50 protein-coding genes, 5 tRNA genes and 1 pseudogene (2 of these 56 only partly in view) are annotated in these 57,104 nt (G+C 68.9%); 35 read left to right on the top strand and 21 right to left on the bottom strand.

The features are described from left to right. Positions 1-1,697, bottom strand: partial view of a UvrD-helicase domain-containing protein gene (locus SM447_RS03420; protein WP_474571212.1) — the 5' portion only. 304 nt of this gene lie to the left of the window's left edge; 1,697 of the gene's 2,001 nt are visible here — the first part of the coding sequence; the start codon lies at positions 1,695-1,697; its stop codon lies beyond the left edge, outside the window. Next, on the bottom strand, positions 1,690-3,705 hold the full coding sequence (locus SM447_RS03415; protein WP_474571211.1) for an ATP-dependent nuclease: 2,016 nt from the start codon (positions 3,703-3,705) through the stop codon (positions 1,690-1,692). The genes SM447_RS03420 and SM447_RS03415 overlap by 8 nt, the downstream gene beginning before the upstream one ends. A gap of 443 nt (positions 3,706-4,148) precedes the next feature. Here SM447_RS03415 and SM447_RS03410 point away from each other — a divergent pair, with 443 nt between their 5' ends. The 4 genes from SM447_RS03410 to SM447_RS03395 all read left to right on the top strand — a co-directional run bounded on the left by SM447_RS03410 (position 4,149) and on the right by SM447_RS03395 (position 6,459). After that, entirely contained in the window at positions 4,149-4,367 is a 219-nt protein-coding gene (locus SM447_RS03410; protein ID WP_355051786.1) for a hypothetical protein, read from the top strand. Beyond that, positions 4,351-4,869, top strand: a complete 519-nt coding sequence (locus SM447_RS03405) for a DUF6879 family protein (RefSeq protein ID WP_474571210.1) — start codon at positions 4,351-4,353, stop codon at positions 4,867-4,869. Before SM447_RS03410 ends, SM447_RS03405 begins: the two co-directional genes overlap by 17 nt. Continuing rightward, the gene (locus SM447_RS03400; protein WP_474571209.1) at positions 4,850-5,704 is read left to right on the top strand and encodes a helix-turn-helix domain-containing protein; all 855 of its coding nucleotides are present in this window, start codon (positions 4,850-4,852) and stop codon (positions 5,702-5,704) included. Before SM447_RS03405 ends, SM447_RS03400 begins: the two co-directional genes overlap by 20 nt. Positions 5,705-6,126: 422 nt before the next feature. Next, entirely contained in the window at positions 6,127-6,459 is a 333-nt protein-coding gene (locus SM447_RS03395) for a hypothetical protein (RefSeq protein ID WP_474571208.1), read from the top strand. A 34-nt stretch (positions 6,460-6,493) separates the two neighbouring features. Here SM447_RS03395 and SM447_RS03390 read toward each other — a convergent pair whose 3' ends face one another. Next, positions 6,494-8,380 carry a hypothetical protein gene (locus tag SM447_RS03390; RefSeq protein ID WP_474571207.1) on the bottom strand — a complete coding sequence of 629 codons (1,887 nt, stop codon included), beginning with the start codon at positions 8,378-8,380 and terminating at the stop codon, positions 6,494-6,496. Positions 8,381-8,521: 141 nt separating this feature from the next. Between SM447_RS03390 and SM447_RS03385 the strand changes: the two genes are divergently transcribed. The 11 genes and pseudogenes from SM447_RS03385 to SM447_RS03335 all read left to right on the top strand — a co-directional run. Then, the gene (locus SM447_RS03385) at positions 8,522-8,857 is read left to right on the top strand and encodes a hypothetical protein (protein WP_474571206.1); all 336 of its coding nucleotides are present in this window, start codon (positions 8,522-8,524) and stop codon (positions 8,855-8,857) included. A gap of 372 nt (positions 8,858-9,229) precedes the next feature. Further along, a complete protein-coding gene (locus tag SM447_RS03380) occupies positions 9,230-9,352 on the top strand; it encodes a hypothetical protein (protein WP_474571205.1) in 123 nt (40 codons plus the stop codon). Next, on the top strand, positions 9,349-9,645 hold the full coding sequence (locus SM447_RS03375; protein ID WP_474571204.1) for a hypothetical protein: 297 nt from the start codon (positions 9,349-9,351) through the stop codon (positions 9,643-9,645). Before SM447_RS03380 ends, SM447_RS03375 begins: the two co-directional genes overlap by 4 nt. After that, on the top strand, positions 9,642-9,821 hold the full coding sequence (locus SM447_RS03370) for a hypothetical protein (protein ID WP_474571203.1): 180 nt from the start codon (positions 9,642-9,644) through the stop codon (positions 9,819-9,821). The genes SM447_RS03375 and SM447_RS03370 overlap by 4 nt, the downstream gene beginning before the upstream one ends. A gap of 76 nt (positions 9,822-9,897) precedes the next feature. After that, entirely contained in the window at positions 9,898-10,041 is a 144-nt protein-coding gene (locus SM447_RS03365) for a hypothetical protein (protein WP_474571202.1), read from the top strand. 373 nt (positions 10,042-10,414) lie between these two features. Next, positions 10,415-10,588, top strand: a complete 174-nt coding sequence (locus SM447_RS03360; protein WP_474571201.1) for a hypothetical protein — start codon at positions 10,415-10,417, stop codon at positions 10,586-10,588. Further along, entirely contained in the window at positions 10,585-12,786 is a 2,202-nt protein-coding gene (locus SM447_RS03355) for a type IV secretory system conjugative DNA transfer family protein (protein WP_474571200.1), read from the top strand. Before SM447_RS03360 ends, SM447_RS03355 begins: the two co-directional genes overlap by 4 nt. Then, positions 12,783-13,718: a replication-relaxation family protein gene (locus tag SM447_RS03350; RefSeq protein ID WP_474571199.1), complete on the top strand. Its 936-nt coding sequence runs from the start codon at positions 12,783-12,785 to the stop codon at positions 13,716-13,718. Before SM447_RS03355 ends, SM447_RS03350 begins: the two co-directional genes overlap by 4 nt. Beyond that, positions 13,715-14,740, top strand: coding sequence for a DNA-methyltransferase (locus SM447_RS03345; RefSeq protein WP_474571198.1), 1,026 nt, complete (start codon positions 13,715-13,717; stop codon positions 14,738-14,740). The genes SM447_RS03350 and SM447_RS03345 overlap by 4 nt, the downstream gene beginning before the upstream one ends. Positions 14,741-14,831: 91 nt before the next feature. After that, positions 14,832-15,158, top strand: a complete 327-nt coding sequence (locus SM447_RS03340) for a hypothetical protein (protein WP_474571197.1) — start codon at positions 14,832-14,834, stop codon at positions 15,156-15,158. Positions 15,159-15,284: 126 nt separating this feature from the next. Further along, positions 15,285-16,598, top strand: a pseudogene (locus tag SM447_RS03335) (recombinase family protein); the annotation flags it as partial. Positions 16,599-17,274: 676 nt separating this feature from the next. On the opposite strand, the gene SM447_RS03330 reads toward SM447_RS03335, so the two are convergent. Together SM447_RS03330 and SM447_RS03325 are read right to left on the bottom strand one after the other, a co-directional pair. Further along, a tRNA-Val gene (locus SM447_RS03330) sits at positions 17,275-17,349 on the bottom strand. Between the two features lie 39 nt (positions 17,350-17,388). After that, positions 17,389-17,461, bottom strand: a tRNA-Gly gene (locus SM447_RS03325). A 154-nt stretch (positions 17,462-17,615) separates the two neighbouring features. On the opposite strand from SM447_RS03325, the gene SM447_RS03320 reads away from it, so the two are divergent. Next, entirely contained in the window at positions 17,616-17,864 is a 249-nt protein-coding gene (locus SM447_RS03320) for a DUF6458 family protein (RefSeq protein WP_474571196.1), read from the top strand. A 108-nt stretch (positions 17,865-17,972) separates the two neighbouring features. Here the strand turns inward: SM447_RS03320 and SM447_RS03315 are convergent. From SM447_RS03315 to SM447_RS03305, 3 genes are all read right to left on the bottom strand, one after another. Then, a tRNA-Val gene (locus tag SM447_RS03315) sits at positions 17,973-18,047 on the bottom strand. A 13-nt stretch (positions 18,048-18,060) separates the two neighbouring features. Further along, positions 18,061-18,131: transfer RNA gene (locus SM447_RS03310), tRNA-Cys, on the bottom strand. Positions 18,132-18,165: 34 nt separating this feature from the next. Further along, positions 18,166-18,238 (bottom strand) — tRNA-Gly (locus tag SM447_RS03305). A gap of 291 nt (positions 18,239-18,529) precedes the next feature. Here SM447_RS03305 and SM447_RS03300 point away from each other — a divergent pair. Both SM447_RS03300 and SM447_RS03295 read left to right on the top strand, forming a co-directional pair. Further along, positions 18,530-19,132 (top strand): TetR/AcrR family transcriptional regulator, encoded by a 603-nt coding sequence (locus SM447_RS03300; RefSeq protein WP_474571195.1) that lies wholly within the window; start codon positions 18,530-18,532, stop codon positions 19,130-19,132. Between the two features lie 72 nt (positions 19,133-19,204). Beyond that, on the top strand, positions 19,205-19,780 hold the full coding sequence (locus SM447_RS03295) for a TIGR03086 family metal-binding protein (RefSeq protein WP_474571194.1): 576 nt from the start codon (positions 19,205-19,207) through the stop codon (positions 19,778-19,780). A gap of 44 nt (positions 19,781-19,824) precedes the next feature. Here SM447_RS03295 and SM447_RS03290 read toward each other — a convergent pair whose 3' ends face one another. After that, on the bottom strand, positions 19,825-20,727 hold the full coding sequence (locus tag SM447_RS03290; protein WP_474571193.1) for a hypothetical protein: 903 nt from the start codon (positions 20,725-20,727) through the stop codon (positions 19,825-19,827). Between the two features lie 176 nt (positions 20,728-20,903). On the opposite strand from SM447_RS03290, the gene SM447_RS03285 reads away from it, so the two are divergent. Both SM447_RS03285 and SM447_RS03280 read left to right on the top strand, forming a co-directional pair. Beyond that, positions 20,904-21,572, top strand: coding sequence for a class I SAM-dependent methyltransferase (locus tag SM447_RS03285; protein WP_474571192.1), 669 nt, complete (start codon positions 20,904-20,906; stop codon positions 21,570-21,572). Positions 21,573-21,581: 9 nt separating this feature from the next. Further along, the gene (locus SM447_RS03280) at positions 21,582-22,775 is read left to right on the top strand and encodes a cytochrome P450 (protein ID WP_474571191.1); all 1,194 of its coding nucleotides are present in this window, start codon (positions 21,582-21,584) and stop codon (positions 22,773-22,775) included. Positions 22,776-22,828: 53 nt separating this feature from the next. Here SM447_RS03280 and bioD read toward each other — a convergent pair whose 3' ends face one another. Then, on the bottom strand, positions 22,829-23,566 hold the full coding sequence (bioD, locus tag SM447_RS03275) for a dethiobiotin synthase (protein ID WP_474571190.1): 738 nt from the start codon (positions 23,564-23,566) through the stop codon (positions 22,829-22,831). Continuing rightward, complete coding sequence (locus SM447_RS03270; RefSeq protein ID WP_474571189.1) at positions 23,554-24,690, bottom strand: 8-amino-7-oxononanoate synthase; 1,137 nt, start codon at positions 24,688-24,690, stop codon at positions 23,554-23,556. Before SM447_RS03270 ends, bioD begins: the two co-directional genes overlap by 13 nt. Before the next feature lie 142 nt (positions 24,691-24,832). On the opposite strand from SM447_RS03270, the gene bioB reads away from it, so the two are divergent. The 3 genes from bioB to SM447_RS03255 are packed head-to-tail and all read left to right on the top strand — an operon-like array spanning position 24,833 to position 26,536. Then, positions 24,833-25,828, top strand: coding sequence for a biotin synthase BioB (gene bioB, locus SM447_RS03265; RefSeq protein WP_474571188.1), 996 nt, complete (start codon positions 24,833-24,835; stop codon positions 25,826-25,828). Beyond that, complete coding sequence (bsaP, locus tag SM447_RS03260) at positions 25,828-26,025, top strand: biotin synthase auxiliary protein BsaP (RefSeq protein ID WP_474571187.1); 198 nt, start codon at positions 25,828-25,830, stop codon at positions 26,023-26,025. Before bioB ends, bsaP begins: the two co-directional genes overlap by 1 nt. A 4-nt stretch (positions 26,026-26,029) precedes the next feature. Continuing rightward, entirely contained in the window at positions 26,030-26,536 is a 507-nt protein-coding gene (locus SM447_RS03255) for a GNAT family N-acetyltransferase (RefSeq protein ID WP_474571186.1), read from the top strand. A gap of 295 nt (positions 26,537-26,831) precedes the next feature. Here SM447_RS03255 and SM447_RS03250 read toward each other — a convergent pair whose 3' ends face one another. Then, on the bottom strand, positions 26,832-29,675 hold the full coding sequence (locus tag SM447_RS03250; protein WP_474571261.1) for a glycoside hydrolase family 9 protein: 2,844 nt from the start codon (positions 29,673-29,675) through the stop codon (positions 26,832-26,834). Between the two features lie 456 nt (positions 29,676-30,131). On the opposite strand from SM447_RS03250, the gene SM447_RS03245 reads away from it, so the two are divergent. After that, entirely contained in the window at positions 30,132-30,893 is a 762-nt protein-coding gene (locus SM447_RS03245) for an LPXTG cell wall anchor domain-containing protein (RefSeq protein ID WP_474571185.1), read from the top strand. Between the two features lie 354 nt (positions 30,894-31,247). Beyond that, entirely contained in the window at positions 31,248-32,816 is a 1,569-nt protein-coding gene (locus SM447_RS03240; protein WP_474571184.1) for an aldehyde dehydrogenase family protein, read from the top strand. A gap of 101 nt (positions 32,817-32,917) precedes the next feature. Here the strand turns inward: SM447_RS03240 and SM447_RS03235 are convergent, their stop codons facing one another. Both SM447_RS03235 and SM447_RS03230 read right to left on the bottom strand, forming a co-directional pair. Next, positions 32,918-33,979 (bottom strand): GNAT family N-acetyltransferase, encoded by a 1,062-nt coding sequence (locus SM447_RS03235; RefSeq protein ID WP_474571183.1) that lies wholly within the window; start codon positions 33,977-33,979, stop codon positions 32,918-32,920. Between the two features lie 105 nt (positions 33,980-34,084). Continuing rightward, the gene (locus SM447_RS03230; RefSeq protein WP_474571182.1) at positions 34,085-34,786 is read right to left on the bottom strand and encodes an ACT domain-containing protein; all 702 of its coding nucleotides are present in this window, start codon (positions 34,784-34,786) and stop codon (positions 34,085-34,087) included. 145 nt (positions 34,787-34,931) lie between these two features. Between SM447_RS03230 and SM447_RS03225 the strand changes: the two genes are divergently transcribed. Beyond that, entirely contained in the window at positions 34,932-35,984 is a 1,053-nt protein-coding gene (locus SM447_RS03225; protein ID WP_474571181.1) for a phosphotransferase family protein, read from the top strand. Continuing rightward, the gene (locus SM447_RS03220) at positions 35,984-37,204 is read left to right on the top strand and encodes an acyl-CoA dehydrogenase family protein (protein ID WP_474571180.1); all 1,221 of its coding nucleotides are present in this window, start codon (positions 35,984-35,986) and stop codon (positions 37,202-37,204) included. Before SM447_RS03225 ends, SM447_RS03220 begins: the two co-directional genes overlap by 1 nt. 847 nt (positions 37,205-38,051) lie before the next feature. Here SM447_RS03220 and SM447_RS03215 read toward each other — a convergent pair. From SM447_RS03215 to SM447_RS03190, 6 genes are all read right to left on the bottom strand, one after another. After that, positions 38,052-39,098, bottom strand: coding sequence for a LacI family DNA-binding transcriptional regulator (locus SM447_RS03215; protein WP_474571179.1), 1,047 nt, complete (start codon positions 39,096-39,098; stop codon positions 38,052-38,054). A gap of 82 nt (positions 39,099-39,180) precedes the next feature. After that, on the bottom strand, positions 39,181-40,614 hold the full coding sequence (locus tag SM447_RS03210) for a GH1 family beta-glucosidase (RefSeq protein WP_474571178.1): 1,434 nt from the start codon (positions 40,612-40,614) through the stop codon (positions 39,181-39,183). After that, on the bottom strand, positions 40,611-41,453 hold the full coding sequence (locus SM447_RS03205) for a carbohydrate ABC transporter permease (protein ID WP_474571177.1): 843 nt from the start codon (positions 41,451-41,453) through the stop codon (positions 40,611-40,613). The genes SM447_RS03210 and SM447_RS03205 overlap by 4 nt, the downstream gene beginning before the upstream one ends. Before the next feature lie 10 nt (positions 41,454-41,463). Then, positions 41,464-42,432, bottom strand: a complete 969-nt coding sequence (locus SM447_RS03200; protein ID WP_474571176.1) for a carbohydrate ABC transporter permease — start codon at positions 42,430-42,432, stop codon at positions 41,464-41,466. 113 nt (positions 42,433-42,545) lie between these two features. Next, positions 42,546-43,832, bottom strand: coding sequence for an ABC transporter substrate-binding protein (locus SM447_RS03195; RefSeq protein ID WP_474571175.1), 1,287 nt, complete (start codon positions 43,830-43,832; stop codon positions 42,546-42,548). A gap of 268 nt (positions 43,833-44,100) precedes the next feature. Then, the gene (locus SM447_RS03190; protein WP_474571174.1) at positions 44,101-44,646 is read right to left on the bottom strand and encodes a plasmid pRiA4b ORF-3 family protein; all 546 of its coding nucleotides are present in this window, start codon (positions 44,644-44,646) and stop codon (positions 44,101-44,103) included. A 151-nt stretch (positions 44,647-44,797) separates the two neighbouring features. On the opposite strand from SM447_RS03190, the gene SM447_RS03185 reads away from it, so the two are divergent. From SM447_RS03185 to SM447_RS03175, 3 genes are all read left to right on the top strand, one after another. Then, positions 44,798-45,547 carry a pyrimidine reductase family protein gene (locus SM447_RS03185; RefSeq protein ID WP_474571173.1) on the top strand — a complete coding sequence of 250 codons (750 nt, stop codon included), beginning with the start codon at positions 44,798-44,800 and terminating at the stop codon, positions 45,545-45,547. Between the two features lie 123 nt (positions 45,548-45,670). Beyond that, positions 45,671-47,953, top strand: coding sequence for a hypothetical protein (locus SM447_RS03180; protein WP_474571172.1), 2,283 nt, complete (start codon positions 45,671-45,673; stop codon positions 47,951-47,953). After that, positions 47,946-48,389: a DUF7144 family membrane protein gene (locus SM447_RS03175; protein ID WP_474571171.1), complete on the top strand. Its 444-nt coding sequence runs from the start codon at positions 47,946-47,948 to the stop codon at positions 48,387-48,389. The genes SM447_RS03180 and SM447_RS03175 overlap by 8 nt, the downstream gene beginning before the upstream one ends. Here SM447_RS03175 and SM447_RS03170 read toward each other — a convergent pair. Next, positions 48,373-50,022 carry a hypothetical protein gene (locus SM447_RS03170; protein WP_474571170.1) on the bottom strand — a complete coding sequence of 550 codons (1,650 nt, stop codon included), beginning with the start codon at positions 50,020-50,022 and terminating at the stop codon, positions 48,373-48,375. The genes SM447_RS03175 and SM447_RS03170 overlap by 17 nt on opposite strands. A gap of 272 nt (positions 50,023-50,294) precedes the next feature. Here SM447_RS03170 and SM447_RS03165 point away from each other — a divergent pair, with 272 nt between their 5' ends. The 5 genes in view from SM447_RS03165 to SM447_RS03145 are tightly spaced (at most 25 nt apart) and all read left to right on the top strand, a layout consistent with a single transcriptional unit that may run on beyond the window. Further along, a complete protein-coding gene (locus tag SM447_RS03165; protein ID WP_474571169.1) occupies positions 50,295-52,046 on the top strand; it encodes an ATP-binding protein in 1,752 nt (583 codons plus the stop codon). 15 nt (positions 52,047-52,061) lie between these two features. Then, entirely contained in the window at positions 52,062-53,210 is a 1,149-nt protein-coding gene (locus tag SM447_RS03160; RefSeq protein ID WP_474571168.1) for an exonuclease SbcCD subunit D, read from the top strand. Continuing rightward, positions 53,210-55,684 carry an AAA family ATPase gene (locus tag SM447_RS03155; RefSeq protein ID WP_474571167.1) on the top strand — a complete coding sequence of 825 codons (2,475 nt, stop codon included), beginning with the start codon at positions 53,210-53,212 and terminating at the stop codon, positions 55,682-55,684. Before SM447_RS03160 ends, SM447_RS03155 begins: the two co-directional genes overlap by 1 nt. A gap of 25 nt (positions 55,685-55,709) precedes the next feature. Next, positions 55,710-56,678: a hypothetical protein gene (locus SM447_RS03150; RefSeq protein ID WP_474571166.1), complete on the top strand. Its 969-nt coding sequence runs from the start codon at positions 55,710-55,712 to the stop codon at positions 56,676-56,678. Then, positions 56,678-57,104, top strand: partial view of a spermidine synthase gene (locus tag SM447_RS03145; protein WP_474571165.1) — the 5' portion only. Its footprint extends 431 nt past the window's final position; the window shows 427 of its 858 coding nt (coding positions 1-427); the start codon lies at positions 56,678-56,680; its stop codon lies beyond the right edge, outside the window. Before SM447_RS03150 ends, SM447_RS03145 begins: the two co-directional genes overlap by 1 nt.

The raw sequence follows: 57,104 nt of genomic DNA, 5'->3' as shown, positions 1-57,104 counted from the left end.
TGAACGTCCACGGTTCGGCCATGAGCCTCGAACTGATAGATGTTCAGACGAGGCTGCTGTCTCGATGAGTCGACAGGTCCGGCTAACGGCTCACGCCATTCAGCGTAAGTGGACATCTCTGCCGTCAACGCGCCTCCAGCAACCAGCCGCCCAAAATTCATGAGGTCTGGCAACATGTTCTTCCATACCTGCTCAGTTAACGCCTTGTCGCCAACAACGAAGCTGACCAACATATTGCGGTAAAGTTGGCGCGCGTCAGGATGAGACTCAAGCACGCGTTCGAGCGAACGATGAGGACGTGAACCTGCCACAACTGCAGGCGATGAACCTGCGTGGTTGAGAAAGCGAATGAAGCCGGCTGCAGCGGTATTGACTGCTTCGCATACTGGCATATCACTCAGTATCATCATTCTTGCTTTGTGGATGCACTGAGCCAGATAGGCTGGCGGAGCCGCGCGCCGGGAGGCGGTCGCTCGATAGTTATCCCAGTAGTGTGGAACGGTCGCTGGATACTGGTTGTGTCCTGGCCCAACGTCCTCCTTCTCCATGTGGATGTGGCCAACCGCCGTTACCGCTCCAGACGCTAGCGTCTCCTCGTCGAGGCAATTTACTACATGAGTGGCGTAAGCAGGCAAGACCAGATTAGTTTTGTCCTTCGGAAAAACAAATACCGTATGTTCTGGACCAGACTGAGGTACAGGAGCTCGCTTCACGCCCTGCAAGCCGTTCGGCTTGACAGGCACAAGGGCCAGATTTGATGCCAAGGTGGCGATTGAGTCGTCAAACCGGAAGCTATTCGGCAGCGTAAGGGTGGTCGATTGACGGTCTGGGAAGATGCCTGCGCCAGATTCCCCATCGTTCTCGAAGATTGCCTGATTACTGTCGCCCACTCGCTGAACGGTGACCCTCAGAGGATCGGCGCCAAAGAGAGAGTCGAGAAGCTGATGCTGCTGGAGCGAAGTGTCCTGCATCTCATCGATCAGTACGAACGGAAATCGACGCGAGAGGATAACAGAGATCTCTGGATGATCACGGAGCAAGGCTTCTGCAAAGGTGAACATCTCATCATGACAGAAGTAACCCTGCTCGGCCGTCAGCCGCATAGCGGCCGCCGTCAGCTGGTGTGTGGGTGCTGACGGGCCAGCAGGAAAGCTTGTGTCAGCTAGGGGGTTTGCCAGGTCGCTCGAACCGATCCGCAGCAAGTCAAAGCTATGGTGCTTTCGCTCAAGGTACGCATTCACCTTGAAGAAATTTGGCCCAAGGTTTTTCTTTCGGACTGAGGTGGTTATGTCGTTATCGACCGCTGTGACCTTGTATCCATTGGAGGCTAGCCAAGGCGCCGCCAAAAAGCGGTTTACAAAGCCATGGATTGTATCGACGTAGTGAGGGTAGCTGAGAAGATCGTGCCCGACGGCAGCATCGGCAAGCCGCCGCTGAATTTCTTCGCGAGCAACATTGGTGTGCGACAGGACGCAGACTCCACGCGTCTGGCTTGACCACTTCTTAGCGAGAATCGCCAGTTTAGCGACCACGAGTGTCGTCTTGCCGCTTCCTGGGCATGCAGCCACATCGAGCGTATCGAGCCGCTGGAGGAATGTACGTCGCGGCTCGTCGAGGCGATCGAGGCCAAGCAAGCTGACCACCCAAGCAATATCGCTATCGCCCACCGAACCCGTGATCGGAAGATGCTCAGGCATTCGCTACCTCGCTGGAAGAAGTGCCGCTCTTGCGGGATGCGTAAGCAATAGCATCAGTAATGTAATGAGGTAACCTCGTCTTCAGTGCATCCTTGTACCCCAAGTCGCGCTCAGCCTCGCTCTCGATGACTTCCACAAGATATTGTGCTGTGACAGCCTTCGAGACTTGGTCAATCTTGAACAGTCGATAGATGTGGGTGCACAGAAGCTCTCGATCTTCCGAGTGGCGCTCACTGAGGAGTTTGTATTCACCCTCAGCACTAGCAATCACATCTTCGCGGCTCTTCCGATCCTCATTGAGCGGTTCGTCATTCTTGGCGAGTAATGCAGCTATGTAGACCTCTTTGGCGAGTCCTGCATATGCGAGATCGTACTCGAACGTCCAATTATCCGAAACGAATGTCTTCACCGGTCCAGCATCGCCATCGCGGAGCTTCGCTCGACGCAGGTCAAGCCCCTGATCAGACGAAACGTTCTTGGTTGCAAGATCCCGCCTCGCCCGCCACCTCCGGCGTGAATTCGCCCACTGTGGATCGGAATCTCCTTGTACCAACCCGAGTACTACAGGAGCGCAGTCTGGCATTACGTCCATATCGGCTAGGCATGCGACCGGAACGGAGGGTTGGACTTCTGAAGGATCCTTGCGCTGGAAGATTCGTGCATAGCGCCGCAACCCGGTGCCGCCGACGTTCAATATAGAGACCCCGTGCGTAGTCAGATCACAGCCGAGCATTCGTGCGAGCGCTGGTATGACGATCGCTTCCGCATCACCTTCTACAACAATCAGTCCGCGAGCAAAGAAAAGGTTGGACTTGGTTGAGTCGAGAAACCGCTCAAGAAACCTGTAGTCGCCTTTTTCGAGCATTGTCTGTCCCTCTGCCATCGCGAAGGCTTTTTGACCCTGCAGAAGGATAAGGTTGTTCAGCGGTATTTTGGAGGCAAGATTGGGACTGTGTGTTGTAAGCAAGACCTGTACGCTGCGGGAGCCCGGGATGCTTGCTTTCGCCGCTGTCTCCAAAAACTCCATGAGACGAAGTTGACGCTGCGGCTGCAGGTGCGCCTCAGGCTCCTCGATCAATAGCAGAGGCAATCCTTCGCTCTCGGTACCAAGCAGGAGAAGCTCGCACGCCATGTAAAGCAAATTGTTAGATCCCAGCCCGTACCTTCCTTTTGAGTCACCATCTGGGCCCGCCAAGAGGTTGAGCTGCAGTCGTTCGAGAATCTGGCGCAGCCGTGCTTTGTCGGAGCCGCCGTCGATATAGGTCACGCGCCCATGCAGGTTTTCACCTCCCAGAGCAAGTTGGGAAAGGTAGCGCTCGTTGATAGCCAACTGTGCCCCTTGCACCCCTTGGTGCCCATTGACAAGATGCCGAAAGTACTCCGCCATTCCCGAAAGACTTAAGGCGGATGCCACCTCGGAGTCGATGACGTTACCTGGCTCGAAGCTCTGGCCGGAGTCAATCCCGGGAAATCTCAGTAATACCTGAGACAATCTCGATCTATTTCCCGGCGCCATCTCTCGCTCGGCATCTCTGAGCGGCTTCAGATAGGCCGCCGCTAGCAACTGCCGGGCTTGAAGCTCGATATTCGGCCCTGCGCCGTCCATGCCACTGCGGATAGACACATCAGCAATACGACGACTGGAATCGGATATGGTGAGATTCCGTGCACGCCAGTAGACGTACAGTGACACTTCGCCCGCTTCGTACGTGAGATGCTCGGCGAAAGCACCCTTGTCGTCGTCTGAGAGGCCGGAGAGTCTACAGCGGATGACGATTTCTGATGCTGGCGCTCCGCTGGCATCAATATGGAAGTCGTCAGGCTGAACCCGCACATGGTCTGTATCGCGTGTAAGGAGGGCGTAGCGGATCGCGTCTATGACCGCCGTCTTGCCAGAGTCGTTTTCGCCAACGATAGCAGTGACGCCAGGCTTGAAGCGCAGTGTGAACGCGGGATCAGTCTTGCCGAACTGCCTGAAGTTCTCGATCACAATCTCTGACAAGTACATGGTCTAGATGAGTCTCCTCTGGGATGGCGTTGCAGCACTGAACCACAGCCGACGGGCCACACGGGCAGCAATGAGTGCTCCGCACGGCCCGATGAGGGCGGTGTTCGTTTATTTGATCTTTATAAGTTGATATTGAACTGCCTGCGAGTGCTAGTCAAGATCGATAAGCCGCATTAACCCTTGCTCCAGGGGTGAGGCGCGACGGTAATCAGCCCGGGATGTCGAGGCAAGTTACTCGCTGGTTCGGCGTGGCGTACGTTTCTCACGACAGGCGTGCATTGGATCAACGAGAGGTCCTGGCGTCACGCAGGCGGTACCCGGAAATCCCGGCCACCGAATCTTCACTACCCGCAGTCCGCTGCCTACTCCTTGACGTTGTCCATGCCCACCATCAGGATGGCCACGTCGCAACATCCCGCAACCAGCAGGACAGGGAGTGGACCATGCGCCTAACGTTGATCGGTAAGGATCCGGAGTCGAACCCGACCGGCTCGCCCACGGTGTACCGCACCGACCGGGAGAGCTGGGTGGTGCAGGGTTGGGAGGTGTCGGACCCGGCGGTGTTGGCACAGATGAGCATTCCGGAGGGTGAGTCCTGCGTGGAGATCCCGGACCGGATGCTCCAGTTCTTCAGGCAGGGGGATCGTGACCTCGATCAGTGAGGCTGAGTTCGAGCGGCTGCTCGTGAGCTTCGAGCGCGATGCCATCCACCTGGAGACACGCGACGCCTACGGCACCGCGGTCGAGTTGCCGCACATGGCCAAGTGGGCCGCCGGCGGGCCGGATGACCTGGCGTGGCTGGAGGGCTGGTGCGAGAGTCTGCGCGAGCACGTCAAGGCAGGCCGGTCGGTGCGCCGGGCGCGGATCGTCTCTGAGCCGCTGAGCGACTATCAACGCTGGTCGCACAGCATCGCGCAGCCCATGGTGGACGCTGGCGAGGACATTCGCTGGGTGCCGCGTCGGCTGGTGTCGTCGCTGGCGCTGCCGGGCAACGACTACTACCTGTTCGACGACCGCCTGGCGGTCTTCCTGATCTACGCAGGCAACGGCCTGGCCGTGGACCGGGTGGCGTCCACCGACCCCGCCGACCTGCAGTTGTGCCGGTCGGCGTTCGAGGCCGTATGGCAGTTGGCTATCCCGCACCGTGACTACCAACCCGTCTAGCGCTGCCCGCCAGGGCCAAGAAGCACTCGGCGTCCGTCTCCGTGAGCTGCGCAAGGAAGCAGGGCTCACGGGGCGGGCGCTGGCGGCCTTGACCGGCCAGCACTTCACTCGGGTCAGCAAGATCGAGCATGGCGTGCAGCCCCCCACCGACAAGGACATCCGGGCCTGGTGCCGGGTGTGCAACGCCGAAGACCAGATTCCCGATCTGACCGCCACGCTGCGGGCGGTGGAGTCGGCATACCTGGAGTTCCGGCGCCAGAGCCGGGCAGGCATGAAGCGGGTGCTCGGCGCGCACACCCTGGCCCTGTACGAGCAGACATCGGTGTTCCGGATCTACGAGCACAACGCCATCCCCGGGCTGTTCCAGACCGCCGATTACACGGCGGCGATGCTGTCGTTCTGGATCGACTTTCTGGAGACACCCAACGACCTGGACGAGGCCGTTGCGGTGCGGATGGAGCGTCAGCGGGTGCTCTACCAGCGGGGCAAACGGTTCGTGGTGGTGCTGGAGGAGCAGGCGCTGCGCACCTGGTTCGGGGACGCCGCCACCCAGGCCGGGCAGCTGGACCGGCTGCTGGCGGTGATGTCCCTGCCGAATGTCTCGGTGGGCATCGTCCCCCTGATGACCGAACGCCCAGCAGTCGCGTCCACTGGCTTCTGGATCTTCGACAACCTGCTCGTCGCCTTGGAGACGCCCACGGCGAGCATCGAGGTCACCCGACCGCACGAGATCGAGCTGTACGCGCGGATGTTCGACCGGCTCCAGGTGTCAGCCGTGTACGGACCCGAGGCGCGGGCGCTGATCGGCCGCACGATCGACCAAATTGGCCAATAGGGTCGCAACACTTCGCAACATTGTGGACGCCGTTGACGGCCCGCTCATACCGTCATCTCGGAACTTCGGTAAGACGGACGCCAGGTACGAAAGGCGGTCGTTGCAGTGGATTCCGGCGACGGCACCCAAGCCGGAAGCCCACTGGTAACGGACGAACGGCCGACCACTCGCCTGGCCATGACGAATCAACGTCTGTCCGTTCGGTGACGAGGTTCCCTTGAGGCTGCCGGACGGCCCGCGGCAACGGTGTCCGTCCGGCAGCCACCCTCAAGCAGGCGAAGGGTGACCCGTGATGACGCTTGGTGCTCTGATCAGCGCCGTACTACTGGGATTCCTGGCAGGACTGTTCAGCTTCAAGATCAAAGAGCGGTGGTGTCCGGAGTGCGGCGCATCCACTCTGCGAAAGGCGCCGGCCGACGCCCATGGACAGCGGGATACCGCCACCAGCACGGCAGGTACGCCAGCTCATCGGCACGATGACCGCGAGCGGTAGGCAGAGCAAACGACACGAGCACCTGCCCGCCTCGCTGGAGCTGCCGACACCCAAGCCAGGCGATGTGCTGGAGATTGGCGGGGCCGCCAGCGTCCAGTTTGCAGGCAAACGAGGGTTCCGGTTCAGGGTTATCAAGGTCTGCCCAAAGCCGACCTACTGGGGATGGCTGTGGCTGACCGGATACGTGCTCGATGGCAAGGGTCAGGCCAAGGAGCGTCGGGAGATATTTGTGCAGCGGAAAGGGCTGAGCCGGATTCCCTAGTTCGACAGTCGGAATCCGTTTAGGTCTTAACGAGCTAGTCGTAAGACGCCCTGGCCTTGAGCGACAGAAAGGTGCACGTTGCGGCACCACCTCGGTTCGGCCCGCCGGTGACCGCACCAACTCCCAAGGAGATCTCTCCTTCGGGGCGGTCACTGCGCATAGCTTCCCGATCATTGACAAAGTAGATAATCTTGTCCGCAGTCCCCAAAGCTGAAAGTTTGGTTGAGTCGGAGTAGTTCCAATTCGAATCCAGGCGAAGGAGTGGCGAGTAATTAATATCCGGTCGAACTCCACCCTCAATACCGGTAGCCACTAGTTCAATTGCTCGGCTCGGCTCGTTCAGGCCCGCAACCTCGAGCAATTCAGGCTTGTAGACGACAGTATCGTACTCTCTCTCCTCGCCACCAAGCCAATCTATTCCGAACAATGGCTCCACGCGATGAAGGACCTTAGTGTGCTCATTTTTTAGGTGGATGAATAGATCTTCTTTCGAGGTAGAAACTCGCATGCCACAAGCCGTGAGCGCATCGAGATCCCTACTGCCAAAAACCGCCTCAATGTAAAACTCCCCAGATCCAACCCTAAAGCCCCCGTATTCGCGCAACGCGACTCCCCGCACGGAGTTCGCGACGAGCTCTAACGAACTGCCTCCGATTTCACATCTCCCATTTTCCGTCACAGCAATCGAGGCGGGACGCATGCAATACGCCTTGTCGAATCCTTCAGCGACGAGCGACCATGATTCCGCCTGCCTCAAAACGTTTCGCCTGTACTGGCCATCTATCCATGCCGCCCCGTGAGTTCGCCGCTCCCCATCCGGCATGAAGAAGATCTTGTGAACTTGTGTATCGAGCCTGTCGAGCTGAACCGCATATGTCGCCACGAGGACGAGTGCGACCACATTGAGCGCCTGGATCGCGAACAAGAACGCCTTGCTGGGCCTAATCTGCTTCTTAACGCTCCAGTTTACAAAAGCCGGGATCATAACCGCAATAAGTGCAAAACCCAGCGCCAAACTTATGAATGGCGCAAACTTAAAGACCAGCTGGTCCATCTCCTCGGAGGCCGGCGGAATAGACGCAGCAACAGCGAAGATTAGAATATTTAGGCAAACGATTACTAGGAACATGGACAGTCGAAAGATTTGCCGGCCACTCATTCGACCGAACCACGCCCTCACCGAGCGCGCCCAACTAAAGATCTGCACCTGAGCCGAAAATAGATATTCCCTACCAGCAGCCCTCTCGCCCAAGTACCTTCTGGCTACGGAAGGGTCGACGGCGAAAGGAGCGGTTGCAGAAACCCCGTCTCCACGCGACCCCTCAGTTGGGGAGGCACTACGCGTTTCCAGCAGGCCAAAACGCCTGCTCAAAGCGGCGGTATTTTCTTCAGACTCGAGGAAGTCATGAATCGCATCGAGCATCGCTCTGGTGAGAGGGGGCTCCGGCTTATTCTGGCCGAATTCTTGAGATTGTCGGCTGACGGTGCGTCGTGAGGCGACCTCCGGCAGCCACAAGCTTGCCCGGAGTTTCCGCGCCTCGGCTCGCCTGCTGGTAGCAGCAGCCTCTTCGGCCACTAATCCGCGTGCCCTGACCTTAGCAAGCCGCGAAATTACCTCATCATTACTCGGGATAAGCAGCTCAGCAAATGCTGCTGTTCGCATCAGCTTCTCAGGGGCGGACGAGCCGGCTGTGAGCGCTCTGAAGACTTTCTCTCTGGCGATGCGGCCGACATCCTGCAACACGCAATAAATTATCTCGGGCGGAGCCGTGTCCGGCAGGGTCCCGGCATGACCGAGCTCTTTTCGTACAACATCGATGAGTGCTGGACATAGCCGCTCAACCAGTGCTGGCGACAGGTCCTCTCCGATCAGACTTATCAAGTTCCTGATCTGCTCTCGCCGAGCTTCTGCAAGAGTCACCGCAGCCACCCTCCCGCTGAATCCGGTCAGAGATTACCTGATTACCAGCAGTCACCCTAGCAAGATTTGTCCCATATTGACTTTTTATACTTTTCATTCATAATTACCCACTGCAAGATCAACTTACTGAGAGGACTTGCAGTGCAGCACCTAAGCTCACTCGCAGACGAGTTTATTCAATTCGTTCACGAGAAGAACTACGCAACCGAGAGCTTCGACGAGATGCTGGACTTTTGGGTAGCAGTCGGTAACGCGATAGAGATGACTGGAGGTGATTTCACCTTCTGGGTTCAAACGGTCTTCTACCTGCGCGAGAGCCCCAAGGTAGCCGAAGCGCTCAAGCGAGACGACCTGAGGCTTTCCTTCAAAGAAGGCGTGCCCGACCCGCTCAACCCCCTCGTCTGGAACTATTACGTCTCAAGACACTCGTCCGCTCAGGCGGCCTGCACGCCGATCACTCAACAATCTGGATCTTGACGCCCGCCCACCCCGCTCGGGGTGGGCTCGTCATGTTTAGCCTGTCCAAACGCTGTCCAAAGCCTGTCCAAGATCCACTATTTGCTGTTCGTTTGGACAGTTCTCGGCCAGAAGACCACTTCTCTTGGTTCCTGATGCTCCAAGTCCTAACTTCGTTTGCAACCCACTGAGAATGCGAGCGAAAGGAGCCACATGTCCAACACCATCCGCCGAGACGTGTCCTCGGCTGTTGCCAGGCGGCGTACGTCGTCGGCTACGACACGGGCAGTCGGTAGGGCTGTCGAGCAGGTTGCTGGTAGCGCGGTTGTGCACGCTGCCGAGGTGGAGGCCGGGGCCTACGTGGCCCATGTCGGCATGCGGTATGCCGAGTCCTTGACGCAGCAGGAGTTGCGGGCGGCCGAGATGTACCCGGAGCGCGCGTACCGGTTCAAGGCCATCGCGGACAGCTTTACGGCCCTGGTCGTCAACGAGCTGCAGGAGATGAGCTACGAGTGAGGGACGTGGTGGAGTTCCTTGTCGCCATCGTGGGCATGGCTGGTTTTATCGGGTTCGGTGCGCTGCTGTACTGGATCATGGCCGACGAGCCGACCGATCGGGAGCGGGCGCTTGAGCGACAGATCGAGGCGCTGACACGCGCGAACCGGATGGGTGCGGCGTACTTCGACGCTCAGGCGCAGATGCGCGAGGAGATGACCCGTGCCGCCAGGGCGCGGAGAGGGCCTGTAGGCCGCGCGACTGTCGGCCGGGCCAGTGTTCCTACCGACATTATCGACGGCGACTGGCGTTGAGCCGGGAGGCGGGCGGCACCTGGCGGTCAAAGGTGCTCGGGTCGACGTTCATTCTGCTGGGCGCGGCCCTGGCGGCGCGGGTGGTTTGGGAGTTGCTTCGCCCGCTCGTCGGGTTTCTGGCAGTCATTCTCGTCCTGTCGCTCATCTACTGGCTGACGTTTTCACGGCGGCGGTAGGCGGCAGGCAAAGCAAGCTGCGTCGGCGGCTTCGCGATTCGGTATCTCATTCAAGGAAGGGAGTCACAGTGCCTCTATGCCCAGAAAGGGCCGGAAAGAAATCATCGGTAAGCGCGAGGATATTGCGCGGCAGCTGCGAGAGGAAGAGCTCCACGAACTGAAGCGCGAGTTGCGGCAGGAGTGGCGCGAGAAGCGCCGTAAGCCGCAGCAGGAGAAGTAGGTAGATGACGGCCGTGCCCGAACCATCGGGCCCGCGTGGCTCCGGCTTGGGTGCGGCCGTCATCCGGCTACAAATGTTGGCACCGCTCTTGTGGTCAGAGGGTGCCGGTCGGGATTGTGGAAATTACTTAACTATATTGACCAAATCTAGTCATTCCCTCATAAGTGAGGGCGGGCGGGAACTGGGCTGCCGGGCAGTATCGGGTCAATCGGACGACATGATGACTGCCCCGCAGCAAGTGAGCCGGAGTAGAACGGCCTTTGGGTATTTAAGCAAACTTTGGCTGCGCGAATCAATGCGCAGGTCTTGTTCGAGACGCCCACATGGCCGTTGCTACTTCGGTCCGCCTCCCTAATCGGAAGGAGGACGAGAAGTGAGTCAGATCAACAACAAGCCGGTCTCGGTGACCGGCTACGAGGAGAGGAGGCATCCCGAGATCAGGAAGCTGGCGCGGGCCTGTATCGAGTTGGCGCGGTTGCGCCTTGCCAAGCAATCGCCGGACGAGAAGCACAGCAAGCCGGAGTCCAGCACGGAGGTCGCAGCATGAGTCGCCTGAGCTGGTACTCGTTGAGCTTGCCGCGTGACATGGAGTTGGCCGACGTGACGGCAGCGCTACGTCCGCTGGCCGCCCGGCCGCGCTTTGGCGTGACTGGTGCGGTGCCGCTGGCGGTGCTCGAAGTCTGGAGCATCGGTGGGCGAGTGTCGTGGCGCCTGGGGCTGGACTTCCGGGTTGCGCGCAGCCTGTCGCAGCAGATGGCCGCGCATCTGCCCCGGCTGGGAATACGACCGGAACAAGAGGCAGAACGCCCAAAGCTATCCACGGCCGCCGAGGTGCGGATGCACGGCTTGGCCATGCCGCTACGGTTGGAGACCGCCGGAGCAGTTGCCTCGGGGCTACTTGCCGTTCTTGGCGGGCTGGCCACGTCGGAGACCGCAGTCGTGCAGTGGCTTATCGGGCCCTGCCGCACCCAGCCCTGTCCGCCAGCCCGGCTCGATGTCGGCGAAGTCCTTGGGCTGCATGCGCCCCACACGCCGGATGCCACCGCACTCAGGCTGTGGCGGGAGAAGGTCACGGAACCCCTGTTCGGGTGCCGGGGCCGCATCGCGGCGGACGCTTCGACGCCAACCCGAGCGGCGACCATTGTGCGGAGCTTGGGCGATGCGCTTGCCCTGGCCGACACGGCCCACGCCCGACTCCGGAGGAGCCGGGCCAGCGCCCGGTATGCCCGCCGGGTCGTTGCCGCTGACCGTACACCGCTGACCTGGGGCTGCCTTCTCTCCGCTGCCGAGCTTGCGGCGGTGATCGGCTGGCCGCTCAAGGAGACGCCGGGCGAGAATCTGCCGCTGGTCGGTGGCCACATCAACGAGGCCCCGCACAAACTTCTCGTTGACGAAGGCGAAGAAGCAGGCGACGACCGCCGGATTCTCGGCGAGAGTCTGCACGCCGCCCAGCGGGGTCAGCTGGTAACCATGCCGGTTGGCACTGCCCTACACCACGTCCAGGTCGTGGGTCCGACCGGCTCAGGTAAATCGACACTGCTGGCCTCGATGGTCCTGGCCGACATCGCGGCGGGCCGCTCGGTGCTGGTGGTCGAGCCGCGCGGCGATCTGATCAGCGACGTGCTTGCGCGAATACCGAGCGACCGGCGCGACCGGGTAGTGGTGATCGACCCAGCGACCGGCGACCATGGCCGTGCCGTCGGCGTCAACGTTCTCACTGGCAAGCGAGAAGACGCCGAACGCCGTGCCGACGAAGTGGTGCACCTGCTGACCGAGCTGCACGGCGGCAACCTCGGTCCACGCAGTACGGATGTGCTGTTACACGCGCTCATCACGGCCGCGCGGCTGCCGGACAGCACCTTGTGCGACGTGCCTGCCCTGCTGGCTAATCCGGCGTACCGCCGCCAGGCGCTCGCCAAGGTCGGTGATCCGCTGGTGCTGTCGCCGTGGTGGGCAGGCTTCGACGCCTTGTCCGAGCCGGAACGCGGCCGGTACGTCGCCCCGCTCATGAACAAGCTCCGCCCGATCCTCAGCCGGTCGCACCTGCGCCGGATGCTCGGCCAGTCCACGCCGAAGTTCGGCATGGACGAGCTGTTCACCACGCCCGGCACGGTCGTCCTGGTGAATCTCAACCGTGGGCTGCTCGGCACACCGGCCGCGAACATGCTCGGGGCGCTGGTGCTCAGCCAGGCCTGGGCAGCGATCCAGCGGCGGGCTGCACTGCCGCCAGAGAAGCGGGAAGCCGTGTCGGTCATCGTGGACGAGTTCCAGGATTTCCTGCGCCTTCCGGGCGGCGTTGACTTCGGAGACGCCCTGGCTCAATCCCGAGGCCTCGGGGTGGCCTGGACACTTGCCCACCAACACCTTGACCAGCTCAGTTCCGCCCAACAAGCCGGAGTGCTGGCCAACGCCCGCTCCCGGATCGTGTTCCGTCCCTCGCCCGGCGACGCTAAAGCGCTGGCAGCGGCCCTCGGCGGCGACGTCACAGCCGACGATCTGCTCAGCCTGCGGGCCTACCAGGCGTGTGTGCAACTGCACCTCGACGGGCAGCCGACTCGGCCCTTCTCGATCCGCACCCGGCCGTTGCCGCCCTGGACCAGCAACCCGGCCAAGCTTCGCCAGACCAGCGCCTATCGCTACGGCGTGGACGGCGAAGAACTCGATCAATCTCTGACCCAGCGGTGGCAGAGCAACTCGGCCACGACCGACGCCCCGGTCGGCTTCAAGCGGAGGGAGGCCCCATGAGCCCGCACATCGATTCCTCTACCCCTGCCGGTCGCCCTGCCTCCCGCGTCGAGCCGGTCACGCCGCTGACATGCGCAAACGACGTTGCCGCGCCAACGACTGTCGAGCCGATACCGGCTCGACCCCGGAGCCCACGGGCAGACCTGCTCAGGAAGAGGCTCAGTGACCGCGATCTGGCCGTCCTGCAATCGCTGGCCATGCTGCGCCTACTGAGAGGCGATCAGGTGCAGCGGCTGCACGTTGCGGAAGGATCGGCTGGGACAAGAGCGCGGCGGGCACGGGCGCTGCTGCAACGCCTGACCGAACTCAAGCTGGTCGTCCGGCTCGCCCGTAGGGTCGGCGGTGTACGCGCAGGCAGCGCCGGATACGTCTACGGACTCAGCGGCCACGGCCAAGCGGTGCTTGCCATCGGCGGGCCCATGGGCGGACGCCGCCGACGGGTGTGGGAAACCAGCCCCAGCTTCATTGGGCACGTCCTCGACGGCAGCGAAGTGTACGTCCGGCTGGTCGAAGCGGAACGCACCGGCAAGCTGGAGATCCTTGACTTCCAGGCCGAACCCGCAGCCTGGCGGCACTTCCCAAGCCCCGGCGGACAGACAGCCATCCTGAAGCCCGACGGCTTCGTACGCCTCGGCATCGGTGAGGTCGAGTCCAGCGCCTTCCTGGAGGTCGACCGCGGCACCGAAAGCGTGCCGACGCTCAGCCGCAAATGCCGCACCTACGCCGCCTACTGGCAAAGCGGTATCGAGCAAGTCGCGCACGCGGTGTTCCCCCGGGTGCTGTGGCTGGCCAACGGCGCACGCAGCGCGGAGCGCATCACCAGGGCACTCAGCCAACTACCCGCTGACACCCAGCACCTGTTCCACACGTCGTTCCTGGAAGACGTTGTGACGGTGCTGACCGCTACGGCCCTGGGAGGCCGCAGTGCATGAGCGGGCCGGAATACTCCCGGCTTCCCCACGGGCAGATCGTTATCGGGGACGCGCGCCACCGGCTGGCCGAGCTGCCAGATGCGAGCATCGATACCTGCATCACCAGCCCGCCCTACTGGAACTTGCGCGATTACGGCCACCACGGGCAACTCGGCCTTGAACCCAACATCAACGGCTGGGTCCACAGCCTGGTCAACGTCTGCCGCGAGATCGCCCGGGCGCTCAAGCCCGGCGGATCACTCTGGCTGAACGTTGCCGACTCGTACTCGATCCACCACCGTCAGGGCGCACCCAAGAAGAGTCTGCTGCTCGGCCCGCAGCGGCTCGCCCTGGCGCTGCTCGATGACGGTTGGCTCATCCGCAACCAGGTCGTCTGGGCCAAGACCAACCCGATGCCGTCCAGTGTGGGCGACCGGCTGAGCTGCACCTACGAGGTGATGTTCCTGCTGGTGCGTTCGCGGCGCTACTTCTTCGATCTTGACGCGATCCGCCAGCCGCTCGTCACCAAGGCGAAGAAGCGCCGGAACGCTACGGCCTACCGCTACCTGCCGGATGACGCGATCCCACCGGACATCGGATTCGACGACGACCAGGGCCTCAACCGGCTCAAGGCCGAAGGACGCGCCGGGCACCCGCTCGGCAAGAACCCTGGAGACGTCTTCGCCCTACCCACCGCTGGCTACCGGGGCGCGCACTTCGCCACCTTCCCGCTGGCGCTTGTCGAACGGCCGCTACTGGCCACCTGTCCCGAGAAGGTCTGCGCAGCATGCCGCACGCCGTGGACGCGGGCCGACGTCGACCGCCAGCAACCGACACCGACACTCGGCGCACTCCGGCCAGGCTGCCAGTGCAACACCAGCACCCAGCCGGGCGTGGCGCTCGACCCGTTCATGGGATCCGGCACTGTCGCCATGGCGGCCGAGAAACACGGACGCCGCTGGATCGGCATTGAGCTGAACCCGACGTACGCGGCACTGGCGCGCGAACGGCTCGCCGCGTGGCGGAAGCGGCAAGGCCGATGAACCCGCACTCCCCGGTGCCGTGCGGCTGTTGTCGCCACCTGCACCGAAGCAGGTGGCCAGCCGCACCAACACCGAGGAGGGAGTTCCCAACATGGAACCCGGAAACGGAAAGACAGGCATCAAGACGCTCGGCCTGAAGCTGCCCGACGAACTGCACGCCCAATTCGCTCTGGTGGCGCAGCTCGACGGACTGAGCCTGACCGACGCCATGCGGCGGGCGGTGGAGCTGTACGTCGAGCACAAGCAAGCACAGCCGGACTTCGCCGCGCGAGCCGCTGCCGTGCTTGAGGAGATCGAGCGGGAGGCCGCAGCCCGGCGCGGCGCGATCCAGGCGCTGTTCGGGAACACCGGCGCACTGCCAGCCGAGACGAAGGCTGCGAGCAAGCGGCGGGGCAGCGAAGCGTCCGCGCAGGCATGAGGGCGTTGCCGTAAGACGAGGTGGAAGGTTGGCGCAAGCGCTGACCTTCCACCCCACTTATCCACAGCAAAGCTGCAAAAACTACAGCTCCCGATAAGAAAACAACCTGACAAAATAGAAGGGAATATGAATGAAGAATCAAGATCAAGAAGAATTGCACCGGAATCGGCGAGAACGTATCCTGCCTGGCCCCAGGACGCGCGGGGGCGCGATGGAATGACGGATCGGGAGGAAGATGTGCCTGTCGAATTGCCGGTGTACACGGACGAGGATCAGGGTACGGATCAAGATCGGGAAACCCGAACTGATGTCACTTTGCGCAGCATGGCCTACCAGCGCCAACAGAAGACAACCCGCAAAGATATTATCGAGGGTCTTCGCGGCCAGGACCATCAACAGGCGATCGCCGCTGTAGCTGCGGCAGGTCAAGCACCGCCGCGCGGCATCCGCAGCAAAGCACTCACGGTTAACGACAGCAACGAGGCCTTTATCTATGCTCGCGTGAGCACGCGCGACCAAGCCCGTACGGGTGGTGGCGAAGAGGGATACTCAATCCCCTACCAGCGAGAAGCCTGTGAAGCAAAGGCGCAAGCACTCGGTGCCGCGATTGTCGGAGTCTTCATCGATGCCGGAGAGAGCGCGAAGTCAACCCAGAGGCCGCAACTTCAGGAGATGCTCAGGGAGCTCAAGAAGCGTCGCATTCGCTATCTGATCGTCCACAAGATCGACCGGTTGGCCCGCAACCGCGAAGACGACATGGCGATCCGCCTGATGCTCGCCCGCGCGGGCGTCGAGCTAGTGTCCTGCACTGAGAACATCACCAACAGCGCTCACGGCCGGTTCCTGCACAACATCATGGCCGACACCGCAGAGTTCTACCGCGAAAACCTGGCCGAAGAGGTCATGAAAGGCCTTGTGCGCAAGGCCCAAGAAGGTGGGACGCCATTCCGGGCTCCCCTGGGCTACTTGAACGTACGCGAGTTCGTTGAAGGTATAAGCGTCTCCCGGGTAATCCTCGATCCTGAGCGAGCGCCCATCGTGCTCTGGTGTCTGGAGCAGTACGCCACCGGCGAATGGACGGTCAATGGCCTTGTCATTGCCGCTCGCGGGCGAGGCCTGACCGCCCGCCCGACTCGCACAAAACCCTCCGAACCCATCAACCCGACGAGCATGCACAACCTGCTGCGCAATCCGTACTACATGGGTGTGGTCGCCTACAACGGCTTCCACTACGAAGGACGACACGAAGCTCTCGTTACTCCAGAAACCTGGCTGCGTATTCAGGATGTGCTAGCGGCGCACCGCCACGCTGGCGAAAAGGACCGCAAGTGGCCCCACTACCTGCGTGGCTCGATCTTCTGCGGATCCTGCGGCGGTCGTCTCGTCTTCAGTCGCCATCGGGGAAACGGTGGGATCTACGAGTACTACCACTGCGTCAAGAAAAAGCTGAAGGCCAACAACTGCCGCCGGGGCGGGATCCGCCTCCACGCCGTCGAGGATGGGATGGCCCGGTTCTACCGGACGTTTGAGCCAGCCCCGGAGAGGCTCGTGGAGTTGCGCCACGCCGTTGTGACAGAGTTCGAGGCTCAGCACGTCGACGCCGAAGCGAACGCCGAGCGCGCCAAGAAGCGCCTGGCTCGGCTCAAGGACGAGCGGTCGAAGCTCATGCAGGCCCACTACGCGGGTGCGGTGCCAGTCGATCTTCTCAAGACCGAGATGGATCGGCTCACCCGCGCCCTGGCCGAAGCAGAGACCGAGATCACCAAGGCAACGTCGAGCCTGGAGGAGGTGACCCGGACTCTGGAGGACGCTCTGTTGGTTGCAGGCCACTGTCAGCGGCACTACGCCGCAGCTCCGCCGCCGATCCGGCGCCAGATCAACCAGGGGTTCTTCAAGAAGCTCTACCTGGGCCAGGACGGGGCCGTCGAACGATACGAGCTAACAGAGCCGTTCCGGCAGCTTCTCGACCCCGCGCCGACACGGATGCCCGCAGCCGTGCAGCCAGCCGGAGATGACACCGCCGCGACGAGCAGGGTGCCATCCAACGATCTTGAACAGCAAAAACCCACCATATCGAACATTGATGATGTCCGATATGGTGGGAATGAGCCATACGTGGTGGGCGATACTGGGTTTGAACCAGTGACCTCTTCCGTGTCAAGGAAGCGCGCTCCCACTGCGCCAATCGCCCGTGGTGACCGGCGACACCCGTAGGTGCGGCCAGACCGCGAGCGGACGACGGGATTCGAACCCGCGACCCTCACCTTGGCAAGGTGATGCGCTACCAGCTGCGCTACGTCCGCGTGCCCTCGGCTCTGCCGGGGACGGGGCAACTCTACCCGATGGCAAGATCGCCAGGGCGCCCGCCCCCGGGAAGAGGGTGATTGCGTCTCTCACGCCCCGGGTACAGACCTCCCTCGACAGCACACCGCATCCCCCAGGACAAAGGAGGCTGTCATGGGAATCGGCACCAGCATTTTTCTGTTGGCGCTCGGCGCAATCCTCACCTTCGCGGTCAACGCGAGCATCGGTGGGCTCGACATCGACGTGGTCGGGTGGATCCTGATGGCCGCCGGCGTGCTCGGTCTGATCATGACGACGCTCGTCTGGGGTCGTCGCCGCCAGACGGTCGCCACGACGGCCGAGGAGGAGCCGGCGGAGTACCGCCGGGTCGAGGAGCGTCGGGACGTCGCACCGCCGCTGTGACCGGCTGGCCGGTGGCGGTCACCGCACGGCGACCGCCACCGGGTCGGCCACCATGTGAAAGGGCCCGCTACCGGAATTCCGGTAACGGGCCTTCATCTACTGACCTGATGGTGGGCGATACTGGGTTTGAACCAGTGACCTCTTCCGTGTCAAGGAAGCGCGCTCCCACTGCGCCAATCGCCCTTGCTGTTTACCGAGGTGGGGACGGGATTTGAACCCGCGTACACGGCTTTGCAGGCCGTTGCCTCGCCTCTCGGCCACCCCACCGAGGTTGCCCCCGTCACGCGTGGCGGCAGCTCCGAGCGGACGACGGGACTCGAACCCGCGACCCTCACCTTGGCAAGGTGATGCGCTACCAACTGCGCTACGTCCGCACGCCCCGGGTGTTCCCGGTGACGGATGAGAACTCTAGCCGAGCGGTGGAACGGATGCCAAATCGGGCCCCCGTCCCGGCGCGTCCGAAATCCCTTCGACTAAAGCTTCCTAGGAGCCTGGTTCGGCAGGCTCCTAGACTCCCGCGGGAGCCGTGGACCACCGCCTCGGGAAGGAACCGAGGTGCCCGCCATTGCCCGCCCGGCAACTGTCCGGCTTCCGACTGTCGCAAGCCGGATCAGCAGGGCTTTGGTGACGGGCCGTATCGGTTTCGATCGGATACGGTGACGGGCGTGACGAGACGTGCGGCGGAAATCCGCCTGGATGCCCTGCTGCGCACCGCATGTGACGTGATCGGGCAACGCGGGTTGGCGAACACCCGCACGGCGGATGTGGCGCAGGCCGCCGGGGTGAGTCAGGCGCTGGTCTTCTACCACTTCGCCACCAAGGAACGGCTGCTCGCCCAGGCTTTCGCGTACGCCGTGGAGCAGGACCTGGCCCGGCTCGACGCGGTGACCCGCTCCACCGCCCCGCCGCTGACCAAGCTCCGCCGCATCCTGCGCCTCTACACCCCGGCCGGACGGGCCACCTCCTGGTCCATGTGGATCGACGGGTGGGCCGAGTCGCTGCGTACCCCCGAGTTGGAGAAGGTCTCGCGCAAGCTGGACCTGCGCTGGCGGGAGGACCTCGCCGCGGTGATCTCCGACGGCGTCCGTGAGGGAATCTTCGTCTGCACCGACCCGGCGGGCGCGGCCTGGCGGATCAGTGCGGTGATGGATGGGCTGGCGGTGCAACTCGCGGTGCACGACCGGGTGATCTCCCGGCGGCAGTTCGCCGAATGGGTGCGTCTGGTGACCGCTCGCGAGCTGGGGCTCGACCCCGCCCAGTTGGAGTAGTTCCACGCGGCCGGCGGCGGCCCGGGACGGATCCGGCGGGTTACCCGCGCCACCGGCGGGAACAAGGGCGACATGGAGCTGCTCAAGACATACCGGCGGAGCCTGGCCGAATTCACCGATCGGGTGGACCAGGTGCACCCCGGACAATGGTCGGCCGCCACCCCCTGCCCCGGCTGGGACGTCCGCACCCTGGTCAACCACGTGGTCAGCGAGGAACGGTGGAGCGTGCCGCTGCTCGCCGGACGCACCATCGAGGAGGTCGGTGACCGCTACGACGGCGACCAGCTCGGCGCCGACCCGATCGGGGCCGCCCGTGAGGCCGCGGCACAGGCCGAGGTCGCGGCCACCAGCCCGGGAGCCCTGGACCGGACCGTACAGCTGTCGGCCGGCCCCACCTCGGCCGAGGAGTACCTGCATCAACTGCTGGCCGAACACCTCGTGCACGGCTGGGACCTGGCGGTGGCGATAGGCGCGGACCCGGCGATGGACGCCGACGCCGTGGCCGAGGCGGCCCGCTGGTTCTCCCGCCACGTCGAGGACTACCGGCGCAGCGGCCTGGTCGCACCCGAGGTCGGGGTGCCCGCCGGGGCCGCTGAACAGGACCGACTCCTCGCCGCCTTCGGCCGCGACCCCGACTGGGCACCGTGACGCACCGCCACGGTGGGGGCGGTGCGCCTCCACCGTGGCCCAGGTCAACTGAGGTAACCACCGTCGCGGGGTACCGTCCGCCACCGGCTCCGCGGGCCCGACCCCCGCTCCCAACGCCCGGGCGGCGGGCCGACCGCGTCCACCGCGGCCTCGGGCTCCCGGGTCAGCTGCCGTAGTCGCAGCAACAGACCCACCCCGAGGAAGAGCAGCAGACCGCCGAGCAGGAACGCCACCTCGGTCAGGCCGAGCCCGTTACCGCTCTGGTTACCGGCCGCGTCGGCGGCCGGCGGCTCACCCGCCCCGCCGGCGTACCCGGCATCATCGGCCGGATCGAACTCCTCCTCGGTCGGGTCCACCGTCGGCACCTCGACCGGCTCCTCCGTCGGGTCCACCGTCGGCGCCTGCGACGGGGTCGGCGGCGCGGTCGTCGGGCGGGCGTCGGCGCCCCGGCCCACCACCTCACGGGTCGCCGTCTGGCGGGACAGCAACCGCAGGTTCTGGTCGTACGCCTCCGCGGCGAGGCTCACCCGGCCCTGGCCGACGTCCCCGGCGAAGGCGATCCGGTACTGCGCGGTGACGGTACGCCCCGGGCAGAGCGTGCCCGGATCGAGCTGACGGTCGGTCAGCCGCGCCGTGTCACCCTCGGTACGCACCTCCACCGGGAAGGAACCGGTCTCCTCGATCCGGTCCACCCGCACCTGGTCCAACCGCAACCCCTGCACGCCCAACACCATCGACCACCGCACCTTGATGCAGCGACCCTGGTCGGAGCGGGACACCACGGCGGACACCGTCGCCACCCGCCCACCGGCGGTGAACTGGTCCGGCAGGCCGCTGAGTTCGGTGGCGAACGCCGCGTGCGCCGGCGCGGCCATGGCGACGTCCACCCCGGTGAGACACGCCAACGCCACCCCGATCCGTAGCGTGTACCGCCACAGCCTCTTCACGATCCGTCCTCCCGTTGGTCGTCTCCATTCGCCACGCTAGGAGCGCCGGAGGCCAGTCGGTAGACGGGCGTGTTCGCACGGACCGTCAAGCAGGATGCCCGTTTTCACGTACGGTATTGAACCGGTCACGGGTCACCCGCGACACGCCGTGCACGGTGACGGTGGACAATCACCGGGTGTCCGCGCTCTCCGCCGCCTTCGTCCGGCTGCACGCCCGGCTCGCGCCCGTCGCGTTCGTACCCGAGGTTCGGCTGCATCAGGCGGACGAGCCGATCGGGCTGTGGGAACTGACCGAGGGCGAGTTCCGCAGCGACCGACCGCCGCCGTTCTGGGCCTTCGCCTGGGCCGGCGGGCAGGGCCTGGCGCGTTACGTCACCGACCACCCGCAGACCGTGGCCGGCCGCCGCGTGCTCGACCTGGCCTCCGGCTCCGGCCTGGTGGCCATCGCCGCCGCCCGGGCCGGGGCCGCCACCGTCCGCGCCGTGGAGGTCGACGAACTGGCCGTCGCGGCCGTCGCGCTCAACGCCGAGGCCAACGGGGTACGCGTCGACGCCGAGCTCGGCGACATCCTCGACGGCGACGCGGGCGACGCCGAGGTGGTCCTCGCCGGCGACGTCTTCTACAGCGAGGCGATGGCCAACCGGGTGCTGCGCTTCCTGCTGCGCGCCACCCGGGCCGGGGCGTCGGTGCTGGTCGGCGACCCTGGTCGGGCCTTCCTGCCCCGGGAACGCTTCGACGAACTCGCCGCCTACGACGTGCCGGTCAGTGAGGCGCTGGAGAGCGTACGGGTGAAGCGCACCACGGTGTGGCGGTTGCGCGCCGGCCGGCCAGGAGCGGCCGACTAGCGTGACGCCGTGCTGTTCCGCAGCTGGGAGCAGGCCCCGACGACGTCCGAGGATGCCGGGGCCGGTGACGGTGCCACCCGGTGGCCCGACGTGGCCCGCGTCGCCGACCACGTGGGTGTCGAGCACCTGCTGGTGACCCGGCACGCCCTGGTCCGCCAGGTGCTCACCGACCCCACGACGTTCCGCCCCGACAACGCGCTGGACGCGGTCACCCCGATGCCGGTGGCCGCGCTGCGGGTGCTCGCCGCCCACCGGTTCCGGCTACCGCCGACGCTGGCCAACAACGGTGCCGCCAGCCACCCGGGGATCCGCGCGCTGGTGGCCGACGCCCTGCATCCGACCCGGGTGGCCGCGCAGCGGGAGTGGCTCGCCGCGGTGGTCCGTCGACGGGTCGCCGAGCTGACCGCCAACCTCGACACCGGCGCCCAGGTCGACCTGCACGCCGGTCTCGCCGCCGACCTGCCGCTGCTGGTCCTGGCCCGGCTGGTCGAGCTGCCCGACGCACCGGTCGCGGCGGTGAAGGCGTTCGCCCGCGCGGCCCTGGAGCTGTTCTGGGCACCACTGGACGCCGACCGGCAGCGGCTGCTCGCCGCCGAGGTGGGCCGTTTCCATCGGGTACTGCGGGAGTTCGCGGCCACCGGTGACGGCCTGGCCGGAGCCCTGCGGAACGTCGGGCACCCGCCCGACGTGGTCGTCGGCGCGTTGTTCTTCCTGCTGGTCGCCGGACAGGAGACCACCTCGCAGTTCCTCACCCTGCTGATGCACCGGCTCACCGGCGAACCTGCCGTGCTTGCCGGGCTGCGCGACGGCTCGGTGAACGTCGCCGACGTGGTCGAGGAGGGGCTGCGGCTGGAACCGCCGATCGTCACCTGGCGACGGATCGCCGCGGTGGACACCACGCTGGGCGGGGCGGCGGTGCCGGCGGGCACCAGCATCGTGCTGTGGCTGGGCCGAGCCGGACGGGACCCGGCGGTCGTGCCGTCGCCGGACGGGTTCCGGCCGGGACAACGCGGGTCGCGCCGGCACCTGGCCTTCGGGGCGGGCCCACACCGCTGCGTCGGCGACCAACTCGCCCGGATGGAAGCCGCGACGCTGGTGACGGAGGCCGCACCGCTGCTGACCGGGGTACGCGTGGTGCGTCCACCGCACTGTCCGGACAACCTCACCTTCCGGATGCCGGACGCCTTCGTGGTCCGCCGCTGACTCAGCTTCCGGCAGCACCGTCGGCCGAAGGAACCCGGCGACCGGCCGTGGGCTCAGCTGATCTCGTCGGCCCAGGCACGCCAGTCGTCGAGTACGCCGTACAGCGCCGGGGTGAGCCAGCCCGGCGCGGAACGCCGGAACACCCCCGGGTCCATCGCCCCGGCACCGGCCGGCAGCGCGCCCAGCAGGTTCGGCAGCAGGTCACTGAGGTTGGCCCAGTGCACCAGCTCGGGTTCGGCCGGCCAGGCGCCGATCACCACGCCGGCCGGCACGGCCCGCCGGTCCAGGGCCTCCAGGGTGAGCGCGGTGTGGTTGAGGGTGCCCAGGCCGGCGCGGGCCACCACCACCGCCGGGGCACCCAGCGACACGGCCAGGTCGGCGACCGTCCACGGCTCCCCCGAGGGCCGCAGCCCCATCGGTACGAGCAGTCCACCGGCCCCCTCGACGAGCACCAGATCGTGCTTGTCCGCCTCCTCCCGGACTGCGTCCACCGCGTTGTACAGCTCCAGCGGTGGCAGTTCGGCCACCCGGGCGGCGGCCAGCGGCGCGAGCGGGTCGGGGAAGCTGGCCAGCGTACGCCCGGTCATCGGGGCGGCCAGCCGGACGACCGCCTCGACGTCACCGGGTTCGCCGGTGGCCGTGCCGGTCTGGCCCGGTTTGATCACCGCCACCCGCAGCCCCGCCGCCTGCGCGGCGGCCGTGATCGCGGCGGTCACCACCGTCTTGCCGACCTCGGTGTCGGTCCCGGTGACCAGCACCGGTCCACGCCACTGATCCGTCATGGCGCACATTCCACGATGACCTCCAGGGCCCGTTCGAAGTCCGCCCGCGGCACCCCGGCGCCGATGGTCAGCCGCAGCCGGGAGCGGCTGTCCGGGGTGGACGGCGGGCGGAAGCAGCCGACCGCCACTCCCCGGTCCCGGCAGGCGGCGGCCCAGGCGGTCGCCGCCTCCGGGCCCGGAGCGGTGACCGAGACGACGGCGGCGTCGGCGTCGGAGACGTCCAGGCCGGCGGCGCGCAGCCGGCCCACCGCGAGGGCGGCCCGCTCGGCCAGGTCGGCGCGCAGATCGTCGCCGGTACGCGCCAGCCCGACGGCGGCCTGCACCCCGGCGGCCACCACGGGCGGCAGGGCGGTGTCGTAGATGAAGGTCCGCGCGGTCTCCACCAGGTGCCGGACGAACTCGGCCGGACCCGCCACGCAACCCCCGGCTCCACCGAGCGCCTTGGACAGGGTGGCGGTGACCACCACGTCCGGTTCACCGGTCAGACCGGCGGCCGCGACCGCACCGGCCCCCGCGGGACCGGTCACCCCGAGCGCGTGTGCGTCGTCGACCAGCAGCAACGCGCCGTGCGCGCGGGCGGTCGCGTGCAGCCGCGCCAGCGGAGCCAGGTCACCGTCGACGGAGAAGACCGACTCGGTGACCACCACCGCCGGTCGACCCGGCGCGGCCGCGAGAGCTGCGGCGACCGCGGTGACGTCGGCGTGCGGGGTCACCACCGTCTCCGCTCCGGAGATGCGACACCCGTCGATCAATGAGGCGTGGTTGTGCGCGTCGGAGACCAGCAGCGTGCGGGGACGTACCAGAGCACGGACCGCACCGATGTTGGCCAGGTACCCGGACGAGAAGACCAGCGCCCGGTCGGTGCCGAACCAGTCGGCGAGCGTCTCCTCCAGGGTGTGGTGCACGTCGGTGGAGCCGCGGACCAGTCGCGAACCGGTCGCGCCCAGCCCGTACGCGGCAAGGGACCGGGCCGCCGCGGCCACCACCTCGGGGTGGGCGGCCAGGCCCAGGTAGTCGTTGCCGGCCAGGTCGACCATGCCGTCGGCGGCGGCGCGCGGGTGCAGTCGGCGGGTCAGTCCCGCCTTCGCCCGCAGCTCGGCACGGCGGTCCAGTGCCGCCAGCCAGTCCGCCACCGCCACATCCCTTTCCGCCGGTTCCCGCCCGTCAGGCGCTTCCGCCGGGCGAAGTTACCACCCGGGATCGCCACACCGGCGTGGCGCGGTCCGGCTCGCCGGGTCGGGCCGGGCGGCGCGGCGGCCTTGTAGGGTACGTGCCATGCCAGAGATCCTCGACCAGGCCCGGGCCCAGGTGCTGCACAACGGCGTCGGTCTCGATGAGGCCGATGTCCTCGCCGTGCTGAACCTGCCCGACGAGCACCTGTCCGCCGCGCTTCAACTCGCCCACGAGGTGCGGATGCGCTGGTGCGGTCCGGAGGTGGAGGTCGAGGGCATCGTCTCGCTGAAGACCGGCGGCTGCCCGGAGGACTGCCACTTCTGTTCCCAGTCCGGCCTGTTCACCTCGCCGGTGCGGTCGGTCTGGCTGGACATTCCCTCGCTGGTGAAGGCGGCGAAGCAGACCGCCGCGACCGGCGCGACGGAGTTCTGCATCGTGGCCGCCGTACGCGGCCCGGACGCCCGGTTGATGAAGCAGATGCGCGAGGGCGTCGCCGCGATCAGGGCCGAGGTCGACATCCAGGTCGCCGCCTCGCTCGGGATGCTCACCCAGGAGCAGGTCGACGAGCTGGTCGACATGGGTGTGCACCGCTACAACCACAACCTGGAAACCTGCCGGTCGTACTTCCCGAACGTGGTCACCACGCACTCCTGGGAGGAACGGTGGGAGACGCTGCGGATGGTCCGCGAGTCCGGCATGGAGGTCTGCTGCGGCGGCATCCTCGGCCTCGGCGAGACGGTCGAGCAGCGGGCGGAGTTCGCCGCGCAGCTCGCCGAGCTGGACCCGCACGAGGTGCCGCTGAACTTCCTCAACCCCCGGCCCGGCACCCCCCTGGGCGACCGGCCGGTGGTGGAGGGCAAGGACGCGCTGCGGGCCATCGCCGCCTTCCGGTTGGCCATGCCGCGCACCATCCTGCGGTACGCGGGCGGCCGGGAGATAACCCTCGGTGACCTCGGTACCCGGGACGGGTTGCTCGGCGGGATCAACGCCGTGATCGTCGGCAACTACCTGACCACCCTCGGCCGGCCGGCCACCGAGGATCTCAAGCTGCTCGACGAGTTGAAGATGCCGGTCAAGGCGCTCTCCGCCACCCTGTGATGGCAGCGGTGGCCGACGAGGTGTGGTGTGACCGGTGCGGGGAGGCCGCGACGGCGGGCGCCCACGAAGGGTGTGCGGCGGCCCGGGCCCTGGAGCCGCCCCGGTACTGCGCCCGCTGCCGGCGCCGGATGAAGGTGCAGGTGCTGCCGGTCGGCTGGTCGGCGATCTGCGTCGAGCACGGCGAGATCAGGAGCTGAACGGATGCTGCGCGGCGAGGCGGTGACCCTACGGCCGGCGACCACCGCCGACGTGCCCGCTCTGGCGCGGATCCGCGCCGAGCCGGAGGTACGCCGCTGGTGGCGCGGCGGCGACGACCTGGTCGCCGCCGTCGAGGAGGACCTCGCCGCGGAGGGCCTGTCGGTGTACGCCATCGAGCACGACGACCGGGTGGTCGGCGCGATCCAGTGGCATGCCGAGGACGACCCGGACTATCGGCACGCCGGCATGGACATCTTCCTCGATCCGTCGGTGCGCGGTGCCGGGCTCGCCGGCGATGCCATCCGTACCCTGATCCGGCACCTGATCGACGTCCACGGCCACCACCGCTTCACCATTGACCCGGCGGCGGCGAACACCGCCGCCATCCGGGCGTACGCGAAGGTGGGTTTCCGGACGGTCGGGGTGCTGCGCCGTTACGAGCGTGGCGAGGACGGCCGCTGGCACGACGGCCTGCTGATGGACCTCCTCGCCGACGACCTGCGCGACTAGGCCGCCGGAGCACCACCTGTGGTTGCGACGCTGTCGAGCTGACGGCGCAGACGAATCAACCATCCGGCCACATCGATCCACCGCGGCCACAGCACCGCTTCGGAGGGCCACCGACCCCGAGGCCGCACCGACACCGGGCCGCGCGGCACCCTGTGATAGCGCAGACGGTTCAGCTCGACAGTGTCCGCATGGGTGTGATCCGGGCACTGCGACCGGCCCGGCATCACACCAGACCCGGTGCCGCGCCAGGCCGGGGACGGGCCCCGGCCTGGCGACCGGCCGCAGCCGGTTGGTCTCAGCCGATGGTGCAGGTGGCCCCGTTGAGCGTGAAGCTCGTCGGTCTCGGGTTGCTGCCGGTGTGGGTGCCGTTGAAGCCGATGCTGGTCGAGGCACCCGGCGCCAGGTTGCCGTTGTAGGACAGGTTCGTCGCGGTCACCGCCGCACCGGTCTGCTGGAAGGTGGCCGACCAGCTCTGGCCGACCCGCTGCCCGCTGTGCGGGAAGGTGAACGCCAGCGTCCAGCCGTTGATCGCCGACGTGCCGGTGTTGGTGATGGTGATGCTGGCGGTGAAGCCGGTGCCCCAGTCGTTGGTGCCGTAGGCGACCCGGCAGGGCGAGGTCGGCAGCGGCGCCGAGGTGGTCACCGTCACCGTGCCCGAGGGTGGTGAGGCGTTGCCGGCCGCGTCGATCGCCACCACGTAGAACTGGTACGCGGTCTGCGGGCTCAACCCGGTCAGCGTGTAGGTGGGTGCGGTGACCGTGTCGACCAGGACGTCCACCAGGTACGAACGGTAGATCCGGTAACCGGTGACCCCCACGTTGTCGGTCGACGGAGCCCAGGTCAGCGTCGCACCGGTCGAGGTGACGGCGGAGACAGTGGGCGTGCCCGGCGTGGTCGGTGGGACGGTGTCCCCCGCGTCCACGGCGGGAGTCGTCACGCTCAGCGACGGTGACGAGAAGGACGTGTTGCCGGCCCGGTCCCGGGCCATCACGCTGAACTCGTACGTCCGGGCCGGCAGCACGTCGATCGTCAACGAGTTGGTGCTGGCGTTGCGCAGCGTGATCGCGTCGTTGCCGACCAGCCGGACACTGACCAGGTAGACGTCGAGCCCGCTCTCGGCGTCGGTGGACGGTGCCCAGGTCAGGCTCACCGAACGGGAGGTGACCGAGGTCGCCACCGGGGCGCCGGGGGTGGTCGGTCGGGTGGTGTCGGGAGCGTCCGGCGCAGGCTCGACGCCCCACACCACCCGGCCACCGGAGTACAGCGGCACGTTGCGGTTCGGCCCGGCGGTGGCCTGGTACGACGGGTCGTTGGCCGGGTTCCAGGTGCCGCCCTCGGGCACCCCGATCTTGAACTGCACCTCCATCCGGTGCTGCGACTGGCCGGCGGGGGCGATGGTGTGGCCGGTGCAGTCGACCTCGACGTACCAGAGATCGCCACTGCTCTGCCGGGCCGTGGTCGGTGCCGGGCAGCCCTGGGTGTAGCCGGAGGTGACCTGCACCGGGCCGGTGCCGTCGGTGCGGAAGTAGTAGCGGAACTTCGCGTCGGTCAGCGCCCGGGCGGGGAAGGCCGACTTGTTGTAGATGATGGCCTTGATGCCGGTGGCCCGCGGCTCGTTCTGCATCACCGTGGTCTCCACGGTCAGCTCGTCGATGTCGGGCCGCTCGGGCACCGGGAAGTTGGCCAGCGGAGTGCCGCCGTACTCCTGGGTCAACCGGGCCAGCGCGGAGGTGAAGCCGGCGTTGTAGTCGGTGGCGACCTCGTTCATCACGTAGTCGTTGCGGTTGTCGGTGTACGCGTCGTTCGGCGACGACGGCCCGCCGACCAGCGCGCCGTAGAGGACGTGCCGGGTCTCGGTGGGTACCGTCATGCTGTCCCACCAGGAGCCGTGCGCGGTGCGGTGGTGCGGGTTCTTCGGCGAGTTGGTGCCGAAGCCGATGACGTAGCTGGAGTTGCGCGGGTTGTCGCCGAGCGCGTAATTGATCTGGCGGACGGCGAAGTCCTTGTAGCGCGCCTTACGGGTCGCGTCGGTGGTCTTGTCGCTGTAGACCAGCGCGGCGAACGCGGTGTTGGCCGCGTAGCGCAGCGCGCCCCACGAGTCGAGCACCGCCATCCCGCCGGGCGAGTAGCGGACCCGCTCACCGTTGACGCCGACCGTCCAGAAGTCGAGCCACCGGTTGGCGTCGTCGACGTACTTCTGCTTGCCGGTCAGGTTCGCCAGCAGCACGTACGCCCCGAACTGCTTGTTGTCCCACGCGACGGTCCACTTGTACGAGCGGGTGGTGGTCTGCGGTTCGGTGCCGAGCTTGTCGTACTCGCTCTCCGCCTTGGTCAGGTACGCGGCGTCGCCGGTGGCCCGGTACAGCCAGATCGCACCCCAGACGAGTTCGTCCTGGTATCCGCTCCAGGACCGGTAGAAGCTGGTCGCGTCGGTGATGCACTCGTGATAGTTCTTCCGCACGGTGTCGGCGAAGGTGTAGAGCTGCCGCGCGTGGGTCAGCAGCTTGTCGGCGTACGCGGCGTCGGTGGGCCGGAACACCATGGACGAGGCGGCCATCGCGGCGGCCGTCTCCCCCGCCAGGTCCGCGCCGCCGCAGCTCGCGTCGATCTTGTACGCGGGGCGCGCCATCGGCATCACCTCGGCCGGTCCCCACCACTTGTGGTCGTCGTCGCCCTTGCCGATCTGTCCGTAGAGGACGTTCGGCGACGGATGTGCCTTGACGAAGTAGTCGTTGACGAAGCGCAGGTTGTTCAGCAGGTGGGTGAGCTGGCCGGAGGCGGCGTACCCGGACCGGTACTCCACCGCGCCCCAGGCGAGCATCGTGGTGGTGAACGCCATCGGGAAGCCGAACTTGACGTGGTCACCGGCGTCGTACCAGCCGCCGGTGAGGTCCAGCCCGACGTCGGCGCCGTCCCGCAGGGCGGAGTCGCCGCGCCAGGAGACCCGGTTCCAGTCCGGCAGCTTCCCGGACTGTTGGGCCTCGTAGAACAGCAGGGACTTCTGCAGCGCCTCGGCGTAGTTGAAGGCCGGCGCCGCGGCGGCCACGGCCCCGTCGGTCGGTGCGGCGGCGGCGCCGGTCGCGGGTACGCCGGCCGCGAGCGCGAGACCGGTGGCGAGCGCGGTGACGATGGTCAGCATCCGGCGGGGCCAGGGCTGGTCGGGACGGCGGTGCGGCCAGGGCTGATCCGACAGAGGTCGGTCGCCGCGGAGGCGGCCCGACCGTGGGGATTGGTGCATGCGACTGCTCCTGTCGATGCGTGCCCGACGGCATCGATCGACGCGTGGCCGCGTCGGTGTGGACGGCTGCCGGCGGTGGTGGTGGCGAGGTGGCTCCAACAGGACCGGGAGCGCTCCCATGGATAGCTGACAATGTAATCTGGCCGCCGGGAGTTGGGAAGCCCGCTCGGCGGCGACGCCGGGCGTCAGGAGACCGCGCAGCGTTACACCGACACGCGCGGAAACAACTCACGAAACACCCTCGCGGACACATCGCGGCCTCAGGTTCGCCCAGGTCAGACCGTTCGCCCGAGATCAGAACCAGCCGTCCGGATGCGAGCATGTGCCGTCACCCCGCTGAGATCCGGAGGAATTCTCATGCCACAGCGTCGGCACGTGGCGCGTGCGGCCGTTTCCGGCGCCGCCGCCGCGGCCCTCATCGCCCTCGCCGCCCCGGCCTGGGCGAGCAGCACCATTCCACTCCACTCGCCCCACAAGGGGTCCACCGCCGCCGGCTTCGACACGCAGAACTGCGACGACAACCGGTTCGAGGGACTCAAGGCGGATCAGGACGGCTGGCACTTCGTCACCGAGGGCCAGGCCAGCTTCGAGACGCTTTCCCTCATCTTCCACACCGGCACCGACACGGTCACCATCAAGGTGCCCGATGCCGACGACGCCTACCCGGACGCGCTGTACAAGGCCGGCGATAAGACCAAGCACGCCTACCTGTTCACCCCGGCCGGCTGGACCCTGGTAGACGGTAGCGCCACGGTCAGCGGCACCGGCGCCAAGTTCGTCCTGAGCCACACCTGCGCCGGCCAGCCGACCCCGGAGTCGCCGACCCCCACGCCGACCAGCCCGGAGTCGCCGACCCCCACGCCCACCACTCCGGAATCACCCAACCCGGAGTCCCCGACGCCGACGCCCACCACCCCGGAGTCGCCGGTCCCGTCGGACACGCCGTCGGCCAGCCCGTCGGACGGCACCGGCGGTGGCGGCGGTGACGACGACGGCAAGCTGCCGGTCACCGGCGCGGCGGCGACGACCATGGCCCTGGTCGGCGTCGGCCTGATCGGTGGCGGTGTCGCCCTGGTCGCGCTGCGACGTCGGCGTGACGGCATCACCTTCACCAGCTGACACCACCAGTTCGAGAACGGCCGCCGGTGTCCCTCCGGCGGCCGTTCTCGTCGTGGAGCGACGGCGGAGGTTCCGGCTCGTTGCTACCGCCGGGTAGCCATTGACGTACTGGCCGGTAACAAAAGGGGATTCATCACACAATCGAAGGCTATCGATATCAAGGCCACGAATCAGCAGGCCAGAGCGGCTGACCCGGCATGGGGGCAGTTCCTCCACTGAGGAGTGAACGGAACCTGCCGTCCTGCGATACGGAACGTACTGTTGCCGTCGCGCTGGGCGGCGCGCGACAGTACGCGGCACCCGGCGGCACCGCCGAGGCCGCCGTTCCGTCCCCGCCCATCTGAGGAGATCGCGATGGCTCTACGACTCGCCGACGGCACCTCCTGGTCCGACACCCTCGCCCGGGCGATCGCCGCGACCGGGGAGGCGTTCGATCGCCCGGCCGACGGCACCACCACGCTACGGAATCTGGTCAGCGGCGAGTGGCGGACGACCGGCGTACCGACGCCGATGCGTACCCCGGTCGACAACAGCGTGCTGGTCGAGGTGCCGCGGTTGGCCGCGGCGACCGCCCGCGACGCGGTCGCGCACGCCGCGGCGGAGCACCTCGTCTGGGCGGACACGTCGCTGGCCGAACGCAAGGCGCGGGTCACCGACGCCCTGGACGCGCTCACCGCCCACCGCGACCTGCTGGCCCTGCTGCTGGTCTGGGAGATCGGCAAGCCGTGGCGACTGGCCTGCGCCGACGTGAACCGCGCGCTCGACGGGGTGCGCTGGTACGTCGGCGAGATCGACCGGATGCTCGCCGACGGCCGTACCCCGCTGCCCGGCCCGGTCAGCAACATCGCCTCGTGGAACTACCCGATGAGCGTGCTCGTGCACGCCGAGCTGGTGCAGTTGCTGGCCGGTAACGCGGTCATCGCCAAGACACCGTCGCAGGGCGGTGCGGTCTGCCTGACCGTGGCGCACGCGCTGCTGCACCGTGCCGGGCTGCCCGTCACCCTGCTCTCCGGCAGCGGCGAGGCGCTCTCCGAGGTGCTGGTACGGGCGCCGGAGATCGGCGCGGTGGCGTTCGTGGGCGGTCGCTCCAACGGGGGCAAGGTGGCTGCCGCGCTGCTCGACTCGGACAAGCGTCACTTCATCGAGCAGGAGGGGCTCAACGCCTGGGGCGTCTGGAACTTCTCCCAGTGGGACCTGCTCGCCGCCCAGCTCAAGAAGGGCTTCGAGTACGGCAAGCAGCGCTGTACCGCCTACCCCCGGTTCGTGGTCCAGCGGGACCTGGTCGACGAGTTCCTCGACATGTACCTGCCGGTGGTCCGCTCGGTCAGGTTCGGGCACCCGCTCGCGGTGGACGAGACCTGGAGCACCGCGGACCCGTTGCCGGAGCTGGACTTCGGCCCGCTGATCAGCGCCGCCAAGGCCGACGAGTTGCGCCGCAAGGTCGACGACGCGGTACGCGGCGGGGCCGTCCCGCTGTACCGGGGCAAACTCGACGGCGCGCCGTTCCTGCCCGGGCAGGACACCTCGGCGTACGTCGCGCCGTCGGTGCTGCTGGCTCCGCCCGGCCGGTCCCGGCTGATGCACGCCGAACCGTTCGGCCCGGTCGACACCATCGTCGTGGTGGACACCACCGACGAGCTGCTGGCCCAGATGAACGCCTCCAACGGCGCGCTGGTCGCCTCCCTCGCCTGCGACGACACCGATGAGGCGGCCAAGCTGGCGGTCGATCTGCAAGCCTTCAAGGTGGGCATCAACAAGCCCCGTTCCCGGGGTGACCGCCAGGAGCCGTTCGGCGGGCGGGGCGCCTCCTGGAAGGGCGCCTTCGTCGGCGGTGACCTGCTGGTCCAGGCCGTCACCGTGGGCGACGACGACCACCTCTACGGGAATTTCCAGGACCGCACCGCCCTGCCGCCGAACATCTGAGCCGCGCGCCCGCTTCCCGCAGGGGCGATGGGCAGGACTCCCGCACCGGGAGTCCTGCCCATCTCACCGTCCTCCGCACCGGAGGTCGGTCGGCTCAGCCGTCAGCCGGCGCTCTCGGCGGTTGCGGGTGCCCCGGCGGCCAGCGGCATGGTCATGGTCAGCAGGGCGCCGTCCCGCTCGACAGTGGTCGGTCGGGACAACCGGCGCAGCGTGCGCAGCATCGGCGTGTTGTCCGCCTGGACGTGCAGCACCACCGCCGCGTAGCCGGCCGACTCGGCCTGCCGCGTCAGCCGGCGCAGCAGCGTCGAGCCCAGCCCTCGGCGCTGCCAGTCGTCGCGTACCAGCAGCGCCAGCTCGGCCTCGTCGCCCTCGGCGAGCAGGTTCGCCATCGCGACGACCGACTCCGCCGCCCCGTCGGAGCCGGTCGTCGCGGCGACCAGGGTCAGCCCGCGGGCCGGCTCCAGGAGCCGACGCAGTCGGGCCGAGGAGGGCAGAGCCGAACCTCCCAGGTAACGGCGCTGCCGGCTCCGGGCCGAGCAGGCCTGGTGCAGCTCGACCACCGCCGACAGGTCGTCCGCGACGGCGGGACGCACGATCAACTCGGCGCCGTCCGGCAGGACCACGGTGACCTGCTCGGCGCTGCGCCGGGCCGCCGTCGCACCCAGTTCCAGCAGTGCCTGGGCCCGGGCGTACTCGGCCGGCGTGAAGCTCGGCGCGACCCGGTGCAGGGTGTACGAGCCACCGTTCGGGTCGGCCAGCAGCATCGTCACGCCGTCGATCCCCGGTCGGGCCAGGGCCGGCGCGGGCCGCCAGGTCACCTCGTCGGCACCGAGCAGGGCACGCAGCACCTCACCGGTGGCGTCCGGGTCGTGCACCAACCGGGTCGCCAGCCCGAGTACCCGGGTCGGCTGGTCGGCCAGGCCGCGCGCCTCGCTGCGCGCCACCCAGCAGTCCCGTCCCCGTCCCCGTTCGACGGCGGCGAGCAGGTCCGCCTCGTCGAGGGTGTCCGGCGCGTCGACGAGAAAGTCGTCGACGGCACCGCGCTCGGTGGTGTGCACCTGCACGGTGAGGATGTTGACTCCACGCAACGCGAGGCTCGCCGTGAGCACCGACAGGTAGCCCGGCCGGTCGTCCACGGTGGCTCGGATCCGCCACAGCGTCATCGTTGCCTCCCTTCCCGTGCCACCCTCGTCCGCGCCTGTTGCCGGTCGGTTGCCTCGCCATGTCCGACCGCGACCGGCCCTGCGGTCTGCGTCACAGCGGACCGGTCACGGGTTGGCGGTGACCGGCGGAGCGCCCACCAGGTCGAGCCGGTCGCCGAGGATCACCGCGCTGGCGCGGACCAGTTGCGCGAGCCGGTCCACCTCGGTGGAGTGGAACGCGGCCGGGGCGAGGGTCTCGCTGTGCTCGCGGGAGACCACCAGCACCAGCCCGGCCCGGCCGAACGGCGCGACCGCGAAGTGGCCGCCGTCGGGCGCCGTCATCGACCGGGCGCGCAGCGGGGTCACCTCCGGCAGCTTCGGCGGTACGGGCGTACGCCAGCTGGCGTGCCCCACCGTCGCGCCCCCGCCCCCGGTGCGGGACGCCCAGTCGACCGGCACCACCGCGGCGACCGCCCAGTCGGCGGCGAGCAGCCCGGGCACCGCGTCGACCAGGGTGGCCAGCCCGTCGGCCGGATTGGCCGCGACCTGCGCCAGCAGCTCGGCGTCCTGGCCGGTGGTGGTGGGCGCGCCGATCGCCCGCCAGACCCCGTCGACCCGTACGCCGGGGATCGCCGCCAGACCGGCCAGCAGCCGCTCCACCCGGGCGGCGCCCGGCCACACCACCGTGAAGTCGTCGACCGCCCGACCGCCGAGGCGTTCCAGCACGACCACCTGGACGATGTCCGCCCCCGAGACGCCGAGGGTGCGCGCCACCTGACCGAGCGTGCCCGGACGGTCCGGCAGGGTGACCCGAACACGCAGCAACATCTGAACCCCTCCGCTCGGCGGGCCGGCACTCGCCGGCAGGCTGGATCCAGCCTGGCAGTTGACCATTTCGTCCCTGTTGCGGCGGCATGTCCCGAGGGTCAAACCTGACCTTGACAACCCGCCCGAGCTGCCATGAACTGTCCGGATGACCGAACCGGCCACCCCTTCCCCCGCCGGTCTGGATCTCGACCGGCTCGGCGCCTACCTGGCGGTCCACCGCCCCGACCTGGCCACCGGGCTGTTGCGGGCCGAGCTGATCGCCGGCGGCCGGTCGAACCTGACCTACCTGGTCCACGCCGGCGGTCAGGAGCTGGTCCTGCGCCGACCGCCGCTCGGGCACGTGCTGGCCACCGCGCACGACATGGCCCGGGAGTTCCGGGTGATCTCCGCGCTCGCACCGACCGACGTACCGGTACCCGGCGCCCTGCTGCTCTGCTCGGACCCGGACGTGCTCGGCGCGCCGTTCTACCTGATGGAACGGGTACGGGGTGAGGTGTTCCGCAGCCGTGCCCGGACCGACCGGCTCACCGCTGAGCAGCGACACGGGTTGGCCATGGCGATGATGGACACCCTCGCGGCGCTGCACACGGTCGAGCCGGCGGAGGTCGGCCTGGCCGACTTCGGTCGCCCGGAGGGTTACCTGGCCCGGCAGGTCCGCCGCTGGGCCGGACAGCTGGACCGCTCCCGCAGCCGGCCACTGCCCGACATCGACGAGCTGCGCGACCGGCTCGCCGCCACCGCGCCCGAGGGCGTCAACGCCGGCCGGATCGTGCACGGGGACTTCCGGCTGGACAACCTGCTCGCCACCGTGGAGCCGGTGACGGTGACGGCCGTACTGGACTGGGAGATGGCCACCCTGGGCGATCCGCTGGCCGACCTCGGGCTGTTGCTGACGTACTGGGAGGTGCTCGGCGGCAGCGCGGTCTCCGACGGCAACCCGGTCGCCGACGGCCTCGGCCCACGCGCCGGCTTCCCGAGCGGCCCCGAGCTGATCGACCGGTATGCCGGCCGCAGCGACGTCGACGTCGGTCCCCTGCACTGGCACGTCGCGCTGGGCTGTTTCAAACTCGCCGTGATCTGTGAGGGCATCCACTACCGGCACACCCTCGGACAGACCCTCGGCGAGGGCTTCGACACCATCGGCGGTCTGGTGGCCCCGCTGGTCGCGCACGGACTGACCGCGGTGAGGGAGGCCTGATGGACTTCGCGTACGACGCTCGGACCGAACAGCTGCGCACGGAGCTGACCGAGTTCCTGGAGCAGCACGTCTACCCGGCCGAGGCGGTGCACGCCGAGCAGGTGGCCGCCGCCGGTGACCCGTGGGCCCGGCCAGCGGTGCTGACCGAGTTGAAGGCCGAGGCGCGTCGGCGCGGCCTGTGGAACCTCTTCCTGCCCGATCCGCGCCACGGCGCCGGGCTGACCAACCTTCAGTACGCTCCGCTGGCGGAGCTGACCGGGCGCAGCCCGCACCTCGCTCCGGAGGCGCTCAACTGCGCCGCACCGGACACCGGCAACATGGAACTGCTCGCCGAGTTCGGCTCCCCCGCCCAGCAGGAGCGCTGGCTCACCCCGCTGCTGGCCGGCGAGATCCGCTCCGCGTTCTGCATGACCGAGCCCGAGGTGGCCTCCTCCGACGCGACGAACATCGCCACGTCGATCCGCCGCGACGGCGACCACTACGTCATCGACGGCCGCAAGTGGTGGTCCTCCGGCGCGATGGATCCGGCGTGCGAACTCCTCATCGTGATGGGCAAGACCGACCCGGACGCCGACCGTCACCGACAGCAGAGCATGATCCTGGTCCCCCGCGACACCCCGGGGGTCACGGTCCGCCGGGGCATGCGGGTCTTCGGCTACAGCGACGCCCCGCACGGCGGTCACGCCGAAATCGACTTCGACGGGGTACGGGTGCCCGCAGAGAACCTGGTCGGCACCGAGGGCACCGGTTTCGCCATCGCCCAGGCCCGGCTCGGCCCCGGCCGGATCCACCACTGCATGCGGCTGATCGGGATGGCCGAGCGAGCATTGGAACTGCTCTGCCGCCGGGCGACCGAGCGGGTGGCGTTCGGCCGCCCGCTCGCCGAGCAGGGCGTGGTACGCGAGTGGATCGCCGAGTCCCGGGTTCGCATCGAACAGGCCCGGCTGCTGGTGCTCAAGACCGCCTGGCTGATGGACACCGTCGGCAACAAGGGCGCGCACACCGAGATCCAGGCCATCAAAATCGCCACACCGGCGATGGCCGAATGGGTCATCGACAAGGCCATCCAGACCTACGGGGCGGCCGGCGTCAGCCAGGACACCCCCCTCGCCGCGCTCTGGGCCCAGGCCCGAACGCTACGCCTCGCCGACGGCCCGGACGAGGTGCACCGCGCCAGCCTCGCCAAGCGCGAGCTGCGCCGCTGGACCACCCCCGCCTGAGTACCCCCACCCCGCCACCCCGCCACCTCGCTGCCCCGCTGTCCCGCTGTCCCGCTGTCCCGCTGCCCCGCTGTCCCGCTGTCCCGCTGCCCGCCACGGTGCCAGCCCGCCACCCGCCACCCGCCACCCGCCACCCGCCACCCGCCACCCGCCACCCGCCACCCGCCAGTTCATAGCCCGCCAGCCCGCCCGCCGGGCGCGTCCGGCTGCCAGACCACGCGCGCCCGGTTGCCAGACCACGAGACGCGCCGGGTCGCCGGGCCACGGTGCGCCCGGCTGCCAGGAGCACGGTCCGCCCGGCCGCCAGGGGCACCGGTGCGCCCGGCTGCCGAGGCACGGTGCGCCAGACCGTCAACTGAGCGCTACGCCACATCCAGGCAGTCACCAGCCGTCACCGTAGGTGTTCATCCGCCCACCCGCTCCCTTCCACTCCCCACGCTTTGCTCTGCTTCAACCCGCGCAACGGTCACGGAAAGTGTCGACCGCTCGCTCGACGGCCGAACACGGCCGCACATCACTGCTGTTCAGAGGCCCGTGCGTGGAGTGAAGCAGAGCAAAGCGTGCAGCGTAGAACTATTACGGCTGGCGGGTAAGTCACCCAGAGTTACAACACGTGGGGTAGCTGGAGAGGGTGGATGTTGCCGTGCCGGGCGGACTCGCGGGGGAGATCAGGCACGGCGGAAGCGAGCGCGGCACGGAAGCCAGCGCGGCACCGAAGCCAGCGCGGCACCGAAGCCAGCGCGGCACGGAAGCGAGCGCGGCACCGAAGCCAGGGTGGGAGGCGGAAGCGAGCGCGGGAGGCGGCTCGGCGGCGGGCGCGCAGGTCGAGGCGGGTGCGGGACGGAGGTCAGGCGGAGGCGCGCTCGACGAACTGGGTGTCCAGGACGATGTGCGGAGCGGGGATCTCGTCGCCGCGGATGCGGGCCACCAGCAGCCGCGCCATCTGCCGACCCATCTCCTCCACCGGTTGGAAGACCGACGTCAGCGGCGGGTCGGCCTGCCGGGCGATCGGCTCGTCGCCGAAGCCGACCACGGCCACGTCCTGCGGCACCCGACGGCCGGCCTCGCGTAGGGTCCGCATGGCGCCGAAGGCCATCAGGTCGGCGGCCACGAAGACGGCGTCCAGGTCGGGACAGCGCTCCAGCAGGCACCGCATGGCTGTCGCCCCGCTCTCCTCGCTGAAGTCGCCGTACGCGATCAGGTCGGGGTTGATGCCGAACCCGGCGGTGCGGACGGCGTCCCGGTAGCCGGACAACCGGGCCAGGCCGGCGCCCATGTCCTGCGGGCCGGCGATGGTGGCGATGCGCCGCCGGCCCCGGCCGGCGAGATACTCCACGGCCTGCCGTGCCCCGCCGGCGTTGTTGACGTCGACGAACGAGACAGGCTGCGCCTCGGGGTGCAGCATCCGCGCGGGCCGCCCGCCGAGCACGGTGGGCAGGCCACGCTCCTCGAGCAGGGTCGGCAGCGGGTCGTCGTCGTGCAACGACAGCAGCAGCACGCCGTCGACGTGCTGGTTCGTCAGGTGGTGCTCGACCCGTTCCCGCTCCAGCGGCGACTGCGCCATGGCCAGCCACAGCTGCAACGGCGTCTCCAGCAGGGTGGAGCTGATCCCCCGGACGATGCCGGCGAAGAACGGCTCGGCGAAGATCCGCTCACCGGACTCACTGACCACCAGGGCCACCGAGTCGGTCCGCTGGGTGACCAGTGCCCGGGCGGCGCGGTTCGGCACGTACCCCAGCTCGGCGATGGCCTGCTGCACGGCGGCCCGGGCCTCCGGACTCACCTGGGGAGAGCCGTTGACCACGCGGGAGACCGTGCCGCGGCCGACTCCGGCGCGGGCGGCGACCGCGTCGAGCGTCGGTCGCCCGAGCGACCGGGTGCGCTGCGTTGTCATCGTCTGCTCCTCCGACGTCAGGCGGCCCCGGCACCTTCTCCAGCGTTGGTGCCGGGCCGCCCGTTACTGGCTGGCCATCGCCCTATTGTGCGGCCAGACCGTTGCGTCGGATCACCTCCGCGTACCACCTGGCACTGGACTTGGGAATGCGGGTCTGCTTGTCGTAGTCGATGTAGATCATGCCGAACCGCTTCGTGTAGCCCCAGGCCCACTCGAAATTATCCATCAGCGACCAGGCGAAGTATCCCCGCAGGGGGACGCCCGCGCTGATCGCCTCGTGTGAGGCGCGCAGGTGGGCGTCGAAGTAGGCCAGCCGATCGACGTCGTCGACCTGACCGTCGATCACCTGGTCGACGAAGGCCGAACCGTTCTCGGTCACGTAGAGCGGCAGGTCAGTGTACTCTTCGTGAACTCGGCGCAGCGTCTCCACCAGACCGGGAGCGTCGATCTCCCAGTTCATGTCGGTGACCGGCACACCCCGGGTGACGAACCGGACGTCCTCGCTGCCCGGCCAGCAGGACTGCGCCCGCCAGTAGGGTTCCGGCTGCTCGCCGGGCACCGGCGCGGCCACCACGTGCCGGCTGTAGTAGTTGACGCCCACCAGGTCCATCGGCGTGGCGATGGTGGCCAGGTCACCCTCGCGAACGTGCCCGAAGTCGGTCACCTTCGCCAGGTCGGCGACGAGATCGTTCGGGTACGCACCGCGCAGCATCGGGTCGAGGAAGAACCGGTTGGCCAGCGCGTCGATCCGCCGGGCGGCGTTGACGTCACCGGGCGCGTCGCTGGCCGGGGTGACCGGGTACAGGTTGACCGTCACGCCGAGGTGTGCCCCGGGCACCGCCGTACGCAGCGCCTGCACCGCGAGGCCGTGCCCGAGCATCAGGTGATGCCCGGCGCGGACCGCGTCGGCGCCGTTGGAACGGCCCGGGGCGTGCACCCCGGAGCCGTAGCCGAGGAAGGCCGAGCACCAGGGCTCGTTCAGGGTCGTCCAGTACTTCACCCGGTCACCCAGGGCGCCGGCCACCAGCAGCGAGTAGTCGGCGAACCGGGCGGCGGTGTCCCGGGCCGGCCAACCGCCGGCGTCCTCCAACTCCTGCGGCAGGTCCCAGTGGTAGAGGGTCAGCCAGGGCTCGATCCCGTTGGCCAGCAACTCGTCGACCAACCGCTGGTAGAAGTCGAGCCCTTCGGCGTTCGCCGGACCCGACCCGCCCGGCTGCACCCGGGGCCAGGAGACCGAGAACCGGTACGACTTCAACCCCAGCTCGGCCATCAGCCGGACGTCGTCGCGAAGCCGGTGGTAGTGGTCGCAGGCGACGTCGCCGGTGTGCCCGGAGACCGTCCGGCCCTCGGTGTGGCTGAAGGTGTCCCAGATCGACGCGGTTCGGCCGCCCTCGTTCGCCGCGCCCTCGATCTGGTACGCGGCGGTCGCCGCACCCCAGAGGAAGCCGGGCGGGAAGGTCAGCGGCGGACGTTCGTCGAGAACGCCGACGGCGGGCGGGGTGGCGGGGTTGCTCACGACTTGACTGCACCTTCCATGATCCCGCCGATGATCTGGCGGCCGAACAGGAGAAAGACGAGCACCAGCGGGATGGTGCCGACCGCCGTGGCGGCGAAGACCTGCGAGTAGTCCGTGTAGTAGGCGTACGAGAGGAAGGAGAGCGAGACCTGCAGGGTCGGGTTCTCCGGGGAGAGGATCGCGTACGGCCAGAGGAACGAGTTCCAGGTCTCCATGAAGGTGAGCAGACCCAGCACGCCGGCCGCCGGGCGCAGCGCGGGCAGCACGATGTTCCAGTAGATCCGGAAGGTGCTGGCGCCGTCGACGCGGCCGGCCTCGATCAACTCGTCGGAGATCGCCTGGCTGGCGTACTGGCGCATCATGAACACGCCGAAGGCGCTGACCAGGAACGGCACGGTCACCGCGTAGAGCGTGTCGTACCACCCCAGCGTCTGCATCATGCCCCAGAGCGGGATGAGGCCCATCTGGGTCGGGATCATCATGGTGACGATGATCGCCAGCAGCAGCACGTTGCGGCCACGGAAGCGCAGCTTGGCGAAGGCGAAGCCGGCGAGCGAGCCGGTGAGCACCACCGACACGGTGACCACCGAGGAGACGATGATCGAGTTCCGCAGGCCCTTGAGGAAGTTGGCCGCGTCGTTGTCGAGCACCCGGCCGAAGTTGTCGCCGAACGCGCCACCCGGGGTCATCGGCGGCGGCACGTCGTTGATGGACTCCAGGCTGCGGGTGCCGATCACGACCATGTAGTAGAAGGGGTAGATCGACAGCAGCGCCGCCAGGACGAGCGCCATGTAGGTCAGTGGACTGGTGCGCCACAGGCGCTTTGAAGCCGAGATCATCGATCTCTCCTCACTTGGCCGCGCGGCGGACGAGTACGAAGTTGATCAGCGACACGAGTACGATGATCATGAAGATCGCCCAGGCGACCGCGGCTCCGTAACCTGCGGTACTCAGGTTGTAGATGCCCTTCTCGTACATGTACATGGCCAGCGTCTGGTACTCCCGCTGGTTGCCGCCGATGATGCTGCCGTTGGCGAAGAGCAGCGGCTCGGTGAACAGCTGCATCCCGCCGATCGTGGAGAGGATGACCACGAAGATGAAGGTGGGCTTGAGCATCGGCAGGGTGATCTGCCAGAACTGCCGCCACTGGCTGGCCCCGTCGATCGCGGCGGCCTCGTACAGGTCCTTCGGGATGGCCTGCATGCCGGCGAGCAGGATCAGGGTGTTGTAGCCGGTCCACCGCCAGTTGACCATGGTGGCGATCGCGGTCCAGGAACTCCATTCCTGCGCGCGCCAGTCGATCTGGTCCACCCCGACCAGGCTGAGCAGCCAGTTGAACAGGCCGAACTCGCGCTGGAACAGCATGCCGAAGACGATCGCGACCGCGGCCACCGAGACCACGTTGGGCACGAAGATGGCCATCCGGAAGAAGGTCTTGGCGCGCAGCAGGGTCTGGTTGAGCAGGTTCGCCAGGAAGAGCGCCATCAGCAACTGCGGGATGGTCGACAGGGCGAAGATGCCGAACGTGTTGACCAGCGCGTTCCAGAAGTACTCGTCTTTGATCAGCGCGGTGTAGTTGTCCAGCCCGATGAACGTGTGCTCGCCGACCATGTCCCAGTCGTGCAGCGACATCCAGGCGGTGCGCAGCATCGGGTACAGCCCGAAGGCGCCGAAGAGCAGGAAGAACGGCGCGATGTAGAGGTACGGCGAGTACTTCAGATCCAGGCGGTTGAAGAGGTATCCCCGACGACGGTGGGCGGGGGCGTCGGGAGGGGGCGCCGCTGGCGACGGCGGCGCCGTGGTGGCCGAAAGACTCATGACGGGTTTCCTTTTTCAGCGAGGCCCGAGGGCCCTCGCGCAGAACGCTGCGCGGTGGCGACCGACCGGTGGCGTTCGGGTAGTAGTCCCGAACGCCACCGGAGGGGAATCACTCAGAAGGCACCCTGAGTCTGTGCGTCCTTCGTGAACTGCTCCCAGGCCGCATCCTTGCTGGCCTGCCCGTTCTCGAACGCCCGCATCGCCGGCTCAAACGCGTTCTCCTTGATCGCCTGGTGCTTCGGGCCAAGGTGGACCGGCTCGATCTTGGCGACGCTCTCACCGAAGATCTTGCCGGTCGGCGCGTCGCTGAAGTACTCGTTGGTGTAGCTGAGGAAGGCCTCGTTCTTCAACGCCTCCAGGTTGGTCGGCAGCGGGCCCTTGGCCTTGAACGCCTCAACCTGGCTGGTGGCGTTGGTCAGGAACTCGGCGAGCTTCGCCGCCTCCTTCTGGTACTTGCTCTGCTCCGGCACGGCCAGCCACGAGCCGCCCCAGTTGCCGCCGCCGCCCGGCACGGCCGCCACGTCCCACTTGCCCTTGTTGGCCTCACCCGAGTTGTCCGCCACGATGCCGAGCATCCAGGACGGGCAGAAGGTGGCCGCGAAGGTGCCCTGCTTGAAGCCGCCCGACCACTCCGGCGACCAGGTGGACGCCTTGGCCGAGATGTCGACCATCGAGGTGGCGGTGTCCCAGGCAGCCTTCACCGCGGGGCTGCTGTCCGCGATGATGTTGTTTTCCTTGTCGTAGAACAGGTCGGTGCCCTGCTGGAAGAGCACGCCGTTGGAGACGGCGGTGATCGAGTCCACGAACGCCTTGCCGGTGGCCTGCTTGTACTTCTTACCGGCCTCGTGGAAGCCGTTCCAGTCCGGCCAGAGCGCCGAGACGGCGTCCCGCTCGGTGGGCAGACCGGCCGCCTCGAACAGGTCCTTGCGGTAGCAGACGGCGAGGCTGCCGACGTCGGTCGGCAGGCCGATCAGCCGGCCGTCCGGCGCCTTGCCCAGCTCCCACTTCCAGGGCAGGTACTCATTCGAGTGGTCGGCGACCAACGGAGTCAGGTCGGCCCAGTTGCGCGGGTTGGCCTTGAACTCGTTGAGGATGCCCTCTTCCAGCGCGGTCACGTCGGCCGCGCCCTTGCCGGTGGCGAGGTAACGGACCAGCTTGGGCCGGTACTCGCCGAGCTGTGCGGTCTTGCGCAGCTCGACCTTGATGCCGGTCTGCTGCTCGTACTGCTTGACGAGTTCGTCGTAACCCATCTCGCCGAAGGTGTCGACGACCAGCTTCGCGGGCTTCTCGCCCTCGGCCGGCGCGTCGTCATCATTGCCGCAGGCCGCGAGACCGCCGACGGCGGTGATCGCGGCCAGGGCGGCTGCCGCCATGCGGGAACGCCGCGTGGTGAGGCTCATCCTGACCCCTCTTTCAGTGGTGAGGCTGGTTTATGTGTGGTGGGGGGTGCCGCAGCGCCTGCCGGCACCGACTGATCAGCCGGCGTCGGCGTCCCACGGCGCGGGATTGTGATCCACGCCTCTTGGGAACGCTCCCATGAGATTGCCGGCAGGTGTCGGGAGTGTCAATAGGCCAGTGGGAGCGATCCCAGATCGTTACCGCGCGGACCGTTTGGGCCGGGAGACATCGGGGAACGTCACCGCGCCGGATCGGGCCGCGAGCCGGCGGTCAGCAGAGCCGACGCAGCAGCGTGTCGACCCGGCCGGCGTCGAAGGCCACCGGATCGAAATCGGCGCCCACCCAGTCCCGCATCGTCCGGTGCTCCGGATGGCTCGGCTCGGCCAGCGCGGCCAGCAGCACCAGGTAGCCCTGCGGCCCGCCGACGTCCTCCGGTGGGCAGGCCCGCTCCCCGTCGAGACAGCTCGGGTAGCGCTCGTCCGACTCGGCGGTGCGGGCGTCCTCCACCAGCAGGTCGTGCTCCCACCAGTCACCGAAGTCGTACGTGTAGTGGAACCGGCTCCCCTTGCCGACCACCGCGTCCAGCCGGACGTCCAACTCGTCGTGCACGGCCAGTTCGCCGTCGGGGTCCGGCTCGCCGTACTGCACGCCGTCGATCTCGAACGAGTGCAGATGGCAGTCACGCCAGCCCATCGCGTGCTGCACCACACGGTGCACCCGATCCAGGGTGTAGCCGCCGGGCACCAGCACCCGGCGCCAGATCGCCGGACTGACCCCGGACAGGGACATCCTCAGCTGGAAGATCTGACGCGGCATGGGTGTCCCATCCTCCCTCGGCATAGGCTGCGAGCATGATCTGCCGAGCGTGCCGGGCGCGGCGGCACGACGACTGCCCGGGCCGGAACTGGTGCGACTGCCAGCACCGTACCCCCCGACCCACCCCTCCCGTCACAGGTCCGGCCGGCGAATGAGCGACAAAGCGTCGATTTCCGTCCTCTGGCCGGACCCGTCACCCGGGCCGGTCGACGACGAGACACTCGTCGCCCGCTACGGCCGCGCCGACCGGCCGCACCTGCGGATGAACTTCGTGACCAGCGTCGACGGCGCGGTCAGCCTGGACGGCTACTCGGCCGGGTTGTCCGGCGCGCCCGACAAGCGGGTCTTCGGGCTGCTGCGGATGCTCTGCGACGCGCTCGTCGTGGCGGCCGGCACGCTGCGCCACGAGGGCTACCGGGCGCTTCGCCTCGACGAACGACGCCGGGCCTGGCGGCACGCCCACGGATTGACCGAGTACCCGACCCTGGTCGTGGTCTCCGGGACCGCAGACCTCGACCCGGCCCAGGCCGCCTTCGCCGACGCGCCCGTCCGCCCCGTGGTACTCACCCGCCGTGAGGCACCGGCACCGCCCGGACTGTCCGCCGTGGCCGACGTGGTGCGCTGCGGCGACGACCGCGTCGATCTGACCGCCGGGCTGGCCGAACTGCGCCGTCGCGGGTTCGGTCAACTGCTCTGCGAGGGCGGTCCGCAGCTGTTCGGTGCCCTCACCGGCGCCGACCTGGTCGACGAGGTGTGCCTCTCCGTCGCTCCCCTGCTGGCGGGGGCGGGTCCTGGCCGGATCGCGGCCGGCGACCCGAGTCCGGCCGCCCGGAGGCTGCCGCTGCGTCACGTGCTGCTCGCCGGTGACGGCACCCTGCTGCTGCGCCACGCCCGGAACTGACCGGCCCGCCCCGGCCCGGCGCTGGCGGGGGGCCCGGCCAGCGGAGTTGGCGGAGTTTCCGCGAGAACGCGGCCAGCTCACTAGCGTGAAGCCCGCATCGGTAGCTGCCGGAGGGCGGGGGCGTTGACGCACGAGGTGATCGAGCTACGGGTCCACGGGGTCTCCGGCACCTCCGCCGAGACGCTGCTGGACCACCCGATCGTGATCCGGGTCGCCGGCGACGACAACGCCGGCTTCTACCGGCCCCGGCCCGGTTTCGGGACCAGCGACCGACCCTCGCGACTGCGGGTGGAGGCGTACCGCTGGGGTGCGCTGACCGCCGGCCGTGCCGTACGAACCCTGTCGCTGCTGTTCCTGCTTCCGTTCATGCTGATCAACGTCGCTACTTGGGCGCGACCGGTGACCGGCGGTGCGGGCGGGGCGGTCGGACCCCTGTGCCGGCTGCTCGCCGCCACCCTGACCGCCGCGTTCATGCTCTCCATCGTGGGCGTCACGATCGACGTCATCGGCTGGCAGTGCGTTCCCTACCAGCCCTGCCGGGCCGGACGCGGGTACCTGTCCTGGCTGGCCGAGCTGCCTGTCGGGCCGCGCCTCGCGCTGCTCGCGCTGGTACCGATCGGCGCGCTGCGGCTGCTCTGGTGGCTCGGCGCGCGGTCCGCCCGGGCGTTCGAGGCGTTCCCGGCCTCGCGCGGGCAGGACCGTACCAGCGGCGGGGAGGACCGGGTCGACATTCCGGGCTTCTGGAACGACGCGCTCGTGGTGCATCGACTGCGTGCCATCCACGTGGCGGTCGGGCTCGGTGTGCTCGACGCGAGCCTGCTCGGTGCACTGATACACATTCATCCCACGCGGATGGCCTACGCGCTCTTCGGCGCGGCGTGGGTGCTGCTCGCGGCCTGCGTCGTCCTGCTCTGCATCCCGGCCCGCTCGGTGAACAACGCTCCAGGCCGCGGCCCGGTCAATCTGCGCGGCATCCGGCCGCTACGGGTGGCCGCCATCGTGCTCACCCTGCTGACCCTCGGCTACGGCGCGGTGTCGACGGGGCCGGAGCCACCGCAGGGAAAACTGCCCGGTTACGAGGGCGGAGTGGCCGCGCTGATCGCGACGCAGGCGGCCCTGCTCGTCGGTCTCTTCGTCACCACCTGGCAGCAGCGGCGACGCAGCCGAGCCGGCGTCCCGTCCTGGCTGCACGGACTGGGCACCCCCACGTTCGCCGTCGCGGCGTTCGCCGCCGCGTACGGGTTCGCCGCCGCACTGGTCTACCGCGTCGCCGACATCCTCGATCGCGGGGATGTCCCGAATCCGGCCTGGCCCAGACAACCCGGCGCGCCACCGCTGGAACCGCCGGTCTCCTACCGCTGGGCGGCGTTGGCCGGTCTGGTCGCGATCCTGGCTGTCGCCACGACCACGCTATGGCGACTCATCGTGACCCGCCGGCATCGTCGCCGGCTGGCCGACGAGGTCGTCCGGTGGGATTTCCCCGACCTGCCGCCAGAGGCCCTGCCCCAGCGGAGGGCCGTGCGGGAGATCGTCGCCCGGGCCGCAGTCGTCGAACAACTCAGCCCGGTCTTCGCGGTTTTCCTGCTGTTGTCGTTGCTCGGCGCCGCCACGGTCGCATTGGACGTGGTCGGCATCGGTCCGTCGGAGCTGGCACGACGGTTGGACGACCAGGGCGGCATGGCGGCTCTACGGGTGGCGGTCGCGACCGACATCGGCGTGTACTTCATCGAACTGATCGCCCTCGGGATCCTCCTGCTGGGGCTGCTGTCCTACCGGTCCGAGGAGACCCGGCGCGCAGTGGCGGCGGTCTGGGACCTGGGCACCTTCTGGCCGCGAACGGTGCACCCGTTCGCACCGCCCTGCTACGCCGAACGGGCGGTGCCGGAACTCGCCAAGCGGGTCACCGCACTGACCAACCACGGCGCGGTGATCCTGTCCGGACACAGCCACGGCTCGGTGCTCGCCGCCGCCACCCTGCTCCAGTTGCCTCCCAACGCGCTAACCCGGGTGGCGCTGCTGACGCACGGCAGCCCGCTGCACCGGCTGTACGCCCGGATCTTCCCGGCCTTCTTCGGCGACCCGATCCTGTACGAGTTGGGCGAGCGGATCGGCTGGCGGTGGGTGAACCTGTGGCGAAACACCGACTCGGTCGGTGGACCGCTCTTCTCGGCACACCGCACGGGACAGCCGCCGCAGGTCAAGGGGCCGGCCGGCGCGGTCGACCGGCGGCTACGGGACCCGCGCGGCCTCACCGTGCCACCCGAGGACACGGTCCCACCGCCGATCAACCGGCACTGGCCGTACCACACCGACGAGGCGTACGAGGCGGCCGTGCGGGAGCTGGCCGGGCGGCTCGTGCCGGGCGCGGGCAGCGGATCCGCCGCCGCGGTGGCGCGCGGTGCGTGACGTGCGGGCAGCGGTGTACGCCGATGAGAGCACGGCGGTGGCACCGGCCCGGCCGTGGCTGGCCGGGACCCTGCTGGCCGGCGCCGGCCTGGTCGACGCGCTGGTGGCGTACAGCAACACGGTGACCGACCCGTACGTGGTGCTCAGTGCGGAAGGCACCCACCACCTCGACATCACCGGCTGGGCGTGGCTGCATCTGGCCGTCGGCACCGCCGCACTGCTGGCGGGGGCGGCGGCGCTGACGGGGCGTCGTCGCTGGGCCGTGGTCGGCGTCGGCAGCGCCGCCGTCGGGATCGTCACCGCCGTGGTCGTCCTGCCCTACCTGCCGGTGCGGGCGGTGCTCGTGATGGCGCTGTACGCGACCGCCGCCCGGCTGCTGGTGCGCCGCCTCCGGGCGGGGCGACCGGAGGACGGCCCGGTCACCGCCCCACCGTAGTCGAGCGGCCCTCGCAGATCCGGCCGGTGCGGGCCGGGTCGGCCTCCCGGTTGGTGGACCAGATCGGGTTGAGCGACAGCAGCAGCTCCGGTGCCTGCCAGGCGGCGCCCATCCGTTGCAGCAGGTCGTACTCGCGGCGTGGCTCCGAAACCGGATCACCGGCGATGAAGTCGACCAGCCGGTCCTGGACGCTCTGCCGACCGATCAGGCCGCCGTGAAAGGCCGGCTGCGAGTAGACGGGCACGCGGGCGTACTCACCGGGTGGTGCCTCCACGGCACTGACCGTGGGTAGGAAGGCGATTATCCGCACTCCGGCGACCGGGCAGAGGATGCGGTTGCGGTAGAAGGGCCCTTCCGAGAGGACCGAGCGGACGAACGGCTGGTCCGGGTTGCTGCCGCTGTCGCGGAAGAGGTTCGACGCGCTGAAGAGCAGGCGCAGTTCCCAGCCGGCCGCCACGCCCCAGCCGGAGTGCCCGGGCGGGGGATAGTAGGCCCGCCCCGGCCGGACCAGCGGGCTGAACAGCAGCGCGGTGTCGACCGGTGAGGGCTGCGGCCAGTTCTCCAGGTAGGTGCTGATCACCAGCGCGCCCTCGCTCTGCCCGACCAGCGCCACCGGCCGGCGGGTACGGCGGTGCACCTCGTCGATCTGGTCGGCCAGCAGCGCCGCGCTGGAGCCCAGCGTCCGGTGGGTGGCGTCCGACCCGTACGGCCGGGGTCGGCCCTGCTCGTCGAGCCCGAGATAGGAGAACCGCTCGACCCGGGGGTCGACCGGTGGGGTGCCGTCCCAGCTCGAATTGTGTCCGGCGAGGACGATCACCGAGTGTCGGATCCGCTCCGGCAGCCGCTGGGTGATCACGGGCGGTTCCCAGGGTCGTTGACTACCCACGGCCAGATTGATCACGCCCTGCGCCGACACCGAGGCGACCAGCACGAGGACGATCACCAGCAGCGCCACCGGCACCCGCGCCCACCGGATCCGGACCGGCAGCGCCGCCGCGCGGACGGTCTGCCGCCACAGCAGCCCGTTCAACGCGCCGGCGAGACCGGTGAGCGCGATGTCCGCCCAGCCAGGGGTCCCGGCGATCAGGGCGGCGGTGAGGGTGAGCACGACGAAGTTCAGCGACGACCAGCCGAGCAGCGCCGCCGACGGCAGACCGCGCCACCAGTTCGCGACCACCCCGGCGCGTTGCAGGAAGGGGGCGACGAGCAGCAGCGGCAGCACCGACGCGAGCAGATACCAGGAGAGCGCCACCACCGAGAACCCGACCGACATCGCCGCCCACGGGGAGATGATCACAGCGGCCAGCGCGGCGACCTCCACGTTGCGTCGGACCAGCCAGCGCCACGACGGCCGGGGCACCTCACTCGGCCAGGCCAGGGCGGTCAGCCCGGCGGAGAGCACCCCCCGCAGCGCCACCACCGCCACCAGTCCCACCAGGAAGGTCGACCACGAGTCGTGGTAAACCAGCAGCCACCGCAGGTCGTGGTACGAGTCGTACGGCCAGACGGCGGTGATCTGCGGCGCGAGCGGCCGGGCGGACTGCAGTCCGACGGCGACCAGGAGTGTCGCCTCCGCGGCCGCCGGGGCGGCGGCGAGCGCGAGCAGCCGCGTCAGCCTGCGCCTCTCCTCCACAGCCCCTCCCGTTCTCGTGCAGAGACTGTCGGGAGGCCTCGCGGCGGGACGTCCTGTCAGTCTCCTACCGCAGGATCTCCCGGATCGGCGGGGCTAGGTCGCCGTTCCGCGCCACACCACCCGCACGTCGGGTCAGAAAGTCGTCGCCCTGCGCGATCGCCGCGGAGCGGCGGCGTGGTCTACGCCGCGTCGCGTGGCGGCCTGTCGTACTCCTCCGGCAGGATGCAGGGCGTGTGCGCCGACCACGACGACCGACCGACCGGAGTTGCCCGATGACCGACCAGGGGTTCGACGGCCCCGGCGAGGGGGTGGGTCGGGTGCTGGGCACCGCCGACGCCACTCCCCTGCAGTTCTGGACGGCGGTCTCTCCGGGCAGCTATCTCCAGCTCGATGACGTGGTGGTGACCCAGCGTGAGCTGCCCGACCGGGAGCCGGTGACCATCGCCGGGGTGGTCACCCAGGTCCGGGCGCGGCACGAGGGCGCGCAGTTCGACTCCGATGTCTTCGCCATCGCCGACGGCACCCTGCCGGCGCAGGTGCAGGAGGCAGCCGAGATCACCACCACCCGGGTCGATCCCGAGTTCTACGTGCCGCCGCAGCCGGGTGCGGTGGTGCACCGGGCCGAGGGCGACGCCCGCGCCCGCGCGCTGCACTTCGACCGGATGGAACGGCGGGTCCCGATGGGCACCGGTCGCGATGGTGTTCCGGTCTACCTCAACGCCGACTTCCTCGACGGCACCCGGGGCGCGCATGTGTCGATCTCCGGCATCTCCGGGGTGGCCACCAAGACCAGCTTCGCCACCTTCCTGCTCTACTCGGTCTTCCGTTCCGGTCAGCTCGGCGGCGACGCGGTCAACGCCAAGGCGTTGATCTTCAACGTCAAGGGTGAGGACCTGCTCTTCCTCGACCATCCGAACGCCCGCCTCGACGATCCGACCCGCGCCGCGTACGCCCGGCTCGGTCTGGTCGCGGACGCCTTCCCCGACGTACGGGTGTACGCACCGCCCCGGGTCGGTGACTCCTCCGGCACGCCGGACGTGAGCAGCCGGCTCACCGGAGTGGACAGCTTCTACTGGACGCTCAGCGAGTTCTGCGCCGACCGGCTGCTGCCGTACGTCTTCGCCGACGCCGACGACGAGCGCCAGCAGTACACGATGGTCGTCCACTCGGTCGCCGCCCACCTGGCCCGGTACGCCCAGCCCGCCGACGGCGGGGTCAGCATCGACGGGGTCCGCCTCGGCAGCTACGGCGACCTGGTCGACCACGTCGTCGAGCAGCTCAGCGACGACGAGACCCGCGGCGACTGGGCGGGCAGCGCGGTGGGCCTGGGCACGGTGAACGCGTTCGCCCGCCGGCTGATCGGCAGCAAGAAGGACCTGTCCCGGCTCATCCGCGGCGACCTCGCCACCCGCCGCCCACACTCGATTAACACGGCGGAGTCCGCCCAGGTCACCGTCGTCGACCTGCACAATCTGCCGGACCGGGCGCAGCGCTTCGTGGTCGGCGTGACGCTCAAGAGCGAGTTCGAGCGCAAGGAGAAGTCCGGCACCGCCCGCCCGCTGCTCTTCGTCGTGCTCGACGAGTTGAACAAGTACGCCCCGCGCGAGGGCTCCTCGCCGATCAAGGAGGTGCTGCTCGACATCGCCGAGCGGGGCCGTTCGCTCGGTGTGATCCTGATCGGCGCGCAACAGACCGCCAGCGAGGTGGAACGGCGCATCGTCACCAACTCGGCGATCCGGGTGGTGGGTCGGCTCGACCCGGCCGAGGCGTCCCGCCCGGAGTACGGCTTCCTCCCGCCGGCGCAACGGCAACGGGCGCTGCTGGCCAAGCCGGGCACGATGTTCGTCAACCAGCCGGACATCCCGGTGCCGCTCTGCCTGGAGTTCCCGTTCCCGGCCTGGGCCACCCGGGTCTCCGAGGCGGGTGCCGCGCCGTCGCAGACCCTGCGGTCGATCACCCAGTCCGCCGATCCGTTCGCGGTGGTCGGGTCCGGCGGCGCGGCCGACGACGACATTCCGTTCTAGCCCGGGGGTAACAGCGTGAAGATCCTGCACACCTCCGACTGGCACGTGGGCAAGGTCCTCAAGGGGCAGTCGCGGGCCGAGGAGCACAAGCAGGTGCTGGCCGGGGTCATCGAGATCGCCCGGCGGGAACGGCCCGACCTGGTCATCATCGCCGGTGACCTCTACGACACCGCGGCACCGACGCCGGAGGCGACCCGCCTGGTCACCCGGGCGCTGACGGCGCTGCGCCGCACCGGCGCGGACGTGGTCGCCATCGGCGGCAACCACGACAACGGCCCGGCCCTGGACGCGCTGCGGCCGTGGGCCGAGGCCGCCGGCATCACCCTGCGCGGCGGCGTACGCGAGGATCCGGCCGAGCACGTCATCGACGGCACCACGGCGGGCGGGGAGCGCTGGCGGCTGGCCGCGTTGCCGTTCCTGTCCCAGCGGTACGCCGTACGTGCGGTGGAGATGTACGAGCTGACCGCCGCCGAGACCACCCAGACGTACGCCGACCATCTGGGCCGCATCCTGGCCCGGTTGACCGAGGGTTTCGACGAGCCGGACCGGGTGCACCTGGTCACCGCCCACCTGACGGTGGTCGGCGCGGCCACCGGCGGCGGGGAACGGGACGCGCACACCATCATGGGTTACGCGGTGCCCGCCTCCGTCTTTCCCGGCACGGCGCACTACGTGGCGCTCGGGCACCTGCACCGCGCCCAGCGGGTGCAGGGGCCGTGCCCGATCCGCTACAGCGGCGCCCCGCTGGCGGTGGATTTCGGGGAGCAGGAGAACGTCCCGGCGGTCACCCTGGTCGAGGTCACCGCGACGACGGCGGCGCGGATCCGCGAGGAGCCGGTGACCGCGGCGACCGCGCTGCGCACGGTACGCGGCACCCTCGCCCAGCTCGCCGAGATCACCCCACCGGAGGGCTGGCTGCGGGTGTACGTGCGCGAGCAGCCCCGCGCCGGGCTGCGGGAGGAGGTGCAGCAGTTGCTTCCCCGGGCCCTGGAGATCCGGATCGACCCGGAGCTGGTGCCGGCGCCGGGCACCGGAACCCGGGTCGCGCAACGGTCCGGCCGCTCACCCCGGCAACTGTTCGCCGACTACCTGGACAGCCGGGGGCACGCCGACGAGGGTGTCCGGGAACTCTTCGACGAGTTGCTCGAGGAGGTTGATCACTGATGCGGCCGATGCGGCTGGACCTGGCCGGTTTCACCGTCTTCCGCGACGCCACGACGATCGACTTCACCGACGCCGACTTCTTCGCCCTGGTCGGGCCGACCGGCTCGGGCAAGTCCACGGTGCTCGACGCGATCTGCTTCGCGCTCTACGGCACGGTGCCCCGCTGGGGCGGCACGCGTGGGCTGGGCAACGCGCTGGCCCCGTCCGCCACCGAGGCGCGGGTCCGGCTGGTCTTCGAGTCCGGCGGTGCCCGTTACGTCGCCACCCGCGTGGTGCGTCGGGACGGCCGGGGCAACGTCAAGACCGCCGGCGCCGGGTTGCAGCTGATGCCCGAGGGCTTCGACGTCACCAAGCTGGACACCGGCCTCAGTCCGGACGATCTCGGCGAGGTGGTCGCCGGCACCCCGGCGGAGATGGACGCCGCCGTGCTGGAGGCGGTCGGCCTGCCGTACGAGCAGTTCACCAGCTGTGTGGTGCTGCCGCAGGGCCAGTTCGCCGATTTCCTGCACGCCCGGCCGGCCACCCGTCAGCAGATCCTGGTGAACCTGCTCGGTCTCGGCGTCTACGAGCAGGTGCAGCAACGCGCGACGGCCCGGGCCGGGCAGGCCGAGGCGAAGCTGGAGGCGGTCGACCAACTGCTCGCCGGGCTCGCCGACGTCGACGACGCCGCGCTGGAACGCGCCGCCGGCCGGGTCGACCGGATGCGGGAGCTGGCCGGGTCGGTGACCGCCGCCGTACCGGAGCTGGAGGCGGCGCGCACGACGGTGCGGGAGGCCAGCGCGGCGCTGGCCACGCTCGACGACGAACTGGCCGCGCTGGACCAGGTCCGGGCACCCGACGGGGTGGCCGAGGTGGCGCGGGCGGTGGCCGCAGCGCGGGCGGAGTCCGACGCGGCGACGGCCGCGGTCGCGCTGGCCGAGGAGCGTGAGGAGAAGCTGCGCGGCGAGCTGGCGGCCGCCGGCGAGGAGAGCGCGCTGCGGCTGCTGCTGCGGGCGTACGCCGACCGGGAGCAGCTCTCCGGCCAGGCGGAGCAGGTGCGGGTCGGGATGGACGCGGCCGGCGTCGAGCACGACGCGGCGGTGCGGGCGCTGACCGAGGCGCAGGCGGCGGCCGAGCGCGCCGAGGCGGAGCTGGCGGCGGCTTTCCAGGCGCACGAGGAGGCGAAGACCGCCGACCAGGCGATGGCGGTGCGGGCGCAGCTGGCCGACGGCGATGCCTGCCCGGTCTGTGAGCAGACGGTGGCCCGGGTGCCGACGATCCCCGCGGGTTCGGCGGTGACGCGGGCGGTGGCGGCCGGCAAGGCGGCCCGGGCGGCGAGCGACAGGGCCAGAAAGGTGGTCGCGGAGCGCGACGCGGCCGCCCGGGACCTGGAGCGGGTGCTGCTGCGCTTCCGCGCCGAGCATGACGGGCTCCGGGCGCGCCTGGCCGAGCTGGACGAACGCCTCGCCGGGGCGGCCACCGTCGAGGCGCTGCGGGCCCGGCTGGCGGAGCTGGCCGGGCTGCGGCAGGGGCTGGACGAGGCGACCGCGGCGGTCCGCGCCGGCCGGGACGCCGCGCGGCGGGCCCGGGGTGCGATGGAGGCGGCGCAGGAGCGGCTACGGGCGGCATGGCGACGCTTCGACGGCATCCGCGACGCGGTTGCCCGGTTCGGACCGCCGGCGACCGACCGGGACGACGTCGCCGCCGCCTGGACCACGTTTACTGACTGGGCGCAGGAGCAGGCGCAGCGTCGTCGGTCGGAGCGGGCCGGGCTGGCCACCGCCGTGGCCGAGGCCGAGGCGGCGGCCGGCGCGATCGCGGACCGGATCGCCGGCTTCTTCACCGACGCCGGGCTGACCGCCCCCGACGACCCGGTCCAGGCCGCCACCGTCGCCGTGGAGCGGGCCGAGGCGGACCTGCGCCGGCTGACCGAGCGGCGCGACCAGGCCGGTGCGCTGCGGGAGCAGCGGGCCGGGCATGAACGCGAGGCGCAGGTGGCCCGGGCCCTGGCGGGGCACCTGCGGGCGAACAATTTCGAGCGGTGGCTGCTGGCCGAGGCGCTGGACCTGCTGGTCGACGGCGCGTCGGGGATCCTGCGGGAACTCTCCGGCGGCCAGTACGATCTGGTCCACGACAAGGGCGAGTTCTTCGTGGTCGACCATCACGACGCCGGCCTGCGTCGCGGGGTGCGGACACTCTCCGGCGGCGAGACGTTCCAGGCGTCGCTGGCGTTGGCGCTGGCGCTGTCGGAGCAGTTGGCCGGGATGTCCACCACCTCGGCCAGCCTGGAGTCGATCGTGCTCGACGAGGGCTTCGGCACCCTCGACGCGGCCACCCTCGACACGGTCGCCGCCACGCTGGAAAATCTGGCCGCCCGGGGTGACCGGATGGTCGGCGTGGTCACCCACGTGCCGGCGCTGGCCGAGCGGATCCCGGTGCGCTTCGAGGTGCGCAAGGACGCCCGCTCGGCCCGGGTCGAACGGACCGGCCGATGAGCGGACGTGGGCCGGTGGTGCGGACGTGAACCGGTTCTTCGTCGACGCCTGGGACCCCAGCTACGGGGCGTCGTTCGAGGCATCGCCGGCCGGTCCGGCCGCGCCGAGCAGCGCCCAGGTCGAGGCGGAGCACGAGCTGCCAACGGTGGACTGGCGGGCGATCGGCCCCCGGGCGGGGGTCCGGGCGCCCGACGTGGTGCTGCTGGTCGACGGGGTACGCCGGATCGACGCCAGCGTGTGGACGGCCGAGGAGGACGGTGGTTCGTTTCCCGGGCTGGCCGCCTCGTACGCCGCCGGGGTGGTGCGGTGCGACCTGGACCGCGGTGCCGCGCAGCTGGCCGGTGCCACCGTCGGGCGCGGGTTGTTCACCGCGAGCCCGTCGGCGACCGACGTGGTGGCCGGCAACGTCCGCTACCCGGTGCACCGGGTCAGCGGCAGCGGCGAGCTGGCCAAGCTGCCGGCGGCGGTGCAGGGGCCGTTGACCGCCCTGGAGGTGCAGGTCTCGGCCGCCGCCCGTACCGACGACGACCTGCTGGTGGTGGACGGGCCGTTGCGTAACCGACGGCAGCTGCCCCGCACCCTCGGCTACATCAAGACCCAGCACAGCCAGTACCTCGACGCCCGACTCACCGCCGTGGTCACCGGTCTCCCGCCCGGCCACCGCTCGCCGGTGTTCCGGCTCGGCACCGCCTGGGGCGGCTGGTCGTGGTATCTGCGGCTGCCGGTGGCCACGGGTGCGCCGTGGGCGGGGATCGTGCGGCTGGAATGCTCCGCCGACCTGGAGATCGCCGAGGCGGTGCAGCTGGCCGACCTGTCGCTGGTCACCCTGCCCCGGTTCGCCTCCACCCCGTACAAGGACCCTCGGGCACCGCAGAACCTGGTCCCGATCGCGGGGCTGGAACGGCTGCTGCGTTCCCGGCTGGGCGACGCGCGGCTGCTGCACCGTGCGTTGACCGTCGCCGCCCGCAACGCCGCCGCCCGGGCCGGCCGCTGATGGGCCGACGGCGTGACGCCGACCGGATCGCCGAGCAGGTGGACACGGGCCTCGCCGAGCTGGTGCCGGATCCGGACCGACCCGGCTCGTGGACGCTGCTGCTCGACGGCGTGCCGCAGTCGCATGTGGACCTGACCGACCCCACGCATCTGGAGTTCGAGTACGTCCGTCGGCTGGCCGCCGCGATCGACCTGGTCGCACCCGCGGGTGCTCCGCTGCGGGTGCTGCATCTGGGCGGCGGTGCGCTGACCCTGCCCCGGTACGTCGCCGCCACCCGCCCGGGCTCCACCCAGCGGGTGGTGGAGGTGGACGCCGCCCTGGTCGATCTGATCCGGCGGGCGCTGCCCTGGCGGGCCGATCCGCGACTGAAGGTACGCGTGGGTGACGCCCGGGCGGTGCTGGCCTCGTGCCGGGAGGCCAGCTACG

The sequence above is a fragment of the Micromonospora aridisoli genome (genome assembly GCF_056150025.1).
Note: the sequence above shows the minus strand (reverse complement) of the source record. Positions and strands in the feature narration are given on the sequence as shown.

Bases quoted from the DNA above. Each gene is read 5' to 3' on its own strand.
- SM447_RS03415 (WP_474571211.1), bottom strand. From the start codon at position 3,705: ATGTACTTGTCAGAGATTGTGATCGAGAACTTCAGGCAGTTCGGCAAG.
- SM447_RS03410 (WP_355051786.1), top strand. From the start codon at position 4,149: ATGCGCCTAACGTTGATCGGTAAGGATCCGGAGTCGAACCCGACCGGC.
- SM447_RS03395 (WP_474571208.1), top strand. From the start codon at position 6,127: ATGGACAGCGGGATACCGCCACCAGCACGGCAGGTACGCCAGCTCATC.
- SM447_RS03365 (WP_474571202.1), top strand. From the start codon at position 9,898: ATGCCCAGAAAGGGCCGGAAAGAAATCATCGGTAAGCGCGAGGATATT.
- SM447_RS03355 (WP_474571200.1), top strand. From the start codon at position 10,585: ATGAGTCGCCTGAGCTGGTACTCGTTGAGCTTGCCGCGTGACATGGAG.
- SM447_RS03350 (WP_474571199.1), top strand. From the start codon at position 12,783: ATGAGCCCGCACATCGATTCCTCTACCCCTGCCGGTCGCCCTGCCTCC.
- SM447_RS03345 (WP_474571198.1), top strand. From the start codon at position 13,715: ATGAGCGGGCCGGAATACTCCCGGCTTCCCCACGGGCAGATCGTTATC.
- SM447_RS03340 (WP_474571197.1), top strand. From the start codon at position 14,832: ATGGAACCCGGAAACGGAAAGACAGGCATCAAGACGCTCGGCCTGAAG.
- SM447_RS03320 (WP_474571196.1), top strand. From the start codon at position 17,616: ATGGGAATCGGCACCAGCATTTTTCTGTTGGCGCTCGGCGCAATCCTC.
- SM447_RS03295 (WP_474571194.1), top strand. From the start codon at position 19,205: ATGGAGCTGCTCAAGACATACCGGCGGAGCCTGGCCGAATTCACCGAT.
- bioD (WP_474571190.1), bottom strand. From the start codon at position 23,566: ATGTGCGCCATGACGGATCAGTGGCGTGGACCGGTGCTGGTCACCGGG.
- bioB (WP_474571188.1), top strand. From the start codon at position 24,833: ATGCCAGAGATCCTCGACCAGGCCCGGGCCCAGGTGCTGCACAACGGC.
- bsaP (WP_474571187.1), top strand. From the start codon at position 25,828: ATGGCAGCGGTGGCCGACGAGGTGTGGTGTGACCGGTGCGGGGAGGCC.
- SM447_RS03255 (WP_474571186.1), top strand. From the start codon at position 26,030: ATGCTGCGCGGCGAGGCGGTGACCCTACGGCCGGCGACCACCGCCGAC.
- SM447_RS03250 (WP_474571261.1), bottom strand. From the start codon at position 29,675: ATGCTGACCATCGTCACCGCGCTCGCCACCGGTCTCGCGCTCGCGGCC.
- SM447_RS03245 (WP_474571185.1), top strand. From the start codon at position 30,132: ATGCCACAGCGTCGGCACGTGGCGCGTGCGGCCGTTTCCGGCGCCGCC.
- SM447_RS03240 (WP_474571184.1), top strand. From the start codon at position 31,248: ATGGCTCTACGACTCGCCGACGGCACCTCCTGGTCCGACACCCTCGCC.
- SM447_RS03235 (WP_474571183.1), bottom strand. From the start codon at position 33,979: ATGACGCTGTGGCGGATCCGAGCCACCGTGGACGACCGGCCGGGCTAC.
- SM447_RS03230 (WP_474571182.1), bottom strand. From the start codon at position 34,786: ATGTTGCTGCGTGTTCGGGTCACCCTGCCGGACCGTCCGGGCACGCTC.
- SM447_RS03225 (WP_474571181.1), top strand. From the start codon at position 34,932: ATGACCGAACCGGCCACCCCTTCCCCCGCCGGTCTGGATCTCGACCGG.
- SM447_RS03220 (WP_474571180.1), top strand. From the start codon at position 35,984: ATGGACTTCGCGTACGACGCTCGGACCGAACAGCTGCGCACGGAGCTG.
- SM447_RS03215 (WP_474571179.1), bottom strand. From the start codon at position 39,098: ATGACAACGCAGCGCACCCGGTCGCTCGGGCGACCGACGCTCGACGCG.
- SM447_RS03205 (WP_474571177.1), bottom strand. From the start codon at position 41,453: ATGATCTCGGCTTCAAAGCGCCTGTGGCGCACCAGTCCACTGACCTAC.
- SM447_RS03200 (WP_474571176.1), bottom strand. From the start codon at position 42,432: ATGAGTCTTTCGGCCACCACGGCGCCGCCGTCGCCAGCGGCGCCCCCT.
- SM447_RS03195 (WP_474571175.1), bottom strand. From the start codon at position 43,832: ATGAGCCTCACCACGCGGCGTTCCCGCATGGCGGCAGCCGCCCTGGCC.
- SM447_RS03190 (WP_474571174.1), bottom strand. From the start codon at position 44,646: ATGCCGCGTCAGATCTTCCAGCTGAGGATGTCCCTGTCCGGGGTCAGT.
- SM447_RS03185 (WP_474571173.1), top strand. From the start codon at position 44,798: ATGAGCGACAAAGCGTCGATTTCCGTCCTCTGGCCGGACCCGTCACCC.
- SM447_RS03165 (WP_474571169.1), top strand. From the start codon at position 50,295: ATGACCGACCAGGGGTTCGACGGCCCCGGCGAGGGGGTGGGTCGGGTG.
- SM447_RS03155 (WP_474571167.1), top strand. From the start codon at position 53,210: ATGCGGCCGATGCGGCTGGACCTGGCCGGTTTCACCGTCTTCCGCGAC.